The 57,671-nt window shown below is 36.4% G+C and carries 58 protein-coding genes (1 of these 58 running past the window's edge); 32 read left to right on the top strand and 26 right to left on the bottom strand.

From position 1 onward, the window contains the following. Together BW946_RS15830 and BW946_RS15825 are read left to right on the top strand one after the other, a co-directional pair. Positions 1-823: the 3' portion of a sulfite exporter TauE/SafE family protein gene (locus BW946_RS15830; RefSeq protein WP_228402616.1), read on the top strand. 125 nt of this gene lie to the left of the window's left edge; 823 of the gene's 948 nt are visible here — the last part of the coding sequence; the start codon falls outside the window, past its left edge; the stop codon is at positions 821-823. Positions 824-911: 88 nt separating this feature from the next. Then, positions 912-1,202: a putative quinol monooxygenase gene (locus tag BW946_RS15825; protein ID WP_034696070.1), complete on the top strand. Its 291-nt coding sequence runs from the start codon at positions 912-914 to the stop codon at positions 1,200-1,202. A gap of 85 nt (positions 1,203-1,287) precedes the next feature. Here the strand turns inward: BW946_RS15825 and BW946_RS15820 are convergent, their stop codons facing one another. Both BW946_RS15820 and BW946_RS15815 read right to left on the bottom strand, forming a co-directional pair. Beyond that, the gene (locus tag BW946_RS15820; protein ID WP_076597087.1) at positions 1,288-2,580 is read right to left on the bottom strand and encodes a T9SS type A sorting domain-containing protein; all 1,293 of its coding nucleotides are present in this window, start codon (positions 2,578-2,580) and stop codon (positions 1,288-1,290) included. A gap of 195 nt (positions 2,581-2,775) precedes the next feature. Then, on the bottom strand, positions 2,776-3,582 hold the full coding sequence (locus tag BW946_RS15815; RefSeq protein WP_076597086.1) for a T9SS-dependent choice-of-anchor J family protein: 807 nt from the start codon (positions 3,580-3,582) through the stop codon (positions 2,776-2,778). Positions 3,583-3,677: 95 nt separating this feature from the next. On the opposite strand from BW946_RS15815, the gene BW946_RS15810 reads away from it, so the two are divergent. From BW946_RS15810 to BW946_RS15770, 9 genes are all read left to right on the top strand, one after another. Further along, a complete protein-coding gene (locus BW946_RS15810) occupies positions 3,678-5,783 on the top strand; it encodes a TonB-dependent receptor plug domain-containing protein (RefSeq protein WP_076597085.1) in 2,106 nt (701 codons plus the stop codon). A 16-nt stretch (positions 5,784-5,799) separates the two neighbouring features. Further along, entirely contained in the window at positions 5,800-6,915 is a 1,116-nt protein-coding gene (locus BW946_RS15805; RefSeq protein WP_228402614.1) for an HmuY family protein, read from the top strand. A 21-nt stretch (positions 6,916-6,936) separates the two neighbouring features. Continuing rightward, positions 6,937-7,815, top strand: a complete 879-nt coding sequence (locus BW946_RS15800; protein WP_076597083.1) for a heme/hemin ABC transporter substrate-binding protein — start codon at positions 6,937-6,939, stop codon at positions 7,813-7,815. Beyond that, a complete protein-coding gene (locus BW946_RS15795; protein WP_076597082.1) occupies positions 7,799-8,839 on the top strand; it encodes a FecCD family ABC transporter permease in 1,041 nt (346 codons plus the stop codon). Before BW946_RS15800 ends, BW946_RS15795 begins: the two co-directional genes overlap by 17 nt. Then, on the top strand, positions 8,839-9,612 hold the full coding sequence (locus tag BW946_RS15790) for a heme ABC transporter ATP-binding protein (RefSeq protein ID WP_076597081.1): 774 nt from the start codon (positions 8,839-8,841) through the stop codon (positions 9,610-9,612). Before BW946_RS15795 ends, BW946_RS15790 begins: the two co-directional genes overlap by 1 nt. A gap of 2 nt (positions 9,613-9,614) precedes the next feature. Next, complete coding sequence (locus BW946_RS15785; protein WP_076597080.1) at positions 9,615-10,265, top strand: class I SAM-dependent methyltransferase; 651 nt, start codon at positions 9,615-9,617, stop codon at positions 10,263-10,265. Positions 10,266-10,269: 4 nt separating this feature from the next. Then, positions 10,270-11,298, top strand: a complete 1,029-nt coding sequence (locus tag BW946_RS15780; RefSeq protein WP_076597079.1) for a hemin-degrading factor — start codon at positions 10,270-10,272, stop codon at positions 11,296-11,298. Between the two features lie 115 nt (positions 11,299-11,413). Beyond that, the gene (locus BW946_RS15775; RefSeq protein WP_076597078.1) at positions 11,414-12,286 is read left to right on the top strand and encodes a ChaN family lipoprotein; all 873 of its coding nucleotides are present in this window, start codon (positions 11,414-11,416) and stop codon (positions 12,284-12,286) included. A gap of 160 nt (positions 12,287-12,446) precedes the next feature. Beyond that, complete coding sequence (locus BW946_RS15770; RefSeq protein WP_076597077.1) at positions 12,447-13,082, top strand: peptide deformylase; 636 nt, start codon at positions 12,447-12,449, stop codon at positions 13,080-13,082. Positions 13,083-13,131: 49 nt separating this feature from the next. On the opposite strand, the gene BW946_RS15765 is transcribed toward BW946_RS15770, so the two are convergent. The 4 genes from BW946_RS15765 to BW946_RS15750 form a co-directional block, all read right to left on the bottom strand. Continuing rightward, entirely contained in the window at positions 13,132-13,566 is a 435-nt protein-coding gene (locus BW946_RS15765; protein WP_076597076.1) for a hypothetical protein, read from the bottom strand. Positions 13,567-13,749: 183 nt separating this feature from the next. After that, the gene (locus BW946_RS15760; RefSeq protein ID WP_076597075.1) at positions 13,750-14,175 is read right to left on the bottom strand and encodes an organic hydroperoxide resistance protein; all 426 of its coding nucleotides are present in this window, start codon (positions 14,173-14,175) and stop codon (positions 13,750-13,752) included. Then, positions 14,172-14,609: a MarR family winged helix-turn-helix transcriptional regulator gene (locus BW946_RS15755; RefSeq protein ID WP_076597074.1), complete on the bottom strand. Its 438-nt coding sequence runs from the start codon at positions 14,607-14,609 to the stop codon at positions 14,172-14,174. The genes BW946_RS15760 and BW946_RS15755 overlap by 4 nt, the downstream gene beginning before the upstream one ends. A gap of 32 nt (positions 14,610-14,641) precedes the next feature. Then, on the bottom strand, positions 14,642-15,274 hold the full coding sequence (locus BW946_RS15750; RefSeq protein ID WP_062670959.1) for an NAD(P)H-dependent oxidoreductase: 633 nt from the start codon (positions 15,272-15,274) through the stop codon (positions 14,642-14,644). A 293-nt stretch (positions 15,275-15,567) separates the two neighbouring features. Between BW946_RS15750 and BW946_RS15745 the strand changes: the two genes are divergently transcribed. Continuing rightward, entirely contained in the window at positions 15,568-16,320 is a 753-nt protein-coding gene (locus BW946_RS15745) for an SDR family oxidoreductase (RefSeq protein WP_076597073.1), read from the top strand. Positions 16,321-16,326: 6 nt separating this feature from the next. On the opposite strand, the gene BW946_RS15740 is transcribed toward BW946_RS15745, so the two are convergent. From BW946_RS15740 to BW946_RS15680, 13 genes are all read right to left on the bottom strand, one after another. Further along, complete coding sequence (locus BW946_RS15740; protein ID WP_076597072.1) at positions 16,327-16,638, bottom strand: hypothetical protein; 312 nt, start codon at positions 16,636-16,638, stop codon at positions 16,327-16,329. 69 nt (positions 16,639-16,707) lie between these two features. Next, positions 16,708-17,667 carry a protein-glutamine glutaminase gene (locus tag BW946_RS15735; protein WP_139326019.1) on the bottom strand — a complete coding sequence of 320 codons (960 nt, stop codon included), beginning with the start codon at positions 17,665-17,667 and terminating at the stop codon, positions 16,708-16,710. A gap of 516 nt (positions 17,668-18,183) precedes the next feature. Beyond that, positions 18,184-18,912, bottom strand: a complete 729-nt coding sequence (gene lipB, locus BW946_RS15730; RefSeq protein ID WP_076597070.1) for a lipoyl(octanoyl) transferase LipB — start codon at positions 18,910-18,912, stop codon at positions 18,184-18,186. A gap of 31 nt (positions 18,913-18,943) precedes the next feature. Beyond that, entirely contained in the window at positions 18,944-19,678 is a 735-nt protein-coding gene (gene trpA / locus BW946_RS15725) for a tryptophan synthase subunit alpha (RefSeq protein WP_076597069.1), read from the bottom strand. A 74-nt stretch (positions 19,679-19,752) separates the two neighbouring features. Further along, complete coding sequence (trpB, locus tag BW946_RS15720) at positions 19,753-20,937, bottom strand: tryptophan synthase subunit beta (RefSeq protein ID WP_076597068.1); 1,185 nt, start codon at positions 20,935-20,937, stop codon at positions 19,753-19,755. 4 nt (positions 20,938-20,941) lie between these two features. After that, positions 20,942-21,487 carry a GNAT family N-acetyltransferase gene (locus BW946_RS15715; RefSeq protein WP_076597067.1) on the bottom strand — a complete coding sequence of 182 codons (546 nt, stop codon included), beginning with the start codon at positions 21,485-21,487 and terminating at the stop codon, positions 20,942-20,944. Beyond that, positions 21,484-21,993, bottom strand: a complete 510-nt coding sequence (locus BW946_RS15710) for a hypothetical protein (protein ID WP_076597066.1) — start codon at positions 21,991-21,993, stop codon at positions 21,484-21,486. The genes BW946_RS15715 and BW946_RS15710 overlap by 4 nt, the downstream gene beginning before the upstream one ends. An 18-nt stretch (positions 21,994-22,011) precedes the next feature. Beyond that, positions 22,012-22,686 carry a phosphoribosylanthranilate isomerase gene (locus BW946_RS15705; RefSeq protein WP_076597065.1) on the bottom strand — a complete coding sequence of 225 codons (675 nt, stop codon included), beginning with the start codon at positions 22,684-22,686 and terminating at the stop codon, positions 22,012-22,014. 11 nt (positions 22,687-22,697) lie between these two features. Continuing rightward, positions 22,698-23,471 carry an indole-3-glycerol phosphate synthase TrpC gene (gene trpC / locus BW946_RS15700; protein ID WP_076597064.1) on the bottom strand — a complete coding sequence of 258 codons (774 nt, stop codon included), beginning with the start codon at positions 23,469-23,471 and terminating at the stop codon, positions 22,698-22,700. A 56-nt stretch (positions 23,472-23,527) separates the two neighbouring features. Then, positions 23,528-24,514, bottom strand: coding sequence for an anthranilate phosphoribosyltransferase (trpD, locus tag BW946_RS15695; RefSeq protein WP_076597128.1), 987 nt, complete (start codon positions 24,512-24,514; stop codon positions 23,528-23,530). A gap of 41 nt (positions 24,515-24,555) precedes the next feature. Next, on the bottom strand, positions 24,556-25,158 hold the full coding sequence (locus BW946_RS15690) for an anthranilate synthase component II (RefSeq protein ID WP_076597063.1): 603 nt from the start codon (positions 25,156-25,158) through the stop codon (positions 24,556-24,558). A 38-nt stretch (positions 25,159-25,196) separates the two neighbouring features. Further along, entirely contained in the window at positions 25,197-26,621 is a 1,425-nt protein-coding gene (locus tag BW946_RS15685) for an anthranilate synthase component I family protein (RefSeq protein ID WP_076597062.1), read from the bottom strand. Between the two features lie 718 nt (positions 26,622-27,339). Then, positions 27,340-27,792 carry a cupin domain-containing protein gene (locus BW946_RS15680; protein ID WP_076597061.1) on the bottom strand — a complete coding sequence of 151 codons (453 nt, stop codon included), beginning with the start codon at positions 27,790-27,792 and terminating at the stop codon, positions 27,340-27,342. A gap of 197 nt (positions 27,793-27,989) precedes the next feature. Between BW946_RS15680 and BW946_RS15675 the strand changes: the two genes are divergently transcribed. From BW946_RS15675 to BW946_RS15650, 6 genes are all read left to right on the top strand, one after another. After that, a complete protein-coding gene (locus BW946_RS15675; RefSeq protein ID WP_076597060.1) occupies positions 27,990-28,208 on the top strand; it encodes a hypothetical protein in 219 nt (72 codons plus the stop codon). Then, complete coding sequence (locus BW946_RS15670; protein ID WP_076597059.1) at positions 28,208-28,582, top strand: c-type cytochrome; 375 nt, start codon at positions 28,208-28,210, stop codon at positions 28,580-28,582. Before BW946_RS15675 ends, BW946_RS15670 begins: the two co-directional genes overlap by 1 nt. Before the next feature lie 3 nt (positions 28,583-28,585). Continuing rightward, positions 28,586-29,515, top strand: coding sequence for a 23S rRNA (adenine(1618)-N(6))-methyltransferase RlmF (rlmF, locus tag BW946_RS15665; RefSeq protein ID WP_076597058.1), 930 nt, complete (start codon positions 28,586-28,588; stop codon positions 29,513-29,515). Positions 29,516-29,796: 281 nt separating this feature from the next. Further along, complete coding sequence (gene lysS / locus BW946_RS15660; protein WP_076597057.1) at positions 29,797-31,494, top strand: lysine--tRNA ligase; 1,698 nt, start codon at positions 29,797-29,799, stop codon at positions 31,492-31,494. Between the two features lie 13 nt (positions 31,495-31,507). Next, complete coding sequence (locus BW946_RS15655) at positions 31,508-32,797, top strand: AAA family ATPase (RefSeq protein WP_076597056.1); 1,290 nt, start codon at positions 31,508-31,510, stop codon at positions 32,795-32,797. Then, positions 32,794-33,312: a hypothetical protein gene (locus BW946_RS15650; protein WP_076597055.1), complete on the top strand. Its 519-nt coding sequence runs from the start codon at positions 32,794-32,796 to the stop codon at positions 33,310-33,312. Before BW946_RS15655 ends, BW946_RS15650 begins: the two co-directional genes overlap by 4 nt. A gap of 13 nt (positions 33,313-33,325) precedes the next feature. Here BW946_RS15650 and BW946_RS15645 read toward each other — a convergent pair whose 3' ends face one another. Genes BW946_RS15645 through BW946_RS15635 form a run of 3 tightly spaced genes read right to left on the bottom strand, consistent with a single transcriptional unit; the run spans position 33,326 to position 36,186 of the window. Beyond that, the gene (locus BW946_RS15645; RefSeq protein WP_076597054.1) at positions 33,326-33,838 is read right to left on the bottom strand and encodes a ClbS/DfsB family four-helix bundle protein; all 513 of its coding nucleotides are present in this window, start codon (positions 33,836-33,838) and stop codon (positions 33,326-33,328) included. Positions 33,839-33,841: 3 nt separating this feature from the next. Further along, positions 33,842-34,846 carry a cytochrome d ubiquinol oxidase subunit II gene (locus BW946_RS15640; RefSeq protein WP_076597053.1) on the bottom strand — a complete coding sequence of 335 codons (1,005 nt, stop codon included), beginning with the start codon at positions 34,844-34,846 and terminating at the stop codon, positions 33,842-33,844. Continuing rightward, positions 34,843-36,186: a cytochrome ubiquinol oxidase subunit I gene (locus BW946_RS15635; protein ID WP_076597052.1), complete on the bottom strand. Its 1,344-nt coding sequence runs from the start codon at positions 36,184-36,186 to the stop codon at positions 34,843-34,845. Before BW946_RS15635 ends, BW946_RS15640 begins: the two co-directional genes overlap by 4 nt. 234 nt (positions 36,187-36,420) lie before the next feature. Between BW946_RS15635 and gyrB the strand changes: the two genes are divergently transcribed. The 6 genes from gyrB (at position 36,421) to BW946_RS15605 (ending at position 44,903) form a co-directional block, all read left to right on the top strand. Continuing rightward, on the top strand, positions 36,421-38,355 hold the full coding sequence (gene gyrB / locus BW946_RS15630) for a DNA topoisomerase (ATP-hydrolyzing) subunit B (protein ID WP_076597051.1): 1,935 nt from the start codon (positions 36,421-36,423) through the stop codon (positions 38,353-38,355). A gap of 81 nt (positions 38,356-38,436) precedes the next feature. Beyond that, complete coding sequence (locus BW946_RS15625) at positions 38,437-38,859, top strand: DUF5684 domain-containing protein (protein ID WP_076597050.1); 423 nt, start codon at positions 38,437-38,439, stop codon at positions 38,857-38,859. 399 nt (positions 38,860-39,258) lie between these two features. Further along, on the top strand, positions 39,259-41,151 hold the full coding sequence (locus tag BW946_RS15620; protein ID WP_076597049.1) for a DUF3857 domain-containing protein: 1,893 nt from the start codon (positions 39,259-39,261) through the stop codon (positions 41,149-41,151). Positions 41,152-41,153: 2 nt separating this feature from the next. Next, positions 41,154-43,088 (top strand): DUF3857 domain-containing protein, encoded by a 1,935-nt coding sequence (locus tag BW946_RS15615; RefSeq protein ID WP_076597048.1) that lies wholly within the window; start codon positions 41,154-41,156, stop codon positions 43,086-43,088. A 95-nt stretch (positions 43,089-43,183) separates the two neighbouring features. Continuing rightward, positions 43,184-44,008 carry an RsiV family protein gene (locus tag BW946_RS15610; RefSeq protein WP_076597047.1) on the top strand — a complete coding sequence of 275 codons (825 nt, stop codon included), beginning with the start codon at positions 43,184-43,186 and terminating at the stop codon, positions 44,006-44,008. A 43-nt stretch (positions 44,009-44,051) separates the two neighbouring features. After that, positions 44,052-44,903 (top strand): diacylglycerol/lipid kinase family protein, encoded by an 852-nt coding sequence (locus tag BW946_RS15605; RefSeq protein ID WP_076597127.1) that lies wholly within the window; start codon positions 44,052-44,054, stop codon positions 44,901-44,903. A 144-nt stretch (positions 44,904-45,047) separates the two neighbouring features. Here the strand turns inward: BW946_RS15605 and BW946_RS15600 are convergent, their stop codons facing one another. Then, on the bottom strand, positions 45,048-46,328 hold the full coding sequence (locus tag BW946_RS15600) for a dicarboxylate/amino acid:cation symporter (protein WP_076597046.1): 1,281 nt from the start codon (positions 46,326-46,328) through the stop codon (positions 45,048-45,050). Positions 46,329-46,499: 171 nt separating this feature from the next. After that, positions 46,500-48,188: a gamma-glutamyltransferase gene (ggt, locus tag BW946_RS15595; protein WP_076597045.1), complete on the bottom strand. Its 1,689-nt coding sequence runs from the start codon at positions 48,186-48,188 to the stop codon at positions 46,500-46,502. 204 nt (positions 48,189-48,392) lie between these two features. Between ggt and BW946_RS15590 the strand changes: the two genes are divergently transcribed. Further along, positions 48,393-49,358, top strand: a complete 966-nt coding sequence (locus tag BW946_RS15590) for an NAD-dependent epimerase/dehydratase family protein (protein WP_076597044.1) — start codon at positions 48,393-48,395, stop codon at positions 49,356-49,358. Positions 49,359-49,442: 84 nt separating this feature from the next. Continuing rightward, the gene (locus tag BW946_RS15585; RefSeq protein WP_076597043.1) at positions 49,443-50,195 is read left to right on the top strand and encodes a polysaccharide deacetylase family protein; all 753 of its coding nucleotides are present in this window, start codon (positions 49,443-49,445) and stop codon (positions 50,193-50,195) included. Between the two features lie 125 nt (positions 50,196-50,320). Here the strand turns inward: BW946_RS15585 and BW946_RS15580 are convergent, their stop codons facing one another. Beyond that, positions 50,321-51,526 carry a metallophosphoesterase gene (locus BW946_RS15580; RefSeq protein WP_076597042.1) on the bottom strand — a complete coding sequence of 402 codons (1,206 nt, stop codon included), beginning with the start codon at positions 51,524-51,526 and terminating at the stop codon, positions 50,321-50,323. Positions 51,527-51,589: 63 nt separating this feature from the next. Next, a complete protein-coding gene (locus BW946_RS15575) occupies positions 51,590-52,663 on the bottom strand; it encodes a 3-oxoacyl-ACP synthase III family protein (RefSeq protein WP_076597041.1) in 1,074 nt (357 codons plus the stop codon). Positions 52,664-52,764: 101 nt separating this feature from the next. Here BW946_RS15575 and BW946_RS15570 point away from each other — a divergent pair, with 101 nt between their 5' ends. The 6 genes from BW946_RS15570 to rny all read left to right on the top strand — a co-directional run bounded on the left by BW946_RS15570 (position 52,765) and on the right by rny (position 57,383). After that, positions 52,765-53,334, top strand: a complete 570-nt coding sequence (locus BW946_RS15570) for a hypothetical protein (protein WP_076597040.1) — start codon at positions 52,765-52,767, stop codon at positions 53,332-53,334. A gap of 3 nt (positions 53,335-53,337) precedes the next feature. After that, a complete protein-coding gene (gene ubiE, locus BW946_RS15565; protein ID WP_047096897.1) occupies positions 53,338-54,069 on the top strand; it encodes a bifunctional demethylmenaquinone methyltransferase/2-methoxy-6-polyprenyl-1,4-benzoquinol methylase UbiE in 732 nt (243 codons plus the stop codon). Positions 54,070-54,072: 3 nt separating this feature from the next. After that, complete coding sequence (locus BW946_RS15560) at positions 54,073-54,855, top strand: type IX secretion/gliding motility protein PorT/SprT (protein ID WP_034695972.1); 783 nt, start codon at positions 54,073-54,075, stop codon at positions 54,853-54,855. A 138-nt stretch (positions 54,856-54,993) separates the two neighbouring features. Next, a complete protein-coding gene (locus BW946_RS15555) occupies positions 54,994-55,296 on the top strand; it encodes a hypothetical protein (RefSeq protein ID WP_047376863.1) in 303 nt (100 codons plus the stop codon). After that, entirely contained in the window at positions 55,296-55,583 is a 288-nt protein-coding gene (locus BW946_RS15550) for a cell division protein ZapA (RefSeq protein ID WP_034695967.1), read from the top strand. The genes BW946_RS15555 and BW946_RS15550 overlap by 1 nt, the downstream gene beginning before the upstream one ends. Before the next feature lie 234 nt (positions 55,584-55,817). Then, complete coding sequence (rny, locus tag BW946_RS15545; protein WP_076597039.1) at positions 55,818-57,383, top strand: ribonuclease Y; 1,566 nt, start codon at positions 55,818-55,820, stop codon at positions 57,381-57,383. Positions 57,384-57,671 lie beyond the last annotated feature (288 nt).

The following is a 57,671-nucleotide window of genomic DNA, read 5'->3' as shown; positions in this document are numbered from 1 at the left end:
CATTGTTGTTTTTTCAATGTACGAACTGGGATATCTGGAAGAATTGCAGGGTATTCTGGCCAAAGATCATTATATTTTTTACTGGATGCTTCTGGTAGGTGTTTTTGCAGAAATTGTTGCAGGTTCTATGGGAATGGGGTATGGTGTCATCTGTACTACAACGCTTATGCTTCTCAATATTCCGCCGCATATTGTAAGTGCAAGTATTCATTCTGCAGAAAGTTTCACCACTGCTGCAGGAAGTCTCAGCCACATCAAATTGAAGAATGTAAGCAAAAGCCTGGTGAAAAAGTTGGCCGTTCCTGCTGTAATTGGAGCTGTAATTGGCGCTGTATGCCTTACTTATCTTGGAGAATATTATGCGAAAGTAACTAAAACATTCATTGCTTTTTACACTTTATACCTTGGATTCCAGATTTTATCAAATGTATTTAAAGAAAAACAGAGTAAAGCCCTGAAAAGAAAAACCAACCTGACCAGACTGGGTGTGATAGGAGGTTTTATAGATTCTTTTGCTGGTGGAGGCTGGGGACCTTTGGTAACCGGAACACTGATTAAAAATGCATTCACTCCAAGATTTGCCGTAGGAAGTTCCACAGTAGCCAAATTTATTCTTACTTTAACAGCTGCCATCACTTTTTTCCTGACCTTGGGAATCCAGCATTGGAATATCATTCTGGGACTTTTGATTGGCGGAATCATTACCGCTCCTTTTTCCGCAATGCTTACTGCTAAGCTTCCCGTCAAAAAAATGTTTGTGATTATCGGAACTTTGGTGATCGTAATGAGTTCTATAACTATTTATAAATCAGTTTTTAATTAAAAATTATGCGTGGTGTGGAAAAATAAAAGGGTTAAAAAGATATTCGGCTTTGAAAATATTTTACTTTTACATCACTAAATATTAGAACATGAATTTACATATCATTGCACTTTTTAAGTTTAATGAAAATTATCTGATGGACGCTGTAGAGCTGTTTCAGAATCTTGTGAAAGAAACAAGAAAAGAGGAAGGCTGCCTGCAGTACGATCTTATTGAAGATAAAGATAATAAAGGAACTTTCTTCCTGATCGAGCTTTGGGAAAGTGTTGAGCATCACAACAGGCATAACGGTCAGGATCACCTTTTAGATTTCCGTAAAGATGCATCCAAAATCATGGAAAGCTCAGTGGAAGTTTATAAAGGATTTAAGATATACTAAGACATAGAGAAAAGATAAAAGGCGGTTTCAAGAATCTGAAACCGCCCTTTTATTAGAAAAAATAGAAAGTATTAAAATAGAAAGTTTATTTTACGATAAGCTTTTTCGTCTCCGAATAGCCACCGTAAGTAATTTTTACAAGATAATTTCCTGAAGGGAGCGTAGAAAGATTCAGGTCCTGCTTATAGAAACCTGCCTGGTTCGTAAGTTCATCTGAATATACCTTTTTCCCGGTAAGATCATAAACCTCTACATTTCCCTTATTCCCTGCTTTTTCTTTAACATCAAAAAGAACCGTTACTTTTTTATCCGCGGTAGCCGGATTAGGATAAATACCGAAAGATGCTTTTTTTCCTACTTCAGTAATTCCTAACGTTTCCGTGATCTTTTTGTATTTGAAATACATATTTCCTGTACTGGCACCACCATTGGTAGTGAAATACATTCTGTAATAGTCGTTTCCTTTTTTAACGTAGTATACCACATCACTTTTTACTGTACCGATTCCTTTCCATGAATGTCCTACAGTAGTAATAGCTGATGAGAAACTAGCATTGGCAGGAATAGAATTGGCTGCTGTTTGCTGTGTTTCAGGCTGTACCATTGCTACTTTTACGTTTGGACTTTGGATGGCACCGGAAAGCGGGTACATCTGTACTCCCATATAGAATGTATAATATTTGGTAAATACGAAATCCCATGCCGTTCTGGATGGCTCCAAATTTGGAACTTTTTCTCCGGTATCAAAAGAGAAATAGTTGAAATAAGAATCATCTGTACCGTTAGCAAGCGTTCTTGTTTCCGTAGCTCCCCATGAAGTACCATTCCATTTTGAATATCTGAAAGTATATCCTGCAAAGGCATCTTCAATAGCAAACTTAATATAAGCTCCTGAAGCATATTTTAAAACAAAAATAGCTTTCCCCTGAATATGGTGATTCATTGGGTTGTAAACTCCCCATCCTGTTGAAGGGATATTAGGATTTGGAGAGGTCACTGGCCCCTGCTCGAAAGCTCCCTGACTCCAGTCAGTGGTCTGATCCGGATTATAAAGAGGGGCTCCCCATGAAGCTTCATTGCTGATGCTGATATTATCCCAATCGGCTAAATTGGTGGAGGCGGTGTACACTTCAATATCTTTAGCATCATTAACTCTGGATCCGAATGCGTAGTTTGAGTTTCTGTAAAAAGCAATATCCCACGTATTGGCTGGCTGAGAAATCATATTACCATCTGCAAGGTTTACAAACACTCGGTTTTGATATCCGCTTCCCATAGTCATGTTTACCTGTGAATATCCCAATGCATCAGTCTGCGCCAAAACAGTCTGCTGAACAGACATTGCGAATACTGAAGCCAATAATAGTTTTGTTTTCATAATTTATTTTTTAAATCCTTATTTAGAATGATTCCACAAAAATATATAATTATTTTTAATCAGTCTAAATAAAAACATGATTTTTATCGTGTTTTTATTGTAATCATACCAATGCATAACAAAATTAGAGTAAAGAAAAAGCTGGTAAGATTTTCCTACCGGCTTTAAAAAAGGCAAATAATAGTCTGATAAACCTTATTTTTTGATGAATTTTGACTGGATTGTTTTTCCTTCCGCAGTTTCAATATTCATGTAATATACACCAGATTGAAGGGTGCTGATATCAAATCTTTGTCCGGTCAGCTTGCCTTCAGTTGCTTTTTGTCCTGCTGCAGAATAGATCTGAATGTTTTTAGGATCTTTTTTAATAATAAATTCTAAGGCTGACTGATCAGAATTTAAGGCAAACCTGAAATTTTCTGTGGATTTATTGTTGTCTGATATACCTAAAGAAGCAGTGGTATTATAAACGACATTATCTACCTGAATGGCTACGTGAGTAGCGGTAGGAGTGAACTTAAATACAATGTATGAACCTGTGGATGCCGGAATATTCACACTGATATTCTGAACTGTGCCAATAACCGATACATTAACAGGGCTTCCTACAGGAACGAAAGTTGACATATCTGCAGGATTAGACGCTACGCCTACCTGAATGCTTCCAGGACCAGGAGATGGAGACACTAATGTAGTGTCAAAAGTTAAAGTTTTATTTCCTGTTGGAGTTTCAATCTGTGGAGTAATCAGATAAGAAGAACCTGTTGCGTTGTTTCCTGCATACGACTGGACAAATCTGTTAGAATCTCCTGCTACAATCATTCTTGGAGGTACAGGAGGAAACTCACCGGTTATGGGTGCAACGATGGCAGACCATCCAGACTGTGGGAAAGTAGTATTCCCCGCTGTAAAATTGTTGAAATTTTCATTGATGTTAGATAACTGAGCATTAGCCGTTAAGGCTGTAAATATCAGAGTTCCTAAAAGTAATTGTAATTTCATAAGATTATTTTTATTTAGAATTATTACACAAAAATATATAATTATTTTTAATGAGTCTAAATAAAGTTTTATATTTGTCGAAAATTTGTACCCTTATGAAGAAGAAAGTGCTTTCCGTTCTATCATTATCCGTGGCCTTATGGATGAATGCGCAAGAAAAGGATTCTCTTTATCAAAAGAAAATTGAAGAAGTTGTTATTACAGGACAGTACATGCAGCAGTCCATTAACAAATCCATCTATAAGGTTGATGTTATTGATGCTGAGCAGATTAAAAATATGGCAGCAACGAATGTTGCCGAGGTTTTAAATCAAAGTCTTAATATACAGATCACTCCGGATACGCGTTCAGGAAATTCCACGGCCAATATCATGGGACTTAACGGTGATTATGTAAAGATCCTTATAGACAATATTCCGGTAGTAGGGGATACAGGACTGGGAAGTAATATAGACCTTACCAAAATTACCCTAAGCAATATCGAAAGAATTGAAATTGTAAAAGGAAGCATGGGGGTTGAATATGGAAACGGAGCTGTTGCAGGAGTAATCAACATTATTACCAAGAAAACCAATACAAAGAAGATCAGTGTAAGAGGCTCATTGCAGGAAGAAACAGTGAGAGACAACTATGATCTTAAGAAAAAAGGAAACGGAAGGCATATTCAGAACCTTAATATAGATTATAATATCAGCAATGAATGGTTTGCCAGCATCAATTTCAATCATAATCAGTTTATGGGATACGAAGGGGAGAGCAAAGGTTACAAATATTTCGGACAGGATAACCAAAGAGGGTATGAATGGAATCCGAAAGATCAGTATGATGCCTCTGCATTGTTGAGATATACAAAAAACAAAACCACATTCTTTTACAAGTTGACATATCTTAACGAAAAATTCAATTTCTATAATCCGGAGGTCAACAGAAATCCTCTTAATGACGGATTAGGCGGGGTTGCCTACGAAAGCAGAGACAGAAGATACAACACAGACCGCTGGATTCATCAGTTCAATATTCAAACTAATCTGGGACATATCCGATACATGGGGGATTTTTCCTACCAGAACCAGGACAGGAAATATTACGACTATAATTACGATATTCCGAACAGACAAATAAAGAGTCGTCAGGACGAAAAGTCTTATTATAAAACAGATGTCATCTACTCAAGAGGGATGTTCAGCAACTTCCTGGATAGTAAAGTTTTTGATTTCCAGTTGGGGTATGAATTAGACTACACCAATGGTTATGCCGCTTTAATTGCCGGAGACTTCTTTGGTGAAGCGGTAAAAAGAAAGATCTTTACCTATTCCAATTTCCTTTCTGCAGAATGGAATGTTTCAGACAAATTCTCTTTAAGACCTGGAGTAAGACTTTCCCTCAGTGAAAACTTTAATAATCAGTACAACTATTCATTATCAGCAAGATATAAAACTTCTGAAAATTCAAATCTCCGGGCAATTGCAGGATCAGCCAACCGTTTCCCGAAATATGATGAACTGTACACGTATTTTTTGAACCTTAATCATGATGTACAGGGAAATCCGGATTTACATCCTGAAAAAGGTTTTTCTGCAGGCCTTTTCTGGAACCAGAATTTTTCAGCAGATAACGGATGGACAATCGCATACGGAGTAGATGCATTATATCTGGATGTACGTGACAGGATTGAAATGGTGATGGTAAAAGAACCTTCTACCTACAAATACATGAATCTTGATACGTATAAAAATCTACTATTCTCCGCTAATATAGATTTCAGAAAAGATCGGTTTGCCCTGTCTTTAAGGGGATCTGTAAATGGAACATCGGTATCCGTGAATGATTTGAAATCTTCTTCCCCAACAGATTTCCAGTATCTGGTACAGGCGGGAGCCTCAGCAACTTATAAACTGAAAAGTACCGATACCAATTTTGCCCTTTATTACAAATTCACGGGTCCGGACAGAATGTATGTGTCAGATGGAGCGAGCGGATTCCGCCTTGGGAAAGTGGATAGTTTTCATATGATGGATTTCATTGTGAGCCAGCCTTTCTGGAATAAGCATTTTGAAATTTCTGCAGGGGTAAAAAATATATTCGATGTAACAAGACTAAACTCTACAGCGATGGCAGGTTCAGCTCATACAGCGGCGAATGGGTTTGTTAATTTATATTATGGCAGAAGCTATTTTGCCCGATTAATGTTTCAATTTTAAATAATAAGTTACGATTATGAAGTATTTAAAAATAGTATCTGTTCTTTCTATCATGGCTGCCACACAGTCTTGTCTTTCTGCTGATGAAGATCCGGTTTCGGTTCCTCCTATGACAGGATCTGAAGTAAGTGTGCAAATTGGTGGTCCTACAGAACCTAATCAGGTCTGGATTGATTTAAGTGATTATACCAATCCGGCTGTCAATAACAGAACAGACTGGGATCTTGGTTTTTATAGCGGTGATGCGTACAGAGTGATTATGAATAGCTCTCTTGCCATGACAGTGATTAAAATACCGAACGTTTCAGATATCAGTAAAGTAAAAGAAGCTGATATATCAAGTCTGAAAGACATTGCTCAGGTAGGAACATTTGATGCTGCCAATATGAAATATGTTGACAATCCTAATGGTGACTTCCTGAATCAGACTTCAGGGATTGATGCTATCAAAGAAAATGATGCCGATAATCCTGTATATCTGATCAATCTTGGTAGAGAAATACCTTCTGCAGCCAATATCGGAGCAGGTTCCGTTTCTCTGTCCGGAGATCCGAGAGGATGGAAAAAAATTCAGATACTGAGAGCTCAGAATGGATACAAAATACGCTATGCTGAAGTGAATGCAGCAGAAGCAGACGTAAAAGAATATATCATTACCAAAGATACAGAATACAGCTTCTCGTTCTTCAACCTGAAAACAGGAACACCTGTAAAAATTCAGCCTAAGAAGAAAAAATGGGATCTGGCCTTCACAACGTTTACCAATGAAGTGTTCATGGGACCTGCAACCAGTGCAGGAAGCTATTTTTATGCGGATTTTGTAACAACCAATACCCTTAATGGAGTAGGAGCTTATCAGGTGACAGTTACAGGAAGTCTTGATGCTGCTTACAATGCATTTAAACTGAAAGATGTAGAACCTGCAAAATTTGTTTTCAATGACCAGAGAGCGATTGGTGATAAATGGAGAACCACTACCGGTACAGCATCCAATCCTGTGCCTTTCGTGTATGCAGACCGTTTCTTTGTATTGAAAGATGCTGAAGGTTTTTATTTCAAGCTGAGATTCAATACCATGAAAAACACAAAAGGAGAAAGAGGGTACACCAATTTTGAATTTGAACCTTTATAAATAATCAAATAATAGTAGATCATGAAAAAATTCATCCTTGCAGCTTCTGTTCTTTTAGCAGTATACTCATGCAAAAAAGCAGAGGCAGGAGCAAAAGAAAATACTACAGAAGCTTCTTCTGAAGCACCGAAAACCAATAATAAAATAGTAACACTAAACGGAGGAATTACTGAAATCGTAGCTGCTTTAGGCCACGAAAAAGAAATCGTGGGAACTGATGTTACCAGCACCTATCCTGCCTCATTAAAAGCTACAGCGAAAGATTTAGGTCACATGAGATCCATGACAATTGAACCGATCATGGCGGTAAACCCAACATTGATTCTTGCTTCTGATAAAGATATCAATCCTGAATTAATGGGGAAAATTAAATCTTCAGGGATTAAAACTGAAGTTTTTAAACAGGAATACACAGTTGAAGGAACTAAAAAACTGATAGAGCAGGTAGCAAAAGCAATCGGAAATACAGACTATCAGAAATTAAACGATAAAATTGATGCTGACCTGAAGCAGGTACAGCCTATTGCTAAAAAGCCGAAAGTACTGTTCATCTATGCCAGAGGAAACATGCTGATGGTAAGCGGTAAAAACACGCCAATGGCTTCATTGATCGCCCTTGCAGGCGGAGAAAATGCAGTGTCAGATTTTGAAGATTTCAAACCATTGACCCCGGAAGCCGTTGTAAAAGCTAATCCTGATGTATTATTCTTCTTCGAAACCGGTTTACAGGGTGCGGGAGGAAACGAAGGAGCGCTAAAAATGCCGGGAGTATCTCAAACCAATGCAGGTAAAAATAAGAAAATTATTGCGATGGACGGAGGTTTAGTATCAGGTTTTGGACCAAGAGTAGGAGAAGCAGCAGTAGGATTAAACAAACTTTTAATTGAAAGCACGAAGTAAACTATACTTTTATCTTATTATAAGTGCGGTACTGCTTATCATTATAGCAGTGCTGTCTCTTAATACAGGAGTTTATGATTTCGGAGAAAACTCTCCGTTCAGGGCGCTGTGGCAATTGATAAAAGGAGATTCCGGTTTATCATTGAGTGATAAATATGTGATTTGGGACGTAAGAGCAGCCAGAATAATCATGGCCATTTTAGTAGGAAGCATGTTGTCGGTTTCAGGAACGAGTCTTCAGGGGCTTTTCAGGAATCCTCTGGCAACGGGAGATTTAATAGGACTTACCTCAGGAGCAACCTTGCTGGCGGCCATTGCGATTGTTTTAGGAGGACATTTCAAAGAATATCTTCCTGAAGCTGTACAATTTTCACTGGTAGGAATAGCCGCTTTTATCGGTTCTTTCTTATCCATGATGCTGGTGTACAGAATTTCAACAAGCGGAGGGAAAACCAATGTAGTGATGATGCTGCTTACCGGAGTTGCCATTACAGCTATCGGGTTTTCGATAACCGGATTTTTGATCTATATTTCAAAAGATGAACAGCTCAGAGATCTTACTTTCTGGAATCTGGGAAGCCTTGCCGCAGCAACATGGACGAAGAATATCATTCTCGCCATTGTGATCACCATCGCCTACATCATTTTATTACCCAAAGGAAAAGCCTTAAATGCAATGATGCTGGGAGAAAAAGATGCACAGCATCTGGGAATCAATGTGGAAAGACTGAAAAAGCAGATCATTATCACCGTGGCTTTAATGGTGGGAACCTGCGTGGCATTCTCAGGAACAATTGGTTTTGTAGGTCTTATTGTACCTTATATTTTAAGGCTTTTATTCAAATCCAATTATGCTTTTATTTTGCCTTTATCAGCAATATGCGGAAGTATTTTGTTACTGATGGCAGATACCTTCAGCAGAAGTATTGTAGCTCCTTCAGAACTGCCGATCGGAATTTTAACAGCCTTAATGGGAGGTCCTGTTTTTATCGCTATTTTGGTTAAATTTAAAAAATCACTGTAATGATCAAGGCACACCAGATAAATTATAAACACAAAGAATTCAGGATTCTGGATGGAGTAGATGTCTCTCTGGAATACGGTGAATTTCTCGCCATTGTGGGACCGAACGGAGCAGGAAAATCAAGTCTTCTGAGTGTATTGGCGGATGAGGTAAAATCTCTCAATAACAAGGTTTTGTTTAAAAATAAACCAATTAAAGAATGGAATATCCAGGAACTTTCAAAACACAAAGCAAAGTTTTCACAGCATAACAGCAATGATATTCCGCTTGAGGTGAAAGACGTGATCATGATGGGAAGGTATCCCTATTTCGATGCCCAGCCCGGAAAAGAAGACCTGGAAGCCATGAATGCAATGATGTACGAAACCGATATTTTTCATCTCAAAGAAAGAGAATACAACACCCTTTCAGGAGGAGAAAAGCAGCGTGTACATCTATCAAGAGTGATGGCACAGCTTGAAAATGATATCACCCATAAGGTGGTTTTTCTGGATGAACCTTTGAATAATTTAGATATAAAACATCAATACAAAGCATTGGAAATTATCAAAAATTTCACAAAAAAAGCCAACAGTGCCATTGTTGTTTTACATGATCTGAACCTTGCTGCCCGGTTTGCAGATAAGATTTTATTAATGAAATCAGGACAGGTTTCAGCCTATGGAACTCCACAGGAAGTTTTTACTGAAGAGAATATCAGCAATGCTTATAATTTTCCCTGTACCATCTGCGGACACCCAATTACCAATAACCCAATGATCATTTTTGGATAACCATGGAAAAAGAAGAACTTAAAATCCTCGCTCAGAATCTTGCCAATCCTCAGGGAGAAAAAGGCATTGAGATCGGTGAAATGATGAATGCCACGAATATCAGCATGACATTAGAAACGATCAGAACACTTTCGATAGATGACGGCCAGCAAATCCTTGAAATAGGACACGGGAATGCCGCACACCTGAAAAGTATCATGAGCCTTGCCAAAAACCTCAGATATACAGGGATTGATATTTCTGAAACCATGCACAGTGAAGCCAAAAGGCTCAATAAAGAATTAGAAAATCAGACAGAATTTGTTTTGTATGAAGGGAAGAAGCTTCCTTTTCAGGATGAAACTTTTGATAAAATATTTACCGTAAACACAGTCTATTTCTGGGAAAATCCGGTGGAATTCTTAAACGAGATCTGCAGGATTCTAAAAGATGACGGAACATTCGTTCTGACATTCGGACAAAAAGAATTCATGGAAAAACTACCGTTTACGGAATATGATTTTACCTTGTACAGCAACAGCGAAATGGAAGAACTGATCTCCAAAAGTCATTTTAAGAGAATGAAAACTTCAGAAAGAGAAGAAGATATAAAAAGTAAAACAGGAAACGAAACCCTACGAAGAATTTATACAATTTTAACCATAAAAAAGTAAAGTAATGAGCACATTAGTTAATGACTTAAAAGAAAAATGGGAAGCTCTGAAAGCAGAAAATCCACATATCAGAATAAGAAATGCAGCAGCACAGTTAGGAGTAAGTGAGGCAGAATTATTGGCAACAAGCATTGGTGAAGGAGTTACTGTCCTGAACCCGGATTTTCACGGAATCCTTACAGATGCTGAGCAGCTTGGAAAAGTAATGGCTCTTACCCGTAATGATGAATGTGTTCATGAAAGAAAAGGAATGTATCTGAACGGAGATTTCAGCAGTCCTCATGCACAGCTTTTTGTGGGGGAAGATATTGATCTCAGAATTTTCCTTAACCATTGGAAATTTGCTTTTGCTGTACTGGAAGGTGATAAGAAAAGTCTTCAGTTTTTCGGAAAAGACGGATTGGCACTTCACAAAATTTATCTGACGAAAGACAGTAATGAAGCTGCTTTCGATGTGATTGTAGAAAAATTCAAATCAGAAGATCAGAATCAGGCGTTGGTTTTTGAAGCAGCAGCTCCAAAACAGGCGGAAAAAGCAGATTCAGACATTGATGTGGAAGGATTCAAAAAAGCATGGACAGAATTGAAAGATACTCATGATTTCTTTATGATGACAAGAAAGTACTGCGTAAGCAGAACACAGGCTTTACGATTGGCTCCGGAAGGATTTGCTAAGAAAATCGATAATGCTAAAGTAGTGAATATCCTTGAAGATGCTTCTGAAAAGAATACTCCGATCATGGTTTTCGTTGGGAATAGAGGAATTATCCAGATCCATACAGGAAATGTGAAGAAAACACTTTGGCATCAGCAATGGTTCAACGTGATGGATCCTGATTTCAACTTACACCTTGATGTAACGAAAATTGCAGAAGCATGGATCGTTAAAAAACCTACTGAAGACGGAGAAGTAACCGCTATCGAAGTATTCAACAAAGAAGGTGACTTTATCGTTCAGTTCTTCGGAAAAAGAAAGCCTGGAATTCCTGAGCTTCAGGAATGGAAGGATCTTGTAGAAGCTTTAGAGAAATAATAATTAGATGATTTGAATGAGACCGTTTTGTTTGTAAAATTCAAAGCGGTCTTTTTTATGAAACGATCTGCAAGTGCCGGAATATTTGTGTAATTTGTGACTAAATATAAATAAAATGAAAAATATTTTCATAGCGATACTGCTTGCCGGTGTCTGTGCATTGAAGGCACAGGACTTAAAAGCATATCAGTTTTATGATAAAAAAGGAAAAGAAGTAAAGACAGAAAAGCTGGTAAAAGAACTGGCAGATTATGATGTTGTCTTTTTTGGTGAAAATCATAACAGTTCTATCAATCATTGGCTTCAGCTTAAAATTACGGAAGCTTTGTTTGCGAAAAAGAACGGTCAGCTGATCTTAGGAGCAGAAATGTTTGAAAGGGACAATCAGGCGCAGCTTGATCAATATTTAAACGGAAGGTTTGATGCTAAGACTTTGAAGGATTCTGCCCGTTTATGGAACAATTATGCAACAGATTACAAACCTTTGGTAGATTTTGCCAAGGATAAAAAACTGAATTTCATTGCAACCAATATTCCAAGGAGATATGCCTCTCAGACTGCAAAAGAAGGTCTTGAGTCCTTAAATAAATTAAGCGAAAAAGAGAAAACCTACATTGCCCAGTTGCCAATTAAAGTTACGTTAGACACTCCGGGATATCCTGAGATGAAAAAAATGATGGGAGATCATGCAGAAGGAACAAAAGTGATGAATTTCATTTCAGCTCAGGCTACAAAAGACGCTACAATGGCGGAATCTATCCTGAAAAATTACCAGGCCGGAAAGACCTTTATCCACTACAATGGAAACTATCACAGCAAAGAATTTGGTGGAATTTATTGGTACATCAAACAGAAAAATCCCAATCTGAAAATGGCAGTTATCTCCGTTTTTGAATCAGACGATTCTGAACTGAAAGTTCCTGCCAAAGATTATATCCCGACAGATTTCAATCTTATTATCCCTGCGGATATGACAAAGACTTTTTAAACTTTCAACAGTTAGAGTGAAAAATATTCAATAGAAACGGGCTTTAGCCCGTTTATTTTTTATATCAACTTCCATTGGCTTTAGCCTAAACATAATTATTGAATACCTTTTAATCATTTTTACTCCACAATATTTACCTTTGTATCAGATTCAAAAACATATGAAAAAAATCTCTATCCTGCTGATCTTTTTTATCGGACTGTTCAATGCACAAAAACTTACTTCCAATGAGCTTTCCATCATCAATCAGGGAGATGTTAATAGGGCGTTGCCTATCTATCAGACAACAGATGCCAATCAGCATAAAACCTTGCTGAGTATTTCTTCAGAAGCAGATCCTCTTGATCCTAACACCGCTGTTCTGGTAAAAAGGATGAAAGAATCTCTTCTTTCAACAGATGGTGGAGTAGGCATTGCTGCTCCACAGGTGGGAATCAACAGAAAGATTATCTGGGTGCAGCGTTTTGATAAAGAAGGAACTCCGTTGGAATATTTTATTAATCCAGTAATTGTTTGGAGATCTGATCTGCAGAATCTTGGCCCTGAAGGCGATTTATCTATTCCTGATTTCAGAGATCAGTTTTACAGAAGCAAAGTTATCCAACTGGAATATGTGGATTTGAAAGGACAGAAATATTCAGAAATCGTAGAAGGTTTTACTGCGGTGATTTTCCAACATGAAATCGACCATCTTTTCGGAATTCTGATTTCAGATAAAAAAGAAAAGGAGAAAAATGATTCTTATAAAAAGGTAGATGCCTATCAGAAAAGTGATGTCATGAAGGACAGAAGGTAATGATAAATGATGAGAAGCTTTTATATTTTATAAAACTAAGTAAATTTTTCTATCCATACCTTAAAATAAAATCTTCTCCATCTTCATAATCTGCAGGATCCACATAAGTAATTACCCCAATATCGGATTGTAAAACTTTTTTGAGCTGATCGAAATACATGTTCTTTTTTTCTTCAGTCGTATTCATTGTTAAGCTCATGATAAGCTTATCATCATCTGTAATATTGGCGCCTACCATTATTCTTTCTGGATTATCATGATATTTATTCCAGTAAAAAGTTTGGTCAAGGGCAGGATTTTCGATGAAATAACCAATCATTTCATCCTCTGTTTTAAAAATATAATCTTTGTCGTGCCTTGGGTAAGTATAATTGAGATTTAATTTTTCATATCCGGGAATGAACGTATTCAAAACCAGATCAATCGTCTTTCTTGATTTTTGCCCTGCATATACCTGGCAAACAATATCTATAATGATTTCCATTACGTAAAAATATTCAATAATGATGAGTTATGAGTATAATTTATAAATGATATTTTTAAGTATTATATAGTATACATAAATTATCCTCAATCATCTGCGAAATCTGCGGTTAAAATAAAATAAAATGGAGCTGTTTCCACGGAAACAGCTCCTTTCGTTATAACTATGCTTAAAAAAATTGGATTAATCGTTGTTGGTTACTGAAAGTTTCACCTCCATATTATTTCTGGTCGCATTAGAATAAGGACAGATCTGGTGTGCCTTTTCTGTTAACGCCTGCGCTTCTTCAAGAGAAACTCCGGGAATGTTAACATCCAGTTCTGCAGCCAGTCCGAAACCACCATTCTCAAGCTGATCTATGCTTACCTGAGCGGTTACCGTTGTTTCTCCTGTCTTTACTTTAGAAAGACTGATCACTCTGTTCAGAGCACTGTCGAAACATGCGGAATATCCTGCTGCAAAAAGCATTTCAGGATTGGCAAAATCATCATTGGCTCCTCCTAAAGCTTTTGGCATTCTAACATCAAGATCCAGCACTCCGTTTTCACTTTTTACATGGCCGTTTCTTCCTCCCTGAGCAGTGACCTGAGTTGTATATAACGTTTTCATTTATTTTCTATTTTGTTTAATATTTTTAACACGGTGTCTTTAAGATGCAGCAGCTCTTCCGGTTGTATTCCCAGTTTTTCCTGGATTTTTCCCGGAATCTCACAAGCCTTCTGCTGAAGCTTTTTCCCGGCTTCGTCTAAAAATACTTCAACCACTCTTTCGTCCTCTTTTTTTCTTTTGCGGATAATAAATCCTTTAGACTCCAGTCTTTTAAGGAGAGGTGTTAAAGTACCACTGTCCAGAAACAGTTTTTCTCCGATATGGGTTACCGTAAGCCCGTCACCATCCCATAATATCATCATCACAAGATACTGAGGATATGTAATGCCGAGTTCATCAAGAAATGGACGGTAAAGCCCCGTAATCTCTTTGGCAATGACATATAGCGGAAAGCAAATCTGATTTTCCAGCTTGGGTGTTTTCGGGTTTTCCATAATGTTTGAGTACGAAAGATTCGATGAAGGTATTACTTTTTTATGATAAATTCATCCATTGGAATTCTGACTTTTTTCATAGTAGAAAGCCAGTCATTCGCTTCGTCACGGTATCCAAGATATAAAAGGCTTACACTTTTTAATCCCAGTTCTTTTAGTCCCAGTACTTCATCTACCACCTCATTGCTGAATCCTTCTGCCGGTGTACTGTCGATTTTAAGCTCTGCAGCCTGCGCAAGGGCAATTCCTAAAGCGATATAAGTCTGGCGTGCAGTGTGTGCAAAATGCTCTTCGGGAGTCTGTGCACCGTATATTTCTTTTATTTTATCGGTATAGCTCCCAAAACGGCCTCTCGGAAGATCCCTTACGTCCGTATGATAATCATAAACTTTGTCAATCTTTTCATTAGAATAGCTGTCCCATGCCGCAAAGACCAAAACGTGAGAAGAGTCTCTCATTACTTCAGGGTTTAAAGCACCTGCTACCATTTTTTCTTTCAGCTCCTGGTTTTCCACAACAATAATTCTGAAGGGCTGCAATCCCGATGAAGTAGGAGCCAGTCTTGCTGATTCTAAAATCGTATTAAGGTCTTCCTGTGATACTTTTTTGGTCGGATCATAAGCTTTTACTGCATGTCTCCAGTTTAAATTTTCTATTAATGACATTTTTCTTTTTGTTTTTAAATTAAACTACTTGGCGATTATTAAACTTCATGATTTTATGTTGAAGTAAATTAACAGTACAAATGTACGCTCAATTTAATTGTGTGCAATTTAATTTTAAAAGATTTTATTGATGACAATTATTGATGAACTTTAAAAATATAAAAGAAAAAGAGCAAAATAGCTCAGAGTCATAGGTGAATAAGGTATTTCACGATTCAGCCAATTCCGCATGATTCGGATTTTTTCAAAGTCTTAGTATTCCAATCTTTGCAATAGAATTTAAACTTAAAACAATGCAGAGATTTAGAAACAAAACGGCTTTAATTACAGGAGGAACCAATGGAATGGGTTTGGCTACCGCTCAGAAATTTATTGATGAAGCAGGATCAGTGATAATCACCGGACGAAGTGAAGAAACGGTGAATAGAGCTTTAGAGAAACTTGGAGAAAAGGCTTTCGGAATTGTTTCCGATGCCGGAAATATGAAAGATCTGATGAACCTGCAGCATGAAATCAGAAAATATACAGAACAGATTGATCTGGTTTTTGCCAATGCAGGATATGGAAGATTTGCTCCCCTGGAATATGTGGATGAAAATCACTTTGATGAACTGTTCAATATGCTGGTCAAAGGACCGTTTTTTACGGTACAGCAGGTGTTACCATTAATGAAAAACGGCAGCTGCGTTATTTTCAATACTTCAATGGCCACAGATATTGCTATGGCTAATTTTTCAGTGTATTCTGCAGCAAAATCTGCGGTGCAGTCGTTGATCAAAACATTTGCTTTGGAACTTACAGAACGCGGCATTCGTGTCAATGGAGTAAGTCCCGGGCATATTAAAACCAATATTTTTAATAATACGGGCTTAACCGGAGATCAGATTGATAGTGCCATTGATGAGATTATTCCCAAGATTCCTTTTAAAAGACAGGGCGAACCGTCAGAAATAGCCAATGTAGTTCTGTTTCTTGCTTCAGAAGAAGCTTCCTATATTCATGGAGCAGAAGTGAAAGTGGATGCCGGAATTTCGGTGATCAGATAATCCGGATTATTTGACTTCTTTAATTTCTTTGATGATATTGGTTTTATTTTCAATACCGATATTATAGGTCTTACCTTTTTTAAAGCTTTGGGTTGCTTTTTCCATAAGGCTTTTGTATTCCGGTGATTTTTTGGAAAGATAAAAAACCTGAGCACTGATTCCAATAGCGACACGTACCACTTCATTCGGTTTGTCGGGATCTTCCATGATATTTGAAATGGTGGCATTATTGTACCACGTTAAATTCTGCGGAGTGGAACTACCGGAACAGGATGTGATCATAATAAATAGCAATAATAAATAGGACCAGGCTTTCATAGCAAAAAGTATTAAGTAAAAAGCTCCTGCAATATATCAAAATGTAAGCAGGAGCTTTCTATAAATTAATTAAAATCCACAGCTTGCCACACTAGGAGCTGGGGAAGGAGAACATCCTGAAAGGGATGAGAATTTAGTCAATACACAATTGGTATTTACATAGTTGTTGTCATACAGTAAAGAACCGGCTGGACTTCTGTAGTATACGTTTCCTGCTGTATTGGCATAAGAAGAAACAGAAGCAGATCCACAGCTTGTATTGGTACATGCAGCTCTCCATGCAGCGTCAGTTACAGGTCCGCTGGAGAATAATGATGGGTCAATGATTCTTTTTTCAACAATTCCTGAAGCATTTTTGAAGCTTACCAAAATGGCTACGTGATATACCCATGAAACACAGCATGTTCCTGTAGATGCTCTAAGGTTACCATACACGAATTGCTTTTCACAATCGTAACCTGCATTCAAAAGGATTTGTCTCATTTTGTGCGCTCTTGCATAGCAGCCATCCACAGGATATCTGAAAGTGATACATGGTGAAGAGGCGGTAGAAGTTCCACAAGCCTGGTTTTTAATCTGAGCAAAAAGACTGTTTAACGTTGCAAGATTAGGAATGACACTTACTGCCTTATTACTTTCCCCTCTTTCTTCTTTATTGAATACAGATTTGAAATAACGGATATCATCAGCAGTTGCTTTTTCTACCTTTGCGATTTCGTTAGAATTGGCTTTCAGGAAAATCTGAACAGGAGTTTCGTTTTCTACAGCTTCTTTGATCATGGAGATATAGCCCGCATTTTCTTTAGTATCTTTAATTTGATACGGTTGCGCTGAAACCATCAAGGAAACTTTAAACTTTCCATCTTCTTTTTCAATCCCTACCGGAACAGTTTTGCCGAAATCTTTCATTGCAATGTCGTTAGACTCTTTAGCAACAAGATTCGAATCCTGATTGGCGGCCGAATCTGAGCAGGCATTAAATGACAGTACCGTCACGAATACCATCATGGATAACAGAAATTTTTTCATAGCTTTTATATTTTGGTGATTAATTTTCAGTGAACTTTTTAATTGTGATAGTTCACTTATTTGTGACATTAAAAATAATAAAAATTAAAATATATGCAATATTTTTTTGAGAAAAATACATTATTCTATTGTTTTATTGATTTTATAATATTGAAAAAGATGAAAAAATGATCGTTTTTATAGGGATATTCAAGGAAAATAGAAAATTTTTAAAATGGTGAAATCGGTTGTTTTTTACTATTTGGATTCTTACGTAATAGACAAGTTGGATGGATAATTTATCACTAGAATACGGATGTTTTTAGTACATATCTTTTCTTTACTCGCTTTGTCATTCCGTAGGAATCTAAACTCTTATTTTATCCTCATTCATTATCACAGGATTTCTGTGTCTGGATTCCTGCGGAATGACAAACGTTGTGGATAGTCTAAGCGAATAAAAATAACATTATCATAAAACTAAAAGCCCGGTTTCAACTATTGAAACCGGGCTTGTTTTATTGTAAGTAAACTTGACTATTTGTAAATCAATTCTGCCTGAAAAACATCCGCGAAATGCTTTCTGATCTTTGCTTTCAGTTCTTCCATTTCTTCCGGTGTGAGTTCTCTTTCAAGCTCTCTTTTTAAAGAAGTAACCTGCTTATCCTTAATCCCACATGGAATAATGTATTCAAAATAACGCATATCTGTATTCACATTCAGTGCAAAACCATGAAGGGTAACCCATCGGGAAGCTTTCACTCCCATAGCACACATTTTTCTGGCGTAAGGTTTTCCTACATCCAGCCAAACTCCGGTCTCTCCCGGGGAACGTTCTCCTTTAATACCATATTCGGCAATGGTTCTGATGATCATTTCCTCCAGATTCCTCATATATAAATGGATATCTGTGAAAAAGTTTTCAAGATCCAGAATAGGGTAGCCTACAACCTGTCCGTAACCATGGTACGTAATATCTCCGCCACGGTTTACTTTCACAAACGTAGCATCAATTTCTTTCAGCTTATCAATACCGGCAAGCATATTTTCTTCGTGTCCGCTTTTTCCTAATGTATACACGTGAGGATGTTCCACGAAAAGAAGGTGGTTGGGAGTAGTAATATGCTGTTCGGCAGGAAGATCCCTGTTTTTTATTTTGGTATCAATGATGTTTTTCATCAGTTGTTCCTGATAATCCCAGGCGGGCTGATATTCTTTGATTCCTAAATCTTCAAATTCTACTGCTTTATTTTGATTTGTATTCATTTCAATTTTTGATATACAAATTTAGTGAATTTTACCCTTTTATGGAATGGATAAAATCTATGGCACTTTTCTTCCAGTCTTTATCCTTAAGCAAAATATTCACAAAAGATGTTCCGATGATACCGCCATCCGCTTTTTCCGTTACGTTTTCAAAATCTTCCTTAGACTTAATACCGAATCCTATCATTACCGGGTTTTTAAGTGGAAGAGATGCAAGTCTGGAAAGATAATCCTCATTTTTTAAAACCGCATTTTCATTTCCGGTGGTAGAAGAAGAGCTTACCGCATACAGAAAGCCTGAACTTAAAGAATCCAGATAGATCATCCTTTCATCAGAGGTTTCCGGGGTTACAAGAAAAGTGAAATTAAGACGATGCTGTTTTAAAATATGCTGGTAATTTTTCTCAAATTCAATAGGAGGAAGATCGGGTAGGATCAATCCTGAAACACCGCTTTCCGCACAAGCCGCACAGAATTTCTCAAATCCGAAGCTCAAAACCGGATTGATGTACCCCATCAGAATAACCGGAATTTTGATTTCGTCTTTGATTGCTTTCAATTGGGAAAGGAGTTTTTCAATCGTCATTCCGTTTTGTAACGCCAGTTCATGAGCTTTCTGGATCACAGGGCCATCTGCCACAGGATCAGAATAAGGCATCCCGATTTCTATCATATCTGCTCCGGAATCCTGAATCAGTTGTATAATATCAGCGGTATCTTCCAGTTGCGGAATTCCTGCTGTGAAGTATATATTTAGTTTTTTCATTTTTTTTTATAGAAGTTAGAAATTAGAGGTTAGAAGTTAGAAGGTGAATACTTGTTATTACTAATTTCTAGTATCTAACTTCTAATTTCTTTAAGATATGTTTCCATATCCTTGTCTCCACGGCCGCTCAGGCAAATCACCACAACATCATTTTCATTAAATTTCTTCTTATCCAGAACAGCCAGTGCATGAGAACTTTCCAATGCAGGAATAATACCTTCCAGTCTGGTAAGCTCAAAGGCACATTTTAAAGCCTCGTCATCATTAATGCTAAAGAATTCAGCTCTTTTTTGTTTAAATAAATGCGCATGGAAAGGGCCTATCCCCGGATAATCCAGTCCTGCAGAAATAGAATGCGGCTCAATGACCTGTCCGTCTTCCGTCTGCATCAGAAGGCTTTTACTTCCGTGAAGAACTCCGAGTGTTCCTAAAAATGTTGTTGCCGCAGATTTTCCGGAATCTACACCCAGACCTCCGGCTTCAGCAGCAATAATTTTTACTTCTTTCTCTTCTACAAAATGATAAAAAGTTCCCGCAGCATTACTTCCTCCACCCACACAGGCAATCACATAATCAGGATTTTCTCTGCCGGTTTTTTCTTTAAGCTGCTCTTTGATTTCTTTTGAAATAATGCTTTGAAATCTTGCCACAAGATCCGGAAAAGGGTGTGGTCCTACCACACTTCCAATCACGTAATGGGTAGTCACAGGATTATTGATCCAGTCTCTTAATGCTTCATTTACGGCATCTTTCAGCGTTTTTGATCCTGAAGTGGCAGCTACCACTTCTGCACCCAGCATTTTCATTCTTGCCACGTTGGGGGCTTGTCTCTGGATGTCAATTTCTCCCATATAAACAATGCACTCAAGACCAAGCAAAGCACACGCTGTAGCTGTGGCAACACCATGCTGTCCTGCTCCGGTTTCAGCAATAATTCTGTTTTTTCCGAGGCGTTTTGCCAATAAAACCTGTCCCAGAGCATTATTGATTTTATGAGCTCCGGTATGGTTGAGGTCTTCACGTTTTAAGTAAATCTGAGTCTTATATTTATTACTCAGATTTTTAGCAAAATATAATGGGGTAGCCCGCCCAACATAGTTTTTAAGTAAATCCTGATATTCAGCCTGAAAATCTTCAGATTCTATGATTTCGAGATAGTTTTTTTGCAGTTCTTCTACATTAGGATAAAGCATTTCGGGGATAAAAGCTCCTCCAAATTCTCCATAATATCCGTTTTCGTCGGGGTTTTTATAATTCATTTTTTTATTCTTTAGTCATTAAATAAGCGTTGTTTTGTGAATTCAGCTGATTGAGCCGTTCTTTTCTTTCCTGTGTTGTATGAAAAATCAAAATATCATCATCTTCAGCATTCACCCACTCTGAATCCACATTTTCTTTGATCATTTTGGCTTTGTCGTGTAGAATTTCTACATCACACTTTTCATAAAAAAGACGAAGATCCGAATGGCAGAATCCAATTGTTTCCAGATTTCTCTGAGTAACATTTTCTTTGAAATAACGAACCAAAGCAGCTCCATACCCTTTCTTTTTATGAGCAGAAACCAGCCCTACAGCCTCTGCAAAGGAGTAATCTGTATCTGCTATTTGTATGGTGAAATCAAAATTCACTCTCATAATGGCCAGTATATTTTCATCCGTATCCATCAGAAAATGAAACTCTGAATCTCTGAAAAAAGAGCGGAAATAGGATGAATTCATGGTGCTCCAGGCAGAAATATCCCAAAGCTCCAGAATGTGTTTTATTTCTGCTTCTGTTAAGTCTTTCGTTTTTTTTACTTGATATTTCATGGGTTTAAGCTCTTAATAAAGGTGAGGTGGTAATCGTACTGTTGTTTCGTAATCAGCTTTTTATAATATAACAATTCTATTTTATGTGTTAAATCAATTAAGGTTGCCTTATCTATTTCCGACTGATACATGGTAATGGCAATTTCCAGATTATCAATTAAAAAATAAGGATCGGAATCTTCATACAACAGAAAAATTTTAGCATAAATCAATCCTAGGTCATACTTTACACTTGATCTTACATGATTTTCTAAAAATTTATCTGAAATAATGACCAGATAATAGCTGTTCCATAAGCTGATTCTTTCAAAAAAATACTGGATATCACTTTCTTTAAAATCTTTAATAATACAAATGAAATCAGACAATAATCCTCCTACTTCCCAATGTTCTGTATTACTGTCGTTCTCAGAAACAAAGCGGTACAGATTCTGAATTTTATCATTCCCGAATTTAGGCGGAAATAATGTTTTATAAAATGTCTTCTTTAGCAAATGTATATTCATCCTTGTGTGTTATTTATTTTACTGAAACAGGGTTTTAAACTTTCTTATTCTGTCGATATTTTTACTGCCGGGTTCTGTTTCAAATTTTGAATTGATATCTAAAGCGAAAGGCTGTTGTTTCAATGTATCAATATTCCCTATATTTTCCTCGGAAATACCGCCGCTTAAAAAGTAGGGCAGAGGGATGTCGAATTCATTCAGAATACTCCAGTCGAATTGTTTTCCCGTTCCGCCGAAGGCTTTACTGTCAGTATCGAATAGGTAGTAGGTGACAGGTGGCAGATTGGAGGTAAACGTTTGTGCTATTTTATCTTTATTATCAGAATCAATATCTCCTATTCTGATGACTTTAATGATTCCAACCTCAGGATTTAGTTTTTGTCTTAATCCGGCAATGAAATGATTGCTTTCATCACCATGAAGCTGAACGAAATTCAACCCTGCCTGCTGAACTGCTTTTAAAATGAGATCTGTTTCTTCATTAACAAAAACACCTGTTTTTCCCCGATGCTCAATAGCTGAGATCTCTTCCATACTCAGATGATTCAAAACATATCTCGGGGATTTTTCATAGAAGATGAAACCGAGAAAATCTACACTCATAGAAATCAATTCCTGAATCTGATCCGGTTTTGTAAGACCGCAGACTTTGAGTTGAGGTGGCAGGTTAAAGATTTTAGGTGGCAGGTTCATTGGTATTGAGTTTAAATTTGAGAAGCAAATTCTTCAAAAGCGTTGGCCGGATCTGTATTTTTCATGAAATATTCGCCCATCAGGAAACCGTCAAATCCTTTTTCTTTTAAAAATTGAAAATCTTCAAGACTGTAAATGCCGCTTTCCGCAACAGATAAAACTCCTTTTGGAAGCTGGTTTTTCAGCTGGACAGAATGCTGCAGATCTACTTTGAAATCTTTAAGGTTTCTGTTATTAATTCCTGCTAAATCAATTTTCGAATTGAAATGTTTCAGTTCATCTTCCGTATGAATTTCCAGTAAAACCTCCATTTTCAGTTGATGAGCTAATTCTGTAAATTCCTGTACCTGATTAGGTGAAAGACATGAAGCAATCAACAGAACAACATCTGCTCCTATACTTTTTGCTTCATAAAACTGATACTCGTCAATCATAAAATCTTTTCGCAGAATCGGAATGGTAATCTCATTTCTTACATCCTGAACATCATTTAAATTTCCTCCGAAATAATCATGATCAGTCAGGATAGAAATTCCGCTTGCTCCAAATTTTTCGTAAGCTGAAACTACTTCCAAAGGCTGTACACTATTGTTTATGATTCCTTTTGAAGGAGATTGTCTTTTAAATTCAGCGATAATTCCGCTCTTATTTTTGATAGATTCTTTCAGAGAACAGGTTGGTCTTCCAAAAAAAGCCGTGTTTTTTAAATGATCAAGAGAAATGCGTGATTTTGCTGCTGCAACTTCCTCTTTTTTTCGTTCAATAATTTTATCCAGTATAGTCATTTCTTGTGTTTAATTTTGGTCAATAGTGAATTTTGCTTCGCAAGTGAATAATGAATTTAATTAATCAAAAGATTAAAACTGTTTAATGCTTTTCCGCTGTGCAGACTTTCCTGAGCGAGCAGAAGACAGTCATCATACGTCCCGAATTGATGAGTGTTGTACAGGGCTACTGAAGCATTGGCCAGGATCACAGAGTTCTGCTGTTCCGTACCTTTTCCTTCCAGAATATTCATAAATATTTTTGCGGTTTCCTGAATGGAGTTTCCTGCTTTAATATCCTCCAGCGTTACCGGGTTGAAGCCTAAATCTTCCGCAGAATAGATTTCTTCACCGTTTTTTGTGATGATTTTGCTGTCATCCGTAAGGCTTATTTCATCATATCCATCCAGACCATGTACAAGAATAAAGTCACGTTCCTCTTTCTGAAGCAGATACTGATAAATTCTTGCAATTTCCAGATTGTAAACTCCAATCATGGAAAATTTTGGTTTTGCCGGATTTACCAATGGACCCAAGAGATTAAAAAATGTCCTTAATCCTAAAGACTTTCTCAATAAACCAACCGATTGCAGTGCAGGATGAAAATAAGGAGCATGCAAAAAGCAGATGTTGGCTCTTTCCAGATCTTCATTCAATTGTTCTGAACTGCTTTTAAACTGATATCCCAGTTCTTCCAGCACATTGGATGAACCTGTAGTGGTAGAAGCTCCGTAATTTCCATGTTTTGTTACCTTCTGTCCGGTTCCGGCTACTACAAAGCTGGCAAGCGTTGAGATATTAATGGTGTCTTTTCCGTCACCTCCGGTTCCTACAATGTCAATGGCATTACCGGCATCTATATCTACAGAAACGGCCATTTGTAATAAAGCTTCTCTGAAGCCTTCCAGTTCTGTTAATGTGATGCTTCGCATCAGGAAAACACTGATGAAAGCCGTCACTTCCGCAGCATTGAATTTATTCTGTGCAATCTCAATCATCATAGCCTTAGCTTCAGATTTGGACAGCGTATTATGGTTGAACAGGTATTGCAGTATTTCTTTCATTTGTGGTGTTTTTATGGTTGTTGAAGGACTTTCTGAGATTTTCATGACAACAGAAAGTTTTTAATGATTACTTCTCCTTCCGGCGTTAAAATGCTTTCAGGGTGAAACTGTACTCCGTGTACATCATAGGTTTTGTGCTGCAAAGCCATGATCATTCCGTCTTTATCTACAGCCGTTATTTCCAGTTCTTCCGGGAAACCTTCCGGATTTACTGCCCAGCTGTGGTATCTTCCCACTTCCAGTCCTGAACTTAAATCTTTGAACAATTTGGTGTTTTCTTTTACCAGTTCAGTAGTGGTTGCTACTCCGTGGAAGATCTCAGTCAGGTTGATCAGATTTCCTCCGAAAGCTTCAGCGATGGCCTGCTGGCCAAGGCATACTCCAAGAATACTTTTGGTAGGAGCATATTCTTTAATAAGGTCTAATAAAATACCTGCTTCTTCGGGAATTCCGGGACCTGGAGAAAGGATGATCTTATCATATTTTCCAATCTCTTCAAGGGTAATTTCATCATTTCTTACCACATCTACTCTTTGGTTCAGAATTCTTTCAATAATCTGGACAAGGTTATACGTAAAGCTGTCATAGTTATCGAAAACGAGAACTTTAAGCTGTGGCTGTTGAGTGTTTATATTGTTGTTCATTGCTTTTTTGTTATGGAGTTGCTGGTTAATAGTAGGGCTTATTTTTCAACTATTTTTTCTGCTTTTTCAACGGCTTTTTTCAGGGCGTTCAGTTTGTTGTTGACTTCCTGAAGTTCACTTTCAGGGACAGATTTTGCTACAAGACCGGCACCTGCCTGATAAAATAATGTGTTGTTTTTGCTTAAGAAAGTTCTGATCATAATGGCCTGGTTGCAGGTTCCGTTCAGTCCGATGATTCCGATACAGCCGCCATAATATCCGCGGGAATCTTTTTCGTATTGATTGATCAGCTGAAGCGCTTTATGTTTTGGTGCACCGCTCAGAGTTCCCTGAGGGAAAGTAGCGGAAACCATCTCAAGAGGATTGATATCATCTTCAACATCTGCCGTTACTTCACTTACCATATGAATAACGTGAGAGAACAGCTGGATTTCTTTAAGCTTGGTAACTGTAACATTTTTTCCAAGCTTTCCAAGATCATTCCTGGCGAGATCTACCAGCATGGTATGTTCTGCGTTTTCTTTAGGATCAGCTTTTAAAACTTCAATGGCTTCAAGGTCTGCTTCAAAATTTCCCGTTCTTCTGGAAGTTCCTGCGATCGGGTGAATAATTGCTTTATTATTTTTGATGATTAACTGGCTTTCAGGGCTGGAACCAAATAATTTATAATTCCCGTAATCAAAATAGAATAGGTAAGGTGAAGGATTGATATTTCTCAAAGCACGGTATACATTGAATTCATCTCCCTTGAATTTCTGTTCAAATCTTCTGCTCAGAACCAGCTGGAAGACATCTCCGCGCATACAGTGTTTCTGAGCCGTTTTTACCAGTTCCAGATATTCTTCATTGGTAATATTAGAGGTTTCCTCGCTTGTTTTTTCAAAAGGATAAACCGGAGTATTCTGATTTTTAATAAGATTTTCCAAAAGATGCAGTTCAGATTTTACCCCATCAATAAAATTTTCAATGACATGCATTTCATCATTAAAATGATTGATAGCAATTACATATTGGTATAACCTGTATCTCATAACAGGAATTTCAACTTCCTTGCTCTGTGGTTTAAGATTGATGTTTTCAAAGAACTGTACCGCTTCAAAGCTTGTATAGCCAAAAAGGCTCTGAGCTGTCTGTTCTATTGGATCATTCGTTTTTTCACATTTAAAAATATTTCTGAAGTTTTCAAATACATCTGTAATCTTTTGATCATGAATCAATTGTTTTACAGGAGCTGAAGCGGGAAGCTTAATTTCAAATTCGCTGAGGTTTTTCACTTCAATTCCTGCAATGGCATTCACGGCGATAAAGGAAAAATTATTATCAATACTTTTTGAATCCGAGCTTTCCAGAAGAATGGTATCACGGAATTTATCCCTGATCTTAAGGTAGATATTCATGGGAGTATGAAGGTCTCCCAGTGTTTTTTTCGAAACAGTTTTTATTGTAATTGTGTTGGTCAACATTGTATTGTTTTTTGTAAGATTAAGGAATAAAAAAAGGCTTTAACGGTATCCGTCAAAGCCTATATATTGTTTTTTAATTATTTCTGCTGTAGTTAACAACATGACAATACCTCCAGACCCGACGAAGAGTTTGAAAGCCACCACCAAATATTGTTGTTCATTTTTAACATGTGACAAATGTAGAAAATTTTTTAATACCAAGAATAAAAAATATAAAAAAATACAAAAACTTAATATAGAAATCTACTGTTTAAGCTGTTCAAGTTTATGTTTCAATTCCTTAATCTTTTAAAAACCGTCCGCCATAACCGGTTAATATGACCAAGTGAAAAACGGAATTTTTGAAATTAAAACTATGGATTAAATATAATTATTTTATTGACTTATCCTTTTAATTAATAGTCGAGATTAATGATTAACAAAGTTTTTCTTATTGATAGTCATTCGACAGGCTCAGGCTGACAATTCGAATACCAACCGAAATTTTTGAGTGTTGTCATGCTGGGCCTGTGGAAGATATTATTACTAAAAGGGATAGATCAATTATTTTACTTAAACGCGAAGGGGCGCAATGATTTTGTTGATGATAAAATATCGTTCGCAAAGGCATTTCACTCAGCAAAGAAAGTATTGGTCTTAGCTAAACGAACTGGCTTTGCACAAAAAAATAAATGCACTATAAAACAAATTGGCCTTGCAAACATAGCGTTTAAAACAACTATTTTACTGGTTCAGACAAAGGTGTATCAGAAGTTCCGCTGTAGAAAACAATTAAGGTGACTCCTTTATCTCCCGTTTTTCCTCTGTGCGCAATATTTACCATTTCCGGCAGCACCTGACCTTTACGAATCCACTGTGTTTTGCCGTCTTCTTTTCTTTCTACCTGAATTTCCCCTTTTTCTACATAAGCAGCATTAATAACAGGATGCTTATGCCAGTCTAAAGCTTTGTTGGGAGGTACCGCAATTTTAAGAACCGAAATTTCCGGCTGTGTAGCAGGATAGGCAGGATATAAAGTTCCGTCCCATGACTGGGTTGTTTTTAATAAGGTTACCGATTCAATTTTATCAGAATATTCTGACTGTGGTTCGTTGGAGGAATTGTCACATGAAATAAAGAGGCAAGAGGAAACAACAAAGAAAGTTGCAGCAAACAATTTTTTTTTAGTCATAAGCTTCCTATTTATATTTTGGTTTGGATAATCCGTTATACAAAAATAACTAAGCTTATTTAATTTCTCTGATGTTTGAATTATTTTTTTTATTGATTGGATTAAAACCCGGTCTGTAAAAAATATTTCTTAAAGAAAACATTTGTCATAAGTTTAAAAGTTTATTTTTTATATTTTTGTTTCCAAATTAGAAAAAAATGAAAAAAGTATTAGCAATCGCATTTATCGGAGGTTTATTATTAGCAAGCTGTTCAAAAAAAACAGATCACTCTTTACAGGACAGCAACACAATGCTTGAAGAGCCAGCAGCAACTACTGTTGTGGATTCTACTGCTAAAACTGCTGCTCCAGCTGCTGCAACTCCGGCTGCTCCAGCACCAGAAGCTGCTAAAACAGATTCTACAGCAAAGAAATAATGAAAAAAATACTTTTAGCAGGAACTTTGGGTCTTATGATCATTTCCTGTTCTAAAAAAGAAAATACAGCAGAAGTGGCGTCTTCTTCTGAAGCAGTTGCTGTTTCAGAACCTGTTCAATCTAATCTTTCAGGTGATCAGATCATGGAAACATTGGACTGTTCAGGATGTCACTCTGTTAATGAGAGAATGATAGGACCTTCTTATAAGGAAATTGCAGGTAAGTACTCTGAAAAGGATACGGAGCTGCTGGCTTCCAAAATTATAGAAGGCGGAAGTGGAGTATGGGGAAGTGTGCCTATGGCTGCCCATCCACAGGTATCTAAAGAAGATGCCAAAAAAATGGTGGAATATATTTTAAGTCAGAAGAAATAAAATATGTCCGCTGAAAAATCCAGTCTGCACACAAGAAATCTGCATCGTAATCCTTATGATTTTGATCAGCTTATTTCTTGTGTGCCGGAACTGAAACACTATGTTTTTACAAATGCTTATCAGACGGTAACCATTAATTTCAGCATTCCAAAAGCAGTCAAACTGCTCAATAAAGCCTTACTCTTACATTTCTACAATATTAAAGGCTGGGATATTCCCGATACTAATCTTTGTCCACCGATCCCCGGAAGAGCAGATTATGTCCATTATATTGCCGATCTTTTGGGCGAAGAGCTTAATGAAACTCCAACAGGAAGTTTTGTAAAAGGACTTGACATAGGAACAGGAGCCAATCTTGTGTATCCTTTAATCAGTCACAGATCTTATGGATGGATGATGACGGTAACAGATATCAATCAGGATTCTTTGAAAAATGCTCAGGATATTTTAGATCAAAACCCGGATCTGTCTTCCGTTATTCAACTGAAAAGGCAGCCTGATGCAGATCATATCTTTGTCCATATCATCAAACCTGAAGACAGATTCACTTTTACGATGTGCAATCCCCCTTTTCATGATTCTGAAGAGTCTGCTGTAAAAGGAAATATCCGAAAAACAAAGAACCTTAAAATCTCAAAATCCAAACAGCCTTTACTGAATTTTGGCGGTCAGCAGTCGGAATTATGGTGTGAGGGCGGTGAACTGGCTTTTATCACTAAAATGATCAATGAAAGTTCATTATTTTCATCGCAGGTTCTTTGGTTCACGTGTCTGGTTTCTAAAAAAGACAATCTAAATAAGCTTACTAACCTTTTAAAAAAAGTCAAAGCTGTAGAGGTCAAAACGATTGATATGGCTCAGGGACAAAAAGTTAGCAGAATATTAGCCTGGACGTTTATTCCCCAAAAGGACAGAAAAACCTGGTTGATTTAAAATTCAAAGTTTAAAGTTTCTAGCACGATAGCTCAAATTATGAGACTAAATTAACTAATAATAGGGTGTCTTGCTAAGTGAAACGGCTTTGCGATCGTTTTTTTCATCATATTAATAACATCTTTGCGACCCCAGCGTTTAAATACCTCAATTGTTGATTTCAATACTTTATAGCCCTTATCTCAAATCGATTCCCTGTTCACTTTTTAAAATTTCTGAAAAAAGCCATTGATGGTCAGGTCAAAAATGACTAAATTTGTACGCTTTTAGAAAAATAAGAAATGCAATTATCAGAACAAGAAATCATTAGAAGAGAAAAGCTGAATAAGCTTACTGAAATGGGGATTAATGCGTTCCCTGCGGATGAGTATACAATCACAGATACTACAGAATCTATAAAACAGGACTTTTCTGAAAGTAAACAGGTAAAGATCGCTGGTAGATTGATGTCCCGCAGAATTCAAGGAAAGGCTTCTTTTGCAGAATTGCAGGATTCTAAAGGAAAAATCCAGGTTTATTTCAACAGAGACGAAATTTGTCCGGGTGAAGATAAAGAACTCTATAATGAAGTATACAAGCACCTTTTGGATATCGGTGATATTATCGGTATCGAGGGAGAATTGTTTACCACTCAGGTAGGAGAGAAGACTGTTTTAGTGAAAAACTTTGTACTTCTTACGAAGGCTTTACGTCCGCTGCCTCAGGCTAAAACTGATGAGAACGGTGTTGTACATGACGGGTTTACAGATCCTGAATTAAGATACAGACAGCGTTATGTAGATTTAACGGTAAATCCACAGGTGAAAGAAATTTTCGTGAAGAGAACAAAACTGTTCAATGCCATGAGAACATTCTTTAATGACGCTGGATATTTTGAAGTGGAAACACCTATTTTACAGTCAATTCCTGGTGGAGCTGCGGCAAAACCATTCATCACGCACCACAATGCACTGGATATTCCATTATATTTAAGAATTGCTAACGAATTGTATCTGAAAAGATTGATCGTAGGTGGTTTTGACGGAGTATATGAGTTCTCTAAAAACTTCAGAAATGAAGGGATGGACAGAACTCACAACCCTGAGTTTACCGCCATGGAAATCTATGTAGCGTATAAAGATTACAACTGGATGATGGATTTCACTGAGAAATTACTGGAATTCTGTGCTATCCAGGTAAACGGAACTACAACGGCGACGTTCGGAGAACACAATGTAGACTTCAAAGCTCCTTATCCAAGAGTTTCCATGACAGAAGCGATTCTTAAATTTACAGGATTCGATATTACAGGAAAAACAGAGAAGGAATTATACGATTTTGCCAAGTCTATCGGTATTGAAGTGAATGAGACGATGGGTAAAGGAAAATTAATTGATGAGATCTTCGGTGAGAAATGTGAAGGAAACTTCATCCAGCCGACTTTCATTACGGATTATCCGATCGAAATGTCTCCACTGACAAAGAAACACAGAAGCAAAGAAGGCTTAACAGAGCGTTTTGAATTAATGGTATGTGGTAAAGAAATCGCTAATGCATATTCAGAGCTTAATGATCCTATCGATCAGAGAGAACGTTTTGAAGCACAGATGGCGTTATCTGAAAGAGGAGATGATGAAGCGATGTTCATCGATCAGGACTTCTTAAGAGCGCTGGAATACGGTATGCCACCAACTTCAGGATTAGGAATCGGTATGGATAGATTAATTATGTTCTTAACGAATAATGCCTCAATCCAGGAAGTATTATTCTTCCCTCAGATGAGACCTGAAAAAGCAGTTCCACAAATTGAATTAGGAGAGGATGAAAAAGTAATCCTTGAAATCCTTAACTCTCAAGAAGAGCCGATGGCTTTGGCAGAAGTAAAAGAAAGAAGCCAGTTATCCGGTAAAAAATGGGATAAAGCTTCCAAGAATTTAACAAAAAACAATATTGTGAAAGTGGAGAAGATTGACGAAAATCTTCTGATGAAATTAGCTTAGTTAAAAATGTAAAATGCAGATATCAAGATTAATTGTTAAAAATTTCGGACCATTAAAGGATATAGATATATTGGTTCCAGATTTTCTATGCTTGATAGGAAAGCAAGCAACAGGTAAAAGCACAATCGCCAAATTAATTGCAATTTTTGAGGATGAAAACTTTAGAAATGTAAAAGAAAAATCCATTAAGGATGAACTTGAGAAATATGGAATGCTAAACTTTTTACAAAATAATTCCATTATTCATTTCTATAAAGGGGTTTCATTAAAAAAAGAAATAAGTATTGGAACCAATTTTCATTTTGAATATAATGAAGGCGAAGAATTTAGATTAAATTTTAAAGATATCTTTAAAAATAAGATAAAAAAATTATATCTAAATGATAAATTTAATAAAGAAGAAATAAAGAAATATTTTGAGGGACTTATATTTATTGATTTATATGCTTCAAAAAAAGTTCATCCTAATATTGCTGAATTTTATAATTTAATTGATAGTAGTCTTGTTGAACCAATTGTTGAAGAAGATTTAGATAAGATTTTTACAATGATTGAAGAAGTCTTTGAGGAGAATGGGATCTTAGTTAAGTATGATTCTCAATATATTCCATCAGAAAGAAATTTTCTTCATATTATAGCCGAGAATACCCTAGGTTTAATCAATAATAATGTTCAAATACCAAAACATTTATTGGAGATTGGACAAGAATACGAAAAGGCTTTAAATGTAGTAAATGAAGTGCCATTATCTTTAATTGATAAGAAATTTAAATACAAAAGAGAAGGTAAAATATCCTACGTTTATCATGATAAAATTAAGAAAATTAATTTGCTACAGTCCGCTTCTGGTTTACAAAGTATATTGCCAATTATATTATTAATTGAATATGCAAAAACACTAAAGGACAATTATTATTTTAATTATGTTATTGAAGAACCAGAACTTAACATATATCCGGAAACTCAAAGCGAGTTAATGAAATATTTAGTTCAAAATGTTTTTGATTTTCAAGAGAGTTTTCAGAAAAAGAAGATGATAATTACAACACATAGTCCATATATATTAGCTTCCATTAATAATATGCTTTTAGCTTTTAGAAAAGGTCAAGAAAAGCCTAAAGAAACTAGTAAAATTATAAAGAAGAAATCTTGGATTAATCCTGAATTTTTTAACGCATATGAGTTGAAAAATGGAAAATCATTTAGAATAATGAATGATAAAATTGGACAAATTAAAGGAAATATAATTGATAAGGTAACAGATGGCTTTTCTGATGAATTTGACAAATTATTATCTTTATGATTAGAGAATTTGAGCGTTTTTTTGATCAGAAAGATTTATGTATATTAGAAATTTTAGATAAGCATACCTTTATTTATGAAGATGAGGTTTCCAAAAAAGGAGTTTTTGTTCAAGATAATGAGATTTATCATATTCATATCGAAAATCTTAAAAGAGAAAATTTTCATTTTATTCAAAATGATGACTGTGTAATGAAAAGTGTCGAAGGTGGACAATGTGATTATGTAGTGTTTAATAATGAACATCTACATTTTGTTGAGGTTAAGGCAACAAATCAAAATTTAAAAACACATAAGAAAAAATTATACAGACAATTAGAAAATACTTTTAAATATTATAAAGGTTTTATGGAAAAATTTGAGGCAAAACATGCTCTGGTTTGTTTCGAAAGTATTAATCCTAGAGGTTATGTAAAAAGAAAAATTCCTCAATCTAGTAACTCTGAAAAAAAAGTGCTTTTTAAAATGTTATATAATATTGAACTTGTCGAGGGAAATTATATAAAATTAGAATAAAATTAACCGTTCATTAGGACGGTTTTTCTTTTTTCCATTTCCGGAGTTGTGCCCTGAAGTTTTTAAACGGAGCCACGGTATTGATATGAATCCATTTCCAGACTGGCCACTGGGCGGGAGTCGTTGCCCATTTTCTCTGTCCGGGAATAAATAGTGTGTCATCACTAAGGTTTTCTATCCAGTTGATAATTTCATCTACTTTATTTCGAAGCAGTTCTCTTTGTTCTTGTAAAGTATGAGAACCATATTGATTATAAAAAGACTGGTACAATCCTCCCAGGTTATTCCATTTGTATTGAGGAGTGGGAGTTTTTACTTCAATTCCTTTGCTTTCATCAGATTCCCATTGTAAAAGGAGGTGAGTCCAACCCAATTGATAGGAAATATTTTGTGATGGAGTTTTATCAACTCCCGGCTGCCGAAGATCTTTTTCCTCTTCTTTTATATCATTAAATTCCTGATCATAGAGCAGATATCTTTTCTTTAGCTCTTCAATGAGTTGTGTTTTGTCTTTATAAGTCTGCATATCTTATTTTCTCAACTTACTGAAAGAAGCCATCAGATAAAATAAGAAAGGAAGAATAAACAATGAGCCCAGCATCAATGCCCATCCCAATGCGGCGATAGTTTTTTCAGGAGCCATATGTTCCAGTAATGAAAGATGCTGTCCGTTTCCTAATAAAATAATATCCGGATTGTGCTGATACGTTGCCGCTACTAAAATCATCACCATCTGAAATCCAGCCAAAGCACGAACAGGAAGCAGCTTTTGACGGTTCAAGGCTCTTAGAATAAGCAATAAGGCAATCGTAGCAAAGGCAATGGCCATAATCCCCAAAGGTTTAGAAAATACCCACATCAAAAGGGGAATGTCTGAAATATAAGCGGTCACAAATACCAAAATACCTGTAATCACAACAAAGATCATCGTCTGTTTGGATTTTCTGATCATTAATGAAAGATCAGTTTTATCACGTGTTTCTCTTAATGAAAAAATAGAAGCAAGATAAGCACAAAGCGCTACCGTAAATAAACCTACGGAAACCCCAAACCAGTTCAGCCAGCTGAACACATACAAATCCAGAAAACCTACAGCATCAGGATTGATAGAATGTGAAACGGTTGCCGCAGCAATTAATCCCAAAAAGAAAGGAGTTAAAAGACTGGCATAATAAAAGATCTGAGTATATAAAACCTGCCAGTGATCCTTCACAGCATCATAATGTCTGAAGGTAAATGCTGTTCCTCTTGCAATAATTCCCAAAAGCATCAAAACCAAAGGAATATGCAGATAGGTTGACATGGTGGTATAAATTTCAGGAAACCCCACAAAAAGAATTACAATAGCAATAATCAGCCACATATGATTGGCTTCCCAAACAGGGGCAATAGATTCATACATGATTTCCTGAGTCTTATGGCGGGCTTTTTTATGGGTGAAAAGCTCCACAATTCCAGCTCCGAAATCAGCTCCGCCCAGAATAATATAAAGACAGATAGATAGCCAGAGAAAACCTATTACAATGTAAATCATGATTTTTTGTTTTTATCGTTAAACTGAGCATCTGTAGGATCGTAAAGTTTCGGTACCATTTGAATCTGTCTCTTTAAAAGGAAAACAAGGATCAATGATAATGATACAAAAATAGCAGTAAAGAAATAGAATGAATACTGTATTCCCGGCATAGGAGTTACAGCGTCTACCGTCCTCATGATTCCATAAATAATCCAAGGCTGTCTTCCTACTTCTGTCACTGTCCATCCGGCTTCCAACGCAATATATCCGAAAGGTGTTGCTATTAAGAACGTTTTTAATAACCAGTTTTTACTCAGCCAATCTTTTTTGAAGAAGAAAGCATATAAATAGATCACTCCAATAATTATCATCACCACTCCAAAGAAGATCATGATCTGAAAAGCGTAATGAACAACAGCAATCGGAGGCCATTCATCTCTCGGAAAATCCTTAAGACCTTTTACTTCAGCATTGAAATCATTGCTCACCAGAAAACTTAACACTTTTGGAATTTTTACCGCATATTTCACTTCTTCTTTTTCCTCATCAGGAATTCCCCCAATCACAAATGAGGCCCCTTTTTCAGTTTCAAAATGAGCCTCCATAGCCGCCAGTTTGATAGGTTGTCTTTCTGCTACCGATTTTGCAGCAACATCGCCACTTAAAGGCGCGCCGAATGCTCCAATTAAGGCAAAACCTACCGCAATTCTGAAAGCTTTGGTATGAAATTCAACATTTCTTTTTCTCATAATCATAAAAGCATGTACTCCAGCTACAGCAAATCCTGTTGCACAAAATGCAGCCACCGTCATATGGAGAGCCTGCGGAAACCATGCATCATTGAACATCGCTTTAATAGGATCTATATTAAGATACTGCCCGTTAATATAATCAAAACCGGCGGGAGAGTTCATCCACGAGTTGGCCGCTACCACCAGAATTCCGGAAGCAAGTCCACTCAATCCTACAAGAAACCCGCAGAACCAGTGAAACCATTTATTGAATCTTTCCCAGCCATATAAAAAGAAACCGATAGCAATTGCTTCAATGAAAAAGGCTGTTCCTTCCAGAGAGAAAGGCATCCCGAAAATAGGACCGGCATGTTTCATAAATCCAGGCCATAGAAGTCCAAGTTCAAAGGAAAGCATTGTTCCTGAAACTGCTCCGGTAGCGAAAAGGATAGCTACCCCTTTGCTCCATGCTTTTGTCAGTCCTTTATATACTTCATTATTGGTCTTTAGGTATTTCCAATGGGCAAAAGCCATCAGAAAAGGCATCACCATACCCACACAGGAGAATATGATATGAAAGCCCAGAGAGAGTGCCATCTGAGCGCGTGCTGCTATAAAATCATCCATAATATCAACTTTTCAGTAAATAAATTTACGCATAAATTATTGATGTTGAATATGATTTACAACAGTTGCTATTTCAACAATACATTTTAATTTTGATTCTTTTACCGGCTCACTAATCCTTATGTTTTTCTAAAGAAAACTCTACATTTTTTTGACACTTTTTAACTTTCATACCTCGAAAAAAATCACGATATTTGTAAGTCTTTGCATGTAGCAGGATTTTTAATTTTTAATATGAGTCAAAAACAATATACAGCTAGTAGTATTCAGGCATTGGAAGGAATGGAGCACGTTCGTATGCGTCCTTCAATGTACATTGGTGATGTAGGAGTCAGAGGACTTCACCACTTGGTTTATGAAGTAGTAGATAACTCTATTGACGAGGCATTGGCAGGATACTGCGACACGATCTTCGTTAGCATCAAGGAAGGAAACGGAATTGAAGTAAGTGATAACGGTAGAGGTATTCCGGTTGATTTCCACGAAAAAGAACAGAAATCTGCCCTTGAAGTTGTAATGACAAAAATTGGAGCCGGAGGTAAGTTTGACAAAGACTCCTATAAGGTTTCAGGAGGTCTGCACGGAGTTGGGGTTTCTTGTGTGAATGCACTTTCCAACGAGATGATCACTACGGTTTACAGAGACGGAAACGTTTACCAGCAGATTTATTCAAGAGGAAAAGCTCAAACAGGTGTTGAGGAGATTGGTCACAGTGAAAAAAGAGGAACCAAGCAGTTTTTCCAGCCGGATGATACCATCTTCACAGAATTAATTTATAATTACGATACATTAGCAAGCCGTTTAAGAGAGCTTTCTTACCTTAATAAAGGAATTACCATTACATTAACGGATGAAAGAGAAAAGTTGGAAGACGGATCTTTCCGTTCAGAAGTTTTTCATTCTGAAGGGGGATTAAAAGAATTTGTTGCTTACATTGACGGAAACCGTGAGTCTATCATGGAACATGTAATCTTCATGGAAGGAGAAAGAGATGATATTCCTGTAGAAGTAGCAATGCGTTACAATACTTCTTTCAACGAAAATCTTCACTCTTACGTAAACAATATCAACACTCATGAAGGAGGAACTCACTTAGCAGGTTTCAGACGTGCTTTGACGAGAACCCTTAAAAAATATGCTGATGATCTGGGGATTCCACAGAAAGAGAAAGTAGAAGTTACAGGAGATGATTTCCGTGAAGGATTAACAGCTGTGATTTCTGTAAAAGTAATGGAACCTCAGTTTGAAGGACAGACTAAAACAAAACTAGGAAACTCTGAAGTTTCCGGAGCGGTAGATAAAATTGTTGGGGAAATGCTTACCAATTTCCTTGAAGAAAACCCTTCTGAAGCTAAGCTGATTGTTCAGAAAGTTGTTTTGGCAGCAAAAGCAAGACAGGCAGCGAAGAAAGCCCGTGAAATGGTTCAGAGAAAATCTCCGATGGGAGGTTCGGGTCTTCCTGGAAAATTATCTGACTGTTCATCAAAAGATCCGGCTGAATCTGAAATTTTCCTTGTAGAGGGAGATTCCGCAGGTGGAACTGCTAAGCAGGGAAGAGACAGACACTTCCAGGCTATCCTTCCATTGAGAGGTAAAATTTTGAATGTAGAAAAATCTATGCTTCATAAAGTTTATGACAATGAAGAAATCAGAAATATCTACACAGCACTTGGAGTTTCTGTAGGTACAGAAGAAGATAGCAAAGCATTGAATATGGCTAAGCTAAGATACCACAAGATCGTTATCATGACCGATGCCGATATTGACGGATCTCACATTTCTACATTGATCCTTACTTTCTTCTTCAGGTATATGAAAGAACTTATTGAGAACGGATATATCTATATCGCTCAACCACCTTTATACCTATTAAAGAAAGGAAACAAAAAAGTATATGCGTACAACGAAAAAGAACGTGAAGAGTTTACTTTAGAAATGTCTCCGGACGGAAAAGGATTAGAGGTACAGCGTTACAAAGGTCTTGGAGAGATGAATCCTGAACAGCTTTGGGAAACTACCCTTAATCCTGAGCATAGAATCCTGAAACAGGTAACCATTGATAATGCAGTGGAGGCAGACAGTATTTTCTCAATGTTAATGGGAGATGAGGTTCCGCCAAGAAGAGAATTTATCGAAAAAAATGCAAAATATGCAAAAATTGATGCATAAACGTTTTTAAAATATAACAAAAAAGCTTCTAATTATTTAGAGGCTTTTTTTATATTTGGGTAAACCAAAAAAAACAATAATATGTTAACTCTTTTACAAACAGATCCTTACAACGGGATGGATGCAGCTTCTGGAGCAGTGGCTGCAGGATTAGGAATCGGAACCATGTTCTTAGGCTTACTTTGCTATATATTCTATGGATACTGCATGTACAAAATCTTCCAGAAAGCAGGAAGACAAGATGCCTGGGCTGCCTTTATTCCTATTTATAATACCATCGTATTACTGGAAATTGTTAAAAAACCGATTTGGTGGATCATTCTTTTCTTTATTCCATTGGTGAATATCTATGCATGCTGGGTTGTATATGACAGGCTTGCCAAAGGCTTTGCAAAAGAAACGCCTCTGTACACCATTCTGATTCTCCTTTTTGGATTTATTTTTATTCCTGTATTAGGACTTGGAAACGATCAGTACAATAGTAAACTGATTCCAAATGATTAAAAAGTAACAAAAAAAGTTTAAAGACTTCAGAAATGAAGTCTTTTTTATAAATAATTTTTCAATTGTATAATTTATGGTATTTCTTCTTCTTATTGATTCTACATTATTGAAATTGCACGAATTGTGATTTATTTTAAATTTGAAATGCAGAAAAGATGAAGCTTATCCATTCATAGCACAGAATAGATACAACCTTCTCTCAATATAGAATGCGTATAAATATCCTGTTTTTAACTTTTCAAAATTTGACAATACAAAGTGTTAATGTGTTGAATTTATTGCAGTTGTATTTAAAATGATGCTTTTTAAGTATGAGGTTAAGGCTTCATATGTTGAAGCCTTTTATATTTTTTTTAACAGTTATTAAGATTTTATTATTTTTGTACAATCTTAATAACTATGATGAAAATATTAGTCTTTGGGGCTTTATCGACTGCCTCATTATATTTCGCACAGAGCTATCCTGCCTCTGCTATTCCGGAGAATTTAAAGAAAAATGCAGATGTTGTTATTCGAAAGGATTTTACAACAGTCCAGATCCATAAAATTGATGAAATAAAATATCAGAAAAATAAGGTAACTACAGTTTTAAATAAAGATGGTGATAGTGAAGCAGTAGCTTATATTTCTTATGATAAGTCAAAAAGTATTTCGAACATAAAAGTTACGATTTATGATGAAGCCGGAAAAAAAATTAAAAGTATTTCAAAATCTGATTTTAAAGATGTAGCCAACAATCCTCAGGGCGTTTTTTATTCTGATAACAGGATACTGGTTTATTCATATACGCCGGTTCAATACCCTTATACTGTTGATTTTTCGTATGAAGCGGAAGATGAAGATACTGTTTTCATCCCGGATTTTGTACCGTTTACTTCTACTAAGATATCTCTGGAAGAAGCACAGTTCAAAATCATTAACACTTCGGGAATCGAACTTCGATCTAAGATTTATCCTTCAAAATATAATTATGCATCGGTAACAGAAAGCGGTAGTGCAAATGATAAAACCTATTCGTATAAAAATGTACCTGCTATAGATGATGCTTTTATGATTCCACAGCCTGTTAAAATTTTACCTGCAGTTAATTTTGCTTTAGCGAAATTCAGTCTGGCAGGAAAGCAGGGAACTTTAAATAACTGGACAGATTTCGGAACCTGGATTTACAATGATCTTTTGGTACCTGTTTCTGCGTCAACTCCCGCTATCAAAGCTGAAGTAGCCTCTTTACAATTACAGGGATCTGTAGAAGATAAAGTAAAGAAGATTTATCAGTACATGCAGAACAAAACCCGATATATTGCTGTTTCATTAGGAATAGGAGGCTGGCAGCCCATGTTGCCGGATGAGGTTCAGAAAAAAGGCTATGGTGACTGCAAGGGGCTTACAAACTATATGAAAATTCTATTGAACGAAGCAGGAATTCCTTCTCATTATTGTATTATCAATTCCGGTCGTTCACAGGTTTCCTTTGATCCGGAATTTCCTTCCATGGGCGGAAACCATATTATTCTGATGGTTCCGACAGAAAAGGGAAATATCTGGCTTGAAAATACTTCTCAGCAAATAGCTTTTAACCATTTAAGTTACAGTACTACGGACAGGAACGTACTCGCTGTAACTCCAAAAGGAATTGAGCTTATTAATACCCCTGTTTATAAAGCCGAACAGAACAAAGAAAAACAAATATTGAGAGTTAATCTTAATGAAGATAACAGCATTATTGGAACAGGAAACTTTTCCTATACGGGCAATCAGTATGATTATAATTTAAGATTTGTCAATCTTAGTCCTAAGGAAAAAAATGATGCTCTGAAAGGAGTATTTAATGTTTTAAACTTTGAAAAAGTTGAAATGAAAAACTTTAATAATGACAGAGATAATGCTGTTATTACCTATGACATTGATTTTAAAACCAATAATTTTTCCAAAAAAGCGGGAAACAGCCTTCTGTTCAGATCTGTGCCTATTTTTACTGATGCTGTCTTTAAAACTGATGAAAGCCGTGAGCTTCCTTTTGAAGTCGGTATGTCTTATGAGGACGAATATGAAATTGCTTTTGTGCTTCCTTTAGGTTATAAAGTGGATGAAACTCCGGATAACTCAACCATCACTTCTGAATTTGGATCTTATAAACTAAGTTTTGCTACAAATGAGGGACAGGTAAAAGTAACCAGAAAGATGCAGATTAATAAGGGATTATATCCAAAAGAAAAGTACAATGATTACATCAGTTTCAGAAAAAAGATTCTGAATATGGACAATTCAAAAATTTTAATAACAAAAATATAAAAATGAAAAAAATTATAGTATTGCTTTTCTGCTCTGCCAATGCAATATTGTTCAATGCTCAGAAAAAATATGAATTTCTGAATCCTCCTAAATTTAATGATGCAGATTTATCTAAAGCAAAATCATTATTAGATGAAAATGCTCCCGCCGAAATTTTATACAAATCTGCTTATTTTATGGTGGATGCCAATACAGGTAATCTGCACAAAAGATATTTTTACAGAGTTAAGATTTATAATAAAGATAAAGCTGAAGACTGGTTGAATCTTGAAATTCCTATTTATAATGTTGGGACCAACAGAGAATCACTAGGGAAGTTCAAAGCTTTTACCTATAATCTTGAAAATGGAACTACGGTTCCTGTAAAAGTGGAAAAAAGTTCCCAATATAAAAGTAAAGAGAATAAATATGTTACTTTAACAAAATTTGCTTTTCCAGGCGTGAAAAATGGATCAGTCATAGAATATCAATATGAAATAATATCTCCGTTTCGATTTATGATTCCAGAAGTTTTGATAGAATCTGATACTCCTTCACTGAATACGGAATATGTTTTTGATACGCCCATCAATATGTCTTATAATGTAAACTATACGGGAGGAATCAGCCCTAAGTATAGAGAAATGGAAGAAAGATATCTGTACGGAACTCAATACAAAACCTTTAGGTTTGCTTATGAAAATCTGAATGGTTTTAAAACTGAAAAATTTGTAAGAAACGATAGAAATTTCAGAACAAAAATCAGCGCTGAGTTAAATTCTACTAATTTCGGCGAGCTTAAACTGTATTCATCTTCATGGGATCAGATTGCAAAGAGATTGTACGATAGTGATGATTTTGGAGGTGAAATAAAAAGAACAAAACTGGCAAAAGAAAATATGCCGGCAGGAGTCTTAGAAATGAAAACTGACCTTGAAAAAGCAAATGCTATCTTTTCATATGTTCAAAAGACTTTTACCTGGAACAAAGATAAAGGTATTTATACCGAAGATGGAATTAAAAAGCTTTTGGAAACTAAAACGGGGAACGCCGCAGAAATCAATCTTTTTCTGGTTATGATGCTTCGCGAAGCAGGTCTTAAAGCAGATCCGTTGGTTATTTCTACAGTAGAGAACGGATTGATCAATCTGGTATCACCTAATATTTCCAATATGAACTTTGTCTTGGCAGCAATTGATATAGATAAGCAGCTGCATATTTATGATGCTACCTCTAAACAGTCTTCATTAGATGAAATACCTCTTAAAAACTGGAATCAATATGGAATTCTTGTGACGAAAGATAAAGCGCTGCAGATTCAAATGTCCAATTTGAAATCCAGTAATACTTATCTTACCGCAAATGCCAGGATCAATGATGACGGAAGTATTTCCGGTACCTATTCGGATAAAGATACAGGCGCATATGCAATGCATGCTAAAGATAACTACGATGATAATGCAGAAAAATACAAAAAACAGTATAAGGAAAACTTCTCAATAGATTTTACGGATATCAATTCAAAAGTGCTGGAAAATGGAGATTTTGAAAGCAGTATGAAATTCTCTTCATCCAACCTTATTGACAGAGTTGGGAAGAAAATGATTATCAATCCGATGTTGTTTTTAAGTAAAAATTCTAATGAATTTGATCAAACTGAAGTAAGAAAATATCCTATTGATTTCGGATCCCCTATAACCAGGATAAAAAAAGTCTCTCTTGAAATTCCTGAAGGATACGTGATAGAGGAAATGCCTAAAGAAAAAAGAATTGTTACTGAAGATAAAGAAATAGCATATACTTATTCTGTAGAACAAAAAGGAAATATGCTGGTGGTAACTACAACTACAAAAATTGGCAGTTCAGACTATCCGAAAGAATATTACCCTGCATTTAAGCAAATCTGGAGTGTTGCTTCAAAATTTGAAAATCAGGTAATCAGTCTTGTAAAAAAGTAATGTTTAACGTGATTTAAATAAAAAAATAAAACTTTTTCAAAAACCATTCATCTTTTGAATGGTTTTTGCATTTATTAACAAAAAAAAATAGAATTATGAAAAATACGATTGCTGTTATAGCATTATCTTCTTTCCTGGCAGTTACGGCTTGTAAAAAAAATGAAACAGCGGCATCAGGAGAAAAAACAGAAAACAAAGCTACTGAAGAATTTGTGGTAGACTCCGTAAAAGTCAATGATTCTACAAAAATTACAGACTCTTTAAAAGTGAGCTTTACTTCAAAACTCCTTGTTTTCCCTACTTTAAAAGATAAAAAACTGTTAGACAGCATCTATTTCCACAATGTAAACATTAAAGATTTTTCCAAAGCCGGTCTTCAGGCTTATCTGGATAATGAAAAAAATAATTATTTCAATTCTGTAAAAAATGATAATAAAGATTGGGCATCAGACGTTACTTATGCTCAAAACTGGTATTCTAGTTCGCATATGAATCTTATTTCTAATTCTAACGATTATATGCATATTCAGTATTTGGGAAGCGGGTATGAAGGAGGAGCACATGATAACTACGGATTTTCCGAAAGGGTTTTTGACCTTAAAAACAATAAAAAATTAGAATTGAAAGATATTACTTCAATGCCTAAAAATAAAATTGAAGCCATTCTGATGAAAAATATTGATAAAATGAATAGTGGTACGATGGATGGTGACGGAGAAGTGAAGAACTCCGAAATGCTTTTAGTGGATAAAATTCCGGCATCTGATAACTTTTACTTTGATGATAAAAACCTGTATTTTCACTACAGCCCCTATGAAATTGCTGCTTTTGCCGCCGGAGATATTACTATTCCGGTTTCCTGGGAAGACCTGAAAGGCACATTAAATACAGAATTTAAAGAAAGAATGAAAATTAAGTAAATTAATGCTTCCAGTTCTGGAAGCATTTTTTAATTTTGTGGTAATGGACAAAGTTGCTTTTATTATCAATCCTTTTTCGGCCAAAAAAAACTATCAGCCGTTTTTAAACGAACTTAAAACAAAGGTTAATAACCCTTTGTATTATGTGTCAGAATCTATTCCCGGAACAGAGGAATTTATTAAGTCTCATTTTGAAGAGGTGGATATTTTTGTGGCAATAGGAGGCGATGGTACTATTTCTACGGTGGCTAAAAATCTTATTTATACAGATAAAATTCTGGCAATTTTTCCCGCAGGTTCTGGAAATGGATTTTCCAACGAAACACAATTCAGTAAAAATCTGGATGAACTTTTAGAAAAAATAAAAGCCAAAAACTCCAGAAAGATTGATACATTTACTGTGAACGAAAGGCTTTCCATTAATGTATCGGGGACGGGATTTGACGGTAAAGTGGTTAAAGAGTTTGAGAAAACAAGCCGTGGATTCAAAAACTATATCAAAGTTTCCCTGAAAACTTTTTTCAATTACAAACCCATCAAGGTGAAATTTTTTGATGAGGAATATCAGCAGTATAATGGAAGGTATCTGATGATGAATATCGCCAATACCCGCCAGTTTGGCAACAACGCCTATATTGCACCGAAGGCCAGTAAAAGTGATGGTTTGGTCGACATGGTTCTGGTAAAAAAGTTTCCGTTAACTTATTCTGCACTTTTTGCTTTCCGTATGTTTACCAAAAGACTGAAAGATGATGAATATGTTACCTATCTTCCAGTTTCTGAAATATCTTTTAAAGTCAATACCAAAAACTGGCATCTTGATGGTGAATTCAATAAGATCAAATCACCAATTCATGTTAAAGTACAGCCGGCGAGTTTGAATATTTTGATTTAAAGTTCAAGGTTTAAAGTTTTGGGTTGGTTAATGATTGAGGAACATTCTGATTTTCTAAATTGATTATTCACCTGCGAAGTGAAATTTACTATCGACGTTATTTATTCAATTCCTGTAACCTAAAACCTGTTATCTGCCACCTATCTAAACTTCGAGCTTTTTCTCCACTTCAGCAGGATGATCCAGACAGTATTGAAGCTGTTTTTTATCAAGCTGTTTTTCCCAGTTGGCCACTACTACAGTAGCTACGGAATTTCCAATTACGTTGGTCAAAGCTCTGCATTCGCTCATGAACTTATCAATTCCAAGAATTAAGGTCATTCCTGCAATCGGAATTTCAGGAACTACGGCCAGTGTTGCTGCAAGGGTAACAAATCCTGCACCAGTAACGCCAGCTGCCCCTTTTGAACTTAACATTGCCACCAAAAGAAGCATCAGTTGCTTTTCAATAGGAAGATGAATATTTAATGCCTGCGCAATAAAGAGAGAGGCCAGCGTCATATAGATATTCGTTCCGTCAAGATTGAAAGAATATCCGGTAGGGACTACCAAACCTACAATTGCCCTTGAACAGCCAGCTTTTTCAAGTTTTTCCATAATTCCGGGAAGAGCAGACTCTGATGAGCTTGTACCCAAAACCAGAAGAAGCTCTTCTTTAAGATAGAAAAGGAGTTTAAAAATATTAAATCCGTTATACCATGCAACTGCTCCCAATACCAGAACGACAAAAAGGATAGACGTAATATAAAATGTACCTACCAGGAATATAAGATTCAGAACAGAATGAAGTCCATATTTTCCGATGGTAAATGCCATTGCACCAAAAGCTCCGATTGGGGCCAGTTTCATCAGCATATGAACAATTTTAAATACCGGAGTTGACAGATCCTGTAGAAAATCAGTTACTTTCTGGCTTTTCTCTTTTGTTAAAACCAAAGCAACTCCCATTAAAATAGCCACTAAAAGAACCTGAAGAATATTTTCACCCACCAACGGACTGAATAATGTCTCCGGAATAATATTCATAATGAAGCCCGTAAGAGTAGATTCATGCGCTTTTGCCTGATACTGTGAAACATCACCCGAAAGAGTAGAAGGATCAATATGTAAACCATGACCCGGCTGTAGAATATTTCCTACTAATAATCCGATGATAAGAGCCAGAGTTGAAAAGGTGAAAAAGTAGATCATTGCTTTGATTGCAATTCTGCCCACTTTTTTCAAATCGGTCATGTGTGCTATTCCCAAAGTAAGCGTAATGAAAATGACCGGAGCGATAATCATTTTTACCAGTTTGATGAATCCGTCTCCCAAAGGTTTCATTTTTTCACCTAATTCAGGATAAAATTTTCCCAGAAGAATACCCGCAATAATGGCGATAATCACCTGGAAATAAAGCTGATTGTGTATTTTTTTTGCTTTCAAAGAACAGTCGTTTTGTTTTTTTAAGGGCGAAAATTAAGAAAATTTATCTAAAAACATGACAAAAGTCATTGAAAAGAATCTGTAGCGCGGGTTTTCTAAAATGCTTAAAAAAGCCTGGGCTTCATTCGGAGAATGAAGCCCAGGCTGTATTTTGTTATTTTTGTATAAGTATTATTCCACTGCTACAGAATCATCTCCACGGCCGTCTGCAACAGCATGGATATTTCCGTTTTCATCAAGGACAATCATTTCTGTTTTACCAATATATTTTGTCTTTTCAATGATGTAATTCTTGCTTTTCAGTTCAGAAATAGTACTTTCCGGAAAGTTGTTTTCAACTGTTATGGTTTCCGGAAGCCACTGGTGGTGGAATTTTGGTGCGTTGACAGACATATTCGCATTCAGTTTAAAATCTACCACATTCACAATGGATTGATACACTGAAGTCGGGATTGTAGTTCCTCCCGGCGTTCCCACTACCATATAAGGCTTTCCTTTCTTAAGAATAATGGTGGGAGTCATTGAAGAAAGCATTCTCTTGTTTGGTTGTATTGAATTGGCTTCACCGCCTACTGCTCCAAACATATTCGGTACACCTGGTTTGATAGAGAAATCATCCATTTCATTATTTAAAAAGAATCCGGCTCCCGAAACTAATACTTTACTCCCGTAATACCCGTTAAGAGTTGTCGTTACAGAAGCTGCATTTCCGTCTTTATCCAATACGGAAATATGGGTAGTCTGCATCGATTCTTTAGGCTGTTCTATGATTCTGCCTACTTCTGCACTGGGTGTCGCTTTATCAAAACTGAAGCTTTTCCATCTTCCTTTCAGGTAATCATCAGAGATCAGGTAAGAGGTTTTGTCCTGAATAAAATCCGGATCACCCATATATTCTGCTCTGTCTGCATAAGCTCTTCGTTCTGCTTCAGTCATAATCTGAACAGCTTTTGCAGAGTTTTGCTGGTACTTTTCAAGATTTTCAAAACCAGCCATTTTGAGCATTTGCGCAAGAAGAACTCCACCGCTTGATGGTAAAGGCATGGTAACAACATTATTTCCTTTATAATCAAATTCCAGTGCTTTTCTCTCAGCAACTTTATAATTTTTAAGGTCTTCCAGGGTGATGATTCCGTTACCTCTTTTCATTTCAGCAACTAAAAGTTCAGCTGTTTTTCCTTCATAAAAACCTTTAGCTTCCTGTTTCTGGATCAGTTTCAGGGTCTCGGCGAGGTCTTTTTGGATCAACAGATCCCCGGCTTTCCATGGAGTATCCTTTACAAAAATGATCGATGATTTATTATGTTTCTGGAATTTTTCCCTCTGGTTATTCAGCATTTCTGCTTCTTTATCCGTGATGGCAAATCCTTTTTCAGCAAGATCGATGGCGGGCTGGATAATTTTTTCCATAGGAAGTTTGCAGTATTTCAGCGTTGCAAAAAATCCTGCTACGCTTCCCGGGATTCCTACTGCCAGCCTTCCGTTTTGGGAAAGATCTGTATCTGCTTTTCCTTTTTTATCAATGTACATGTCCCTGGAAGCTTTTTTCGGAGCCGTTTCCCTGTAATCCAGTGTAAATTTTTCACCGTTATTTTTCACACCTACCAAAAATCCTCCTCCTCCGATATTTCCAGCTTGCGGATACACAACAGCAAGGGCGTATTGTGTTGCGGTAACAGCGTCATATGCATTTCCGCCCATTTTTAAGATTTTGGCTCCGGCTTCACTGGCTAATGGATGTGCGGAGACCACAACACCTTTGTTCTTTACCTGTACTTCTTTGATGATATTGATGTCAGTAAATTGAGCCCAGCTGAGCTGTGCCGCCAAAAGCATCGAAGCAATTAAAATCTTCTTCATATGATTGTTTTTTTCTTACAGCAAAATTATTGAATTTTAAGTTAATGTCAGCTTGTGATGATTGCATTTGATTATTTCTATTGTTCAGGAAAATTTTCACTGGCTATCAGTATCTTTTAGCAAAGGAATGTTTTTAAATACACCTTTTTTATTATGGTTGACATGTTTTTTTTACTTTTGTAGAATTCTAAAAAAATCTGAAAAATGGAATCCTATACGGAAAGAATACTGATTACAGGTGCCTTGGGACAAATTGGTACCGAATTGACGAACAGACTTGTTGAAATTCACGGAGCGGAAAATGTTGTTGCTTCAGGATTGGACAGATGGCAGGAAGGAATTACTTCTGCCGGACACTATGAAAGAATGGATGTTACCAACACCCAATTGGTAAGACAGGTGATCAAAGATTATGATATCACAACAGTGTACCATCTGGCATCGCTTTTATCCGGAACTTCTGAAAAGCAGCCGATTTTTGCGTGGAAATTGAATCTTGAACCACTGCTTCATTTTTGTGAAATGGCAAAAGAAGGGCTTCTTAAAAAGATCTTCTGGCCAAGTTCAATTGCTGTATTTGGGAAAGGAATTCCAAAGCATGATGTAGGACAGGATGTAGTGTTGAATCCAACAACTGTTTACGGGATCTCTAAAATGGCAGGGGAGAAGTGGTGTGAATACTATTTCGACAAATATGGTGTAGATGTAAGAAGTATCAGATATCCTGGATTGATCTCCTGGAAAACTCCGGCAGGAGGTGGAACTACCGACTATGCCGTTGAGATTTTCTATAAAGCGATTGAAGACGGAAAGTATACCAGTTTCATTTCAGAGAATACAGGAATGCCGATGTTGTATATGGATGATGCCATCAACGCAACCTTGAAATTAATGGATGCTCCCAAAGAAAGTGTAACAGTTCGTTCTTCCTATAATCTGGGTGGAATGTCATTTACTCCAAAAGAACTGGCAGAAGAAATCACAAAAGAAATTCCGGATTTTACGATTGATTATAAGCCGGATTTCAGACAGGCAATTGCAGATTCATGGCCCGCTTCCATTGATGATTCAGTCGCTAAAAAAGACTGGGGTCTGACTTATGATTTCGGAATTTCTGAAATGACCAAAGATATGATCAAGAATCTGAAAGTGAAATTAGGTAAGAGTTAATAATGTAAAGTAATGATTTAATTAATGATTATTTTAACATCTGATTTTTAATATTTTATAGAAATTATATAAATTTTAATTTAAATGGTATTATTGACTTTTAACATCACGTGTGTCGAAGCTGAAGTGAAAAAAGGCTCCCGGATTACTGCAGATGAGAGACTGAAAATTACAGAAGATAATACCAAAGCGATTCTTAGAATTTTAGATATTCATGATATCAAATCAAGTTTTTTTGTAGAGGTTTCTCTTATCGAAAAACTTCAGAATTTAATAAAAGCAATTTCATCCAAAGGGCATGAAATTGCTTTTTACAATAAAGGGTCAAATCCGGAAGAAATAGAAAATGCCAAAAAGAATATTCAGGATCTTTTGGAAAAACAGATCAGGGGAATTCGTCAGAAAGATGTAAAGGTTTCACAGGAAATTTTGAAGCTGATGGAATTTAATTATGTTTCCAATATCGACAATGCCAATATTCTTTTCCCCTTCAAAAGACTAAAAAGAGATACCGAAATTACAGAAGAGGACGGGTTGAGTATTGTTCCGGAAAGTATCTCTCCATACAGTCAGCTGCCTTATAATGATTTTGTATTTCAGATTCTGCCGATGAAGTATTATCAGAATATGGTGCTGGAAACTTTGCAGAATGAAGAATTTGTACTGATCTATCTGAACACATGGCAGTTTACAGATTTCAGGAAATACCGTTTTGATATTCCTTTTTACCGAAGCCTATTTTCGGGCAAAAAAATGGAGGACAAATTAGATGCCCTCCTCACTTTTCTCAATAATAGGGAAATGGCTACTTCCCGCATGAAAGATTATATTTTTTAGGTGACAGATAACAGGTTTCAGGTTAAAGTGATCAGGTAGATAATGCAAGGGTTAATGTTTTGCGTAACACAAGAAATCCGCAACCCGCCCGCAACTCGCAACAAAACAACTTGCAGCCTGAATCCCTAACTCAACTCAAAAAGGGTAATCTCCGGCAATACACCCACTCTTCCCGGATAACCCAATACCCCGAATCCTCTGTTGACATACAGAAGCTTTCCTTCACTTTCGTATAAATCTGCCCATTTTGGATATTTGTATTGTACCGGTGACCATTTTACATTTTTAAGATCCAGACCAAACTGCATTCCATGGGTGTGTCCCGAAAGAGTCAGGTGGATATTGGCAGGATGTTTTTTTACCACATAATCAAAGTGGGTAGGGTCGTGGCTCATTAAAATCTTAGTGGCAGATTCGGGTATTCCTTTTAATGCTTCATCAATTTTTCCAAACTGAGGAAAGGGTTTCAATCCCCAGTTCTCAACGCCCAGAATGTATAACTTTTCTCCGTTTCTTTCGATGATTCTGTGTTCGTTTCTCAGCATATCAAAACCTGCTTGTTTTTCATAACCAATTAAAGTGTCAAGATTTTCTTTTTTGGCAGCTGGTGATTCCCAGGTTACGTAATCTCCGTAATCATGGTTTCCCAATACTGCAAATTTGCCGTCTTTAGCCTGTATTTTTGAAAACAAAGGAATAAAAGGTTTAAACTCGTCCGCAACGTTATTTACCATGTCTCCGGTAAAGAGTACAAGGTCGGGATTTTGTTGGTTGATCAGCTCAATGGCATGCTCCAATTTGCCGGGATCAGAGAAACTTCCGCTGTGAACATCAGAGATCTGAATGATTTTGTAGCCTTTGAAGTTTTTCGGAAGGTTGGCAAAATTAACTCTTACTCTTCTCACTTTATGTCTGTACTTCCCAAATGTAATTCCATCGATAAAAAGAGCTGACAGAACACCGCTCATTCCCAATCCAACCAGGCTCAGGAACTTTCGTCTTTCCGGGAAGAAATTTTCCGATGGTTTGGTAAAGCCTATCAGGTAGCCTCCGGTTCTGATAATATCATCAATTAATAAAAACAGAACCACAAAAATTTTCGGAAGAATGAAAATCAAAAATAACGAAATCATGATCTGGGCCCTTACCATACTTCTGTCTGATCTTTGGTAATGAGTAACTTCATACGCGAAAACTCCATACACGATTAAAGATATAATCCAATATCCGGTTCTGATCCATGAATTGTCGGTAAGTGTTCTGATAGCCTGATAAATATACACTTCCAGAAAGAGGAAGATTCCGGCGATGATTAAAAAATTCTTTTGCATGTTCTGATAAAAAAAGCACAAAGAATAAACTTCCCTGTGCTTTATATTTTAATGTTTTAAATATTACTTTTTAGGAAATCTATAAACAATAGCATTGATGTTCATTCCGGCACCTACCGAAGTCATCACAATGTTACCATTATCTTTAAACGATTGACCCTCCATTTTTCCTTTAATTATTAAATCATACATGGTAGGAATTGTTGCTACAGAGGTGTTCCCAAGATCCTGGATCGTCATAGGAGAGATGGCATGATCATATTCTTTCACATCATAAAGTCTGTGAAGTCTCTCAATCATTGCATAATCCATTTTAGCATTCGCCTGGTGAATTAAGATTTTATCTATATCTTCAATAGAAAGATCTGCATCTGTAATGGTATCTTTAATCGCAACAGGTACATTTTTAAGCGCGTACTCATAGATTTTTCTTCCTAACATTCTTACATAAAGACGTCTCTGATCTACTTCTTTATTGATGGAAGGCTGGTTTTCAAGATAGCTTAATTCCGGTCCGTTGTCACAAATAGTGTTGTGAGCAATAATCCCTACATTCTCTTCATCCGTTGCTTTTACTACTACAGCTCCTGCGCCGTCTGCAAAGATCATTCTGTTTCTGTCATGTGGATCTGTTACTCTGCTTAAAGTTTCTCCTCCGATAACAAGAATTGTTTTGGCTGATTTGGCTTTGATAAGGTTATCCGCCAAAATCATTGCTTCTACCCATCCCGGACATCCGAAAAGCATATCGTACGTTACGCATTTTCTGTTTTTGATTCCCAGTTTATTCTTCACTCTGGCTGCCATTGTAGGCATAAAATCAGCATATCCGTGTTCTGTAACTTCCCCGAAATTGCTTGCATAGATGATATAATCCAGTTCTTCGCCGTCTACTTTTGCATCCTCAAGGGCGATTTTTGCAGCTTCATAACCGATTTGTGAGTTGGAAAGATTATCCTCAATGAATCTCCTGTTTTCGATTTCTGTAATCTCTACAAATTTCGCAATGGTTTCTTCCACAGGTTTTTCAATCTTTACCCCGTCTTCAGTATAGAACTCGGAATTCATGAAGTAATCTCTACCAATAACTCTGTTCGGAATATAAGATCCAGAGCCAATAATGATTGTATTCGGCATTCGTTTATATGATTTTTTTAAAGATGCAAAGTTAATAATTAATATTAATAACGGAGAATTAAAAATATTATTAAATTTGCAAAAATTGTACTTTACAATCTATGAAAAACAACTCATCCTTAAAAGGCTTACTTATTGCAGCTGTGGCATTTATCGTTGCCTTTGGGATCTACTTCCTTTTTTTAGCCAAGAAGAATTATTATGTGGTAGATAATCCTACCCCGAATACGTATTACTTTAAGATCAATAACGGATCTGAAGGAATTATTTCCGCGGGGCAGTATGTGCATGTGGATCTGAATAAAGGGAAAAACTCTATTCAGGTTTTTGATCAGAACAAGAAAATGCTTTACGATTCGGCATTTGAAGTGAATAAACTTCGTGGTCTGATTAATATTACGCATCAGGATTACTATATAAACGATCAGTATTACGGATATAACCTTAAAAAGGATTCGTTACTGGCTCATCTTGATAAAACTGTTATTGACGGAAAGTATTATTACGGAGGAGCAAGACGCTTCAATAAGCTTTACACAGAAGATTTTTATTACAATGTAGATGAAGATTATGACAAAGTGATCAAAAATATCCAGAAAGTGGAATCACGATCTAAAATCTTCAGAAAGCAGGATTACCTAAATTATTACAAAGAATATTACAAGTTTTAAGTTTTGACAAAAGATATCACCAAAGTTACTCCCTACAATTCAGAGGCTACAAAAAAGAGCCAGGTAGAGGATATGTTCGACAATATTGCACCGAAGTATGACCTTCTGAACCATGTTTTATCCATGAAAATTGACGTTTTGTGGAGGAATAAACTGGTAAGATGGATGAAAAATGATAATCCGCAGGAAGTGCTGGATGTGGCTACAGGAACAGGAGATCTGGCAATTACCATTGAAAAAGGAACCGGTTCTAAAGTAGTTGGATTAGATTTATCACAACAAATGCTGAATGTTGGCGTTATTAAAATAAAAAAACTTAAATTAGACGGCAAAATTTCCATGCAAAAAGGAGATGCAGAAAATTTACCTTTCGAGGACAATAGATTTGATGCTGTTTCCGTTGCATTTGGAGTAAGGAATTTTGAAAACCTTACCAAAGGTTTGGCAGAGTTAAGAAGAGTAGTTAAAGATAACAAGAGTGTTTATATACTGGAGTTTTCAAAGGTTGAGGGTTTCATGGGACCATTTTATATGTTTTATTTCAAAAATATATTACCTGCCATCGGCAGATTGGTTTCTAAGGATAATAGGGCGTATACATACCTTCCGGATTCTGTAAATGCTTTTCCTTTCGGGGAGAAGATGAAGCAAATTCTTTTAGATACGGGATTTAAGAAAGTTGAATATAAAAAATTAAGTTTAGGTATAGCCACAATTTATAAAGCAACAAAGTAACCTATGAATAAATTTCTATTAAAAGCACTGGTTTTAACCTCAGTAAATGTTGCCGTTTTTGCTAACGCGCAATTCAGAACCCGAAACAGAATGGACAAGTTGGAAGATTTCGACGAACAGAAATTCAGTTGGGGTTTTTATTTGAACGGGAACAGACTGGATTACCGCATTGTTTTGCATCCGAAATATGGGATGAATGATAATGAAAACCTTGTTACCTCTAAGGAAAGTTATAGTTTCGGTGCCGGGCTTATTGCAAAATGGAGACTGAATGACTATCTTGATGTAAGAGTAGAGCCGGGGTTACAGTTTGCACAAAGACAGTTGACTTTTAATACTCAATCCAATGACATTTATGCGGGTGGATCTTTAACCAACCCTCCTTTTATGCCATTCCCTTTACAGGAAAAGGATAAAGTAAGAGAAATTAAATCTACTTTGATTGATATTCCGGTACTTCTGGAACTTCACGGTCAAAGATGGTACAATTCAAGACCTTACGTTGCTGCAGGGGTAAACTATGTGGTAAACCTTCAGTCTAATTCAAGTTCTACAGATGACAATATGCAGGGAATCTACAGATCTACAACACATAATTTTGCATGGTCTGCAGAAATGGGAATTCAGTTTTATTTCAACAAATTTAAACTGACTCCTGCTGTAAGAGGAACATTCTTCATGAACAATGAGAAAGTGGCAGATAATGCTACTACACCTCCTTACTGGTCATCTGCGATCTCTACACTGCAGACAAGAGCCGTAATGTTCGTTCTGAAATTTGAATAAAAATAATGTATAGAAAAATACACTGGAGGTGCGCTGGCGCCTCCTTTTTTATTGTTATGTCAAAATATAGAGTGTTTTATTTTTGTTAGTGCTATTATTTTTTTATTTTTGCTTTTAGTTAGAATATACAAACCTGAAATGCTTCAAGATTTAGAAAACAATTTTTCAGAATTAGAGAGAAAAATTTCGACTCTGCAAAAGAACTATAAAAATCTTACGGAAAATTTAAAAGAATTAAATATTGAGCATGAAGAGTTGAAGAAGAAGTATGATGAGGAAAGAAGAAAGAATCAGGTATTAGCAGAAGAACAAAAAAATATAAAACTTTATTCAGCAATATCAGGAAATCCTGAACACAATAGGTTAATGAAAAACCATATCAACCGATTAGTGAAAGAAATTGATTTCTGTATTGCTCAGCTTCAAAACAGTGGATTATAATGGAGGTAAGGAGAATAACCGTCAACATTGCAGGAAGAGTGTATCCGCTGAACGTACCGGCAGCAGAGGAAGAAACTTTGCGTAAAGTAGGGAAGCAGATCGAGAATATGATTAAAGATTTTGAACAAAATTTCGATGTAAGAGATAAACAGGATGCTTTGGCAATGTGCGCCCTTAAACTGGGAACCAATGCAGAAGTAGTTTCTCTGAATTACGAAAAAAATATTAATTCAACCAACGAAAGATTAACGCAGATTAATCAGTCGTTGAATGAAATCGGGAAATAGATTTTTTTTCCTGAAAAGTTACTGCCTACAATAATTCTAACACATTAAAGGTAAACTCAACGCTAAACAATTACCGAACAAATGTCCATCGAATGGCGTGCCGGATTTCCGGATTACAGACAGTGGAAATCAGTTCAAATCGTGTTGATTAGGAGTTTACTCTCAATCTCTGGATTATTGTGGGCTTTTTTATTTAACAAAGGATATGAATACAATTAAAACTCAATATAAATTATGATAGAAGTTATAGTCGGTGTTGTTTGTTTGGTAATTGGAGCTGTAGTGGGAATATTTTTTTCCAAAAGTTCTCTGAATACTAAAGCAAAATTCATCATAGATGATGCCAAGAAAAATGCCGAAAACCTTATAGAAAAAGCTAATGTACAGGCTGAATCCATAAAGAAAGAAAAGAACCTTCAGGCTAAAGAAAAGTTCCTGGAACTGAAATCACAGCATGACGCTGATATTCAAGCCCGCGAAAAGAAAATGCAGGAAGTTGAAAAGAGAACGAAAGACAAGGAACACAAGCTGAATGACGAACTTAGCAAGACGGGCAAACTTGAAAAAGATTTAGATAAGCAGATTGCAGATTACGCTAAGAAAAACGAAATTCTTGAAAGAAAACAGCAGGAATTGGATATCGCAACTGCGAAGAAAGTAGAAATACTTGAAAAAATCTCTAATTACACTGCCGAAGAAGCTAAAGCTGAATTAGTGGAAACCATGAGAGCAGAAGCGAAAACAAGAGCGCAGGCACATGTTCAGAGTATCATGGAAGAAGCTCAGCTGAATGCCAAGAATGAAGCAAGAAAAATTGTTATTCAAACGATTCAGAGAATTGGAACCGAGCAGGCTATCGAAAATTCAGTGTCAGTTTTCAACATTGAGTCTGATGAGGTAAAAGGTAGAATTATCGGTAGAGAAGGTAGAAATATTCGTGCTTTAGAAGCAGTAACAGGAGTAGAAATTATTGTTGATGATACTCCGGAAGCTATTCTTCTTTCATGTTTTGACCCTGTAAGAAGAGAAATTGCAAGACTATCCCTTCACAGATTGGTTACCGATGGTAGAATTCACCCGGCAAGAATTGAAGAAGTAGTAGAAAAAACAAGAAAACAGATCGAGGAGGAAATCATTGAAGTGGGTAAAAGAACGATCATTGATTTAGGAATCCACGGATTGCACCCTGAACTGATCAAAATCGTTGGTAGAATGAAATACCGTTCTTCTTACGGACAAAATTTACTGCAGCACTCAAGAGAAGTAGCCAACATCGCTGCAACAATGGCTGCTGAGCTAGGATTAAACGTAAAACTGGCAAAAAGAGCAGGTCTTTTACATGATATCGGTAAAGTTCCGGAGCAGGAATCAGAATTACCACACGCTCTTTTAGGAATGCAGTGGGCTGAGAAATACGGTGAAAACCCAGAAGTAGTAAATGCGATTGGAGCTCACCACGACGAAATTGAAATGAAGTCATTATTATCTCCGATTATCCAGGTAGCCGATGCGATCTCAGGAGCAAGACCGGGAGCAAGAAGACAGGTATTGGAATCTTATATTCAGAGATTAAAAGACCTTGAATCTGCTGCGTTAAGCTTTGATGGTGTATCCAGTGCTTACGCAATCCAGGCAGGTAGAGAACTGAGAGTAATGGTTGAGAGCGGAAAAGTAAATGATGAAGTAGCTTCTCAGCTTTCTTACGACATCTCCGAGAAAATCCAGAATGAACTGACGTATCCGGGACAGGTAAAAGTAACAGTAATCAGAGAAACGAGAGCTGTGAATATTGCCAGATAATAATCAGAAAAAGATATTTGACTAGTCCTGAAAAAGGTTGACTAGTTTAATATTTCAAATATACTTAAATCAGAGTAGGAATTTTCCTATTCTGATTTTGTTTTTTGTATGTTTTTAATTTCACGTTATTTTTCATATGCACTTGGCTAGGGATGTTATAATTTAGGGAAAAATGAGGTCTTAAATTATTATAGACACTATCCCACAAAGTGTGTAAGTTAAAAAGTCAGGGCTTGGATTTTATAATCTGAGCCTTTCTTCAAAAATAAGCATAAATTGGTTGAGAAC

Origin of the sequence: Chryseobacterium sp. RU33C (assembly GCF_900156015.1) — a bacterium.
Taxonomy (GTDB): domain Bacteria; phylum Bacteroidota; class Bacteroidia; order Flavobacteriales; family Weeksellaceae; genus Chryseobacterium; species Chryseobacterium candidae.
The sequence above is the reverse complement of the archived record's forward strand: the minus strand, read 5'-3'. Positions and strand labels throughout refer to the sequence as shown.

What these genes read in the sequence shown, in the direction of transcription:
- gyrB (WP_076597051.1), top strand. Translation starts at nt 36,421, where the DNA reads ATGAGTCAAAAACAATATACAGCTAGTAGTATTCAGGCATTGGAAGGA.
- BW946_RS15775 (WP_076597078.1), top strand. Translation starts at nt 11,414, where the DNA reads ATGAAAAATATTTTCATAGCGATACTGCTTGCCGGTGTCTGTGCATTG.
- BW946_RS15790 (WP_076597081.1), top strand. Translation starts at nt 8,839, where the DNA reads ATGATCAAGGCACACCAGATAAATTATAAACACAAAGAATTCAGGATT.
- trpD (WP_076597128.1), bottom strand. Translation starts at nt 24,514, where the DNA reads ATGAAAGAAATACTGCAATACCTGTTCAACCATAATACGCTGTCCAAA.
- BW946_RS15760 (WP_076597075.1), bottom strand. Translation starts at nt 14,175, where the DNA reads ATGAAAACGTTATATACAACTCAGGTCACTGCTCAGGGAGGAAGAAAC.
- BW946_RS15770 (WP_076597077.1), top strand. Translation starts at nt 12,447, where the DNA reads ATGAAAAAAATCTCTATCCTGCTGATCTTTTTTATCGGACTGTTCAAT.
- BW946_RS15635 (WP_076597052.1), bottom strand. Translation starts at nt 36,186, where the DNA reads ATGGATGATTTTATAGCAGCACGCGCTCAGATGGCACTCTCTCTGGGC.
- lipB (WP_076597070.1), bottom strand. Translation starts at nt 18,912, where the DNA reads ATGAATACAAATCAAAATAAAGCAGTAGAATTTGAAGATTTAGGAATC.
- BW946_RS15655 (WP_076597056.1), top strand. Translation starts at nt 31,508, where the DNA reads ATGCAGATATCAAGATTAATTGTTAAAAATTTCGGACCATTAAAGGAT.
- BW946_RS15675 (WP_076597060.1), top strand. Translation starts at nt 27,990, where the DNA reads ATGAAAAAAGTATTAGCAATCGCATTTATCGGAGGTTTATTATTAGCA.
- rlmF (WP_076597058.1), top strand. Translation starts at nt 28,586, where the DNA reads ATGTCCGCTGAAAAATCCAGTCTGCACACAAGAAATCTGCATCGTAAT.
- BW946_RS15580 (WP_076597042.1), bottom strand. Translation starts at nt 51,526, where the DNA reads ATGCAAAAGAATTTTTTAATCATCGCCGGAATCTTCCTCTTTCTGGAA.
- rny (WP_076597039.1), top strand. Translation starts at nt 55,818, where the DNA reads ATGATAGAAGTTATAGTCGGTGTTGTTTGTTTGGTAATTGGAGCTGTA.
- lysS (WP_076597057.1), top strand. Translation starts at nt 29,797, where the DNA reads ATGCAATTATCAGAACAAGAAATCATTAGAAGAGAAAAGCTGAATAAG.
- trpA (WP_076597069.1), bottom strand. Translation starts at nt 19,678, where the DNA reads ATGAAAAAACTAAATATATACTTCACAGCAGGAATTCCGCAACTGGAA.
- BW946_RS15820 (WP_076597087.1), bottom strand. Translation starts at nt 2,580, where the DNA reads ATGAAAACAAAACTATTATTGGCTTCAGTATTCGCAATGTCTGTTCAG.
- BW946_RS15705 (WP_076597065.1), bottom strand. Translation starts at nt 22,686, where the DNA reads ATGAACCTGCCACCTAAAATCTTTAACCTGCCACCTCAACTCAAAGTC.
- BW946_RS15615 (WP_076597048.1), top strand. Translation starts at nt 41,154, where the DNA reads ATGAAAAAAATTATAGTATTGCTTTTCTGCTCTGCCAATGCAATATTG.
- BW946_RS15605 (WP_076597127.1), top strand. Translation starts at nt 44,052, where the DNA reads ATGGACAAAGTTGCTTTTATTATCAATCCTTTTTCGGCCAAAAAAAAC.
- BW946_RS15755 (WP_076597074.1), bottom strand. Translation starts at nt 14,609, where the DNA reads ATGGAAAACCCGAAAACACCCAAGCTGGAAAATCAGATTTGCTTTCCG.
- BW946_RS15685 (WP_076597062.1), bottom strand. Translation starts at nt 26,621, where the DNA reads ATGTTGACCAACACAATTACAATAAAAACTGTTTCGAAAAAAACACTG.
- ggt (WP_076597045.1), bottom strand. Translation starts at nt 48,188, where the DNA reads ATGAAGAAGATTTTAATTGCTTCGATGCTTTTGGCGGCACAGCTCAGC.
- BW946_RS15750 (WP_062670959.1), bottom strand. Translation starts at nt 15,274, where the DNA reads ATGTCATTAATAGAAAATTTAAACTGGAGACATGCAGTAAAAGCTTAT.
- BW946_RS15640 (WP_076597053.1), bottom strand. Translation starts at nt 34,846, where the DNA reads ATGATTTACATTGTAATAGGTTTTCTCTGGCTATCTATCTGTCTTTAT.
- trpC (WP_076597064.1), bottom strand. Translation starts at nt 23,471, where the DNA reads ATGACTATACTGGATAAAATTATTGAACGAAAAAAAGAGGAAGTTGCA.
- BW946_RS15650 (WP_076597055.1), top strand. Translation starts at nt 32,794, where the DNA reads ATGATTAGAGAATTTGAGCGTTTTTTTGATCAGAAAGATTTATGTATA.
- BW946_RS15745 (WP_076597073.1), top strand. Translation starts at nt 15,568, where the DNA reads ATGCAGAGATTTAGAAACAAAACGGCTTTAATTACAGGAGGAACCAAT.
- BW946_RS15815 (WP_076597086.1), bottom strand. Translation starts at nt 3,582, where the DNA reads ATGAAATTACAATTACTTTTAGGAACTCTGATATTTACAGCCTTAACG.
- BW946_RS15625 (WP_076597050.1), top strand. Translation starts at nt 38,437, where the DNA reads ATGTTAACTCTTTTACAAACAGATCCTTACAACGGGATGGATGCAGCT.
- BW946_RS15765 (WP_076597076.1), bottom strand. Translation starts at nt 13,566, where the DNA reads ATGGAAATCATTATAGATATTGTTTGCCAGGTATATGCAGGGCAAAAA.
- BW946_RS15800 (WP_076597083.1), top strand. Translation starts at nt 6,937, where the DNA reads ATGAAAAAATTCATCCTTGCAGCTTCTGTTCTTTTAGCAGTATACTCA.
- trpB (WP_076597068.1), bottom strand. Translation starts at nt 20,937, where the DNA reads ATGAATTATAAAAACCCCGACGAAAACGGATATTATGGAGAATTTGGA.
- BW946_RS15825 (WP_034696070.1), top strand. Translation starts at nt 912, where the DNA reads ATGAATTTACATATCATTGCACTTTTTAAGTTTAATGAAAATTATCTG.
- BW946_RS15810 (WP_076597085.1), top strand. Translation starts at nt 3,678, where the DNA reads ATGAAGAAGAAAGTGCTTTCCGTTCTATCATTATCCGTGGCCTTATGG.
- BW946_RS15645 (WP_076597054.1), bottom strand. Translation starts at nt 33,838, where the DNA reads ATGCAGACTTATAAAGACAAAACACAACTCATTGAAGAGCTAAAGAAA.
- BW946_RS15585 (WP_076597043.1), top strand. Translation starts at nt 49,443, where the DNA reads ATGGTATTATTGACTTTTAACATCACGTGTGTCGAAGCTGAAGTGAAA.
- BW946_RS15610 (WP_076597047.1), top strand. Translation starts at nt 43,184, where the DNA reads ATGAAAAATACGATTGCTGTTATAGCATTATCTTCTTTCCTGGCAGTT.
- BW946_RS15805 (WP_228402614.1), top strand. Translation starts at nt 5,800, where the DNA reads ATGAAGTATTTAAAAATAGTATCTGTTCTTTCTATCATGGCTGCCACA.
- BW946_RS15570 (WP_076597040.1), top strand. Translation starts at nt 52,765, where the DNA reads ATGAAAAACAACTCATCCTTAAAAGGCTTACTTATTGCAGCTGTGGCA.
- BW946_RS15670 (WP_076597059.1), top strand. Translation starts at nt 28,208, where the DNA reads ATGAAAAAAATACTTTTAGCAGGAACTTTGGGTCTTATGATCATTTCC.
- BW946_RS15560 (WP_034695972.1), top strand. Translation starts at nt 54,073, where the DNA reads ATGAATAAATTTCTATTAAAAGCACTGGTTTTAACCTCAGTAAATGTT.
- BW946_RS15780 (WP_076597079.1), top strand. Translation starts at nt 10,270, where the DNA reads ATGAGCACATTAGTTAATGACTTAAAAGAAAAATGGGAAGCTCTGAAA.
- BW946_RS15590 (WP_076597044.1), top strand. Translation starts at nt 48,393, where the DNA reads ATGGAATCCTATACGGAAAGAATACTGATTACAGGTGCCTTGGGACAA.
- BW946_RS15740 (WP_076597072.1), bottom strand. Translation starts at nt 16,638, where the DNA reads ATGAAAGCCTGGTCCTATTTATTATTGCTATTTATTATGATCACATCC.
- BW946_RS15710 (WP_076597066.1), bottom strand. Translation starts at nt 21,993, where the DNA reads ATGAATATACATTTGCTAAAGAAGACATTTTATAAAACATTATTTCCG.
- BW946_RS15735 (WP_139326019.1), bottom strand. Translation starts at nt 17,667, where the DNA reads ATGAAAAAATTTCTGTTATCCATGATGGTATTCGTGACGGTACTGTCA.
- BW946_RS15715 (WP_076597067.1), bottom strand. Translation starts at nt 21,487, where the DNA reads ATGAAATATCAAGTAAAAAAAACGAAAGACTTAACAGAAGCAGAAATA.
- BW946_RS15680 (WP_076597061.1), bottom strand. Translation starts at nt 27,792, where the DNA reads ATGACTAAAAAAAAATTGTTTGCTGCAACTTTCTTTGTTGTTTCCTCT.
- BW946_RS15690 (WP_076597063.1), bottom strand. Translation starts at nt 25,158, where the DNA reads ATGAACAACAATATAAACACTCAACAGCCACAGCTTAAAGTTCTCGTT.
- BW946_RS15620 (WP_076597049.1), top strand. Translation starts at nt 39,259, where the DNA reads ATGATGAAAATATTAGTCTTTGGGGCTTTATCGACTGCCTCATTATAT.
- BW946_RS15555 (WP_047376863.1), top strand. Translation starts at nt 54,994, where the DNA reads ATGCTTCAAGATTTAGAAAACAATTTTTCAGAATTAGAGAGAAAAATT.
- BW946_RS15785 (WP_076597080.1), top strand. Translation starts at nt 9,615, where the DNA reads ATGGAAAAAGAAGAACTTAAAATCCTCGCTCAGAATCTTGCCAATCCT.
- BW946_RS15575 (WP_076597041.1), bottom strand. Translation starts at nt 52,663, where the DNA reads ATGCCGAATACAATCATTATTGGCTCTGGATCTTATATTCCGAACAGA.
- BW946_RS15550 (WP_034695967.1), top strand. Translation starts at nt 55,296, where the DNA reads ATGGAGGTAAGGAGAATAACCGTCAACATTGCAGGAAGAGTGTATCCG.